Genomic DNA, 57,671 nt, shown 5'->3' with positions numbered 1-57,671 from the left:
AACATTTTCAACGCCGAGGTGAATATTTTCAGTAGCAGTCAGCCACGGTAGTAGCGAGTAGTTTTGAAATACCACCATGCGATCGGGGCCTGGTTCAGTAATCCGCGCACCTTCAAGAGCAACTTCTCCGTTTGTCGGCCCGTTGAATCCCGCAATCATATTCAGCAAAGTTGATTTGCCGCAGCCAGAGTGACCGATCAAACAAATAAATTCGCCTTCATTAATAGTCAGATTTACACCGTCGAGAATCACGAAAGGTTTTTCAGGCTCTTTCAGATTATCGTAGACTTTCGATACGTCTTTAATAGTCAGAAACCCGGGTTTTTCTGTCTGAATCTTAGTTGTTTGGGGAGTTTTGAGAGTTTGCATATTTTCAGGATTGGCTTTTTGGTTTGGGGGATTAGACATGAGAATTTCGGATTGAAAATTTGTAATTAGGGAGTTAGGAAGCGGGAAATGCGGAGTCTTGTTTCCTGATTCCTTGCTCCTCATTCCCTCTTCCTATTTGTGGGTTATGCAGCAGGGATTTTGATGGAACACTGACTGCCTATTTGTTCAATTAAGATTTCTTCAATGCGGACGCCGCGCTTGATTTTGACATTGTGAAGATAGTCGATCGGGTCGTCGAGATTAAACACAGTGCCGTCAAATAGCTCGATCGTCCGGCGATCTCTGGCAATATCCGGCAAACCCAATTCGCGCACTGCTTGACCAAAAACATCGGGCCGCAAAACTCGATCGACCACTTCCACCCAGTTTTTCGGGAACGGGATCAGTCCCCACCGAGCCATCTGCGCCATCACCCACACCATTTCTAGGCGGTCTGGAAAATTGGTTTTGTCAACAGAGAACTGGTTGAAATTGTAGAGCATTTCTGGTTCTGCCTCCGTACCGGAGTTGTACGGATCGATGAACCCTGGACGGATGTCTTTCGGATCTGCGCCGATGTATTGTTCTTGGCTAATCAATCCTAGGACTTCTTCGCGGTTGCGCCGGTCATCGCAGTATTCGCAGGCTTCCAAAAGCGCTTTGACGAGGGCGAGGTGGGTTTGAGGATATTTCTGAGCCCAATCTTCGCTAACACCGAGAACTTTTTCGATGTGTCCGGGCAGAATATCCAGGGAACGGGCCATAACAAAACCCGTACCGCTGTTGACTGCGTGGGAGTTCCAGGGGTCGCCTGAACAGTAACCGTCAATGTTGCCTGCTTTTAAATTCGATACCATCTGCGGGGGCGGAATCACGGTCAAGCCCACGTCGAGGTCGGGGTCAATGCCGCCGGCGGCCAGCCAGTAGCGGAACAGCAGATTGTGCATGGAGGCGGAGTGTACCATGCCCAAGGTGTGAACTTTATCGGGACTCTTGGCGATCGCAGCTTTGAAATCCTTTAATGTCCGAATGCCTTGTTTGTAAAGGTCTTTGCTGAAAACAATTGAATTGCCGTTGCGGGACAGGGTGAGGGCGCTACAGACGGGTACAGGGGCTTGACCGTCCATGCCCAACAGCATGGCGATCGGCATTCCTGCGACCATTTGCGCTGCGTCCAGCCGTCCTTCGGCGACTCCTTGGGCGATCGCTTTCCAGCCCGGTTCGCGGCTGAGAGTAACTTCTTCCAAGCCGTGGGCTTTGAAGAATCCTTTTTCTTTGGCTACTACTAAGGGGGCGCAGTCGGTGAGGGGAATAAAGCCGATGTCGAGGTTGATTTTTTCCAGACCGTTGCGGGCGATGACAGCGGGTTGTTGTTTGGCCCGGCGCTGTTTGACCCGCTTTTGCTGGTTGAGGAAGTAAACCATTTCGTTACGCAGTGCGTAGTAACTCGGATGGTTGACAACTTCCATGCGTTTGCGGGGGCGGGGAATGTTCACTTCGAGGATTTGCCCGATTTGGGCTTCCGGGCCGTTGGTGAGCATCACAATGCGATCGCTCAGTAATAAAGCCTCATCCACGTCGTGAGTTACCATCACGCTGGTGACTTTGCTTTCCTCGCAAATTTTCATCAACTGGTCTTGCAAACCGCCGCGAGTTAAAGCATCTAGGGCGCCGAAGGGTTCGTCTAACAGCAGCAATTTCGGGCGAATCGCCAGGGCGCGGGCGATCGCAACTCTTTGTTTCATCCCCCCAGAAATTTCCCCCGGGCGTTTGTCGGCGGCGTGCCCGAGTCCGACCAATTTAATGTGGTGTTCGATCACCAACTCGCGATCTTCTTGAGAGTTACCGCTGTAAATTTCATTTACTGCTAGGGCGATATTTTCGCGCACCGTCAGCCAAGGTAGCAGCGAGTAATTTTGAAACACCACCATTCTGTCGGGGCCTGGATCGCGGACTTCGCGTCCTTCTAAAGTAATCCCGCCCTGACTTGCTTTGTCGAGGCCGGCGATGATATTTAGCAGCGTAGATTTGCCGCAGCCAGAGTGCCCAATTAAGGTGATGAATTCTCCTTTTTTAATTTTCAGTTCGATATTTTTAAGAGCGATGTATTGCTCTCCATTGGGCAAGTTAAATACGCGGTCAACGTGGTCTACTTCAACAAATACTGACATGGCTATTTTAGGTTAGTTTGTAATTTCTAGATTAATTCAATGTAGGGTGCGACCGGGCGCACCTTACTCTGTTCGCACTCTGGGTGCGCCGGGCCGCGCACCTTACCTTGTGTTAGTCAACAGTCAACTGTTAACTGTTAACCCAATTTTATTTCTGTTCTTCTGGAACAACTTTGGACGCGATGAAACCAACGATTCTGTCTAAAATTAAACCGACAATTCCTACATAAAGCACTGCTAGAATCACTGCGCTGAGTCTAGAACTGTTGTAAGCGTCCCAGATGAAGAACCCGATGCCGACGCCGCCGACTAACATTTCCGCAGCTACGATCGCCAGCCAAGACAAACCGATGCCAATTCTCAAGCCAGTGAAGATGTAAGGAACAGAAGAGGGAAGCAGGATTTTCCAGAAGTATTTTTGGTTAGGGAGGCGCAAGACGCGGGCGACGTTTCTGTAGTCTTGAGGTATTTGTTGAACGCCTACTGTGGTGTTAATTAGAATCGGCCAAATTGCTGTAATTAAGATTACGAAAAGTGCTGATACCTCGTTAGCTTTTACCCCCATGCCTTCAAAGGGATTGAACTGTTGAAATACTGCCAGGGCGATCGGCAGCCAAGCCAGGGGCGGGATAGTTCTGAATACTTGAAACAGCGGGTCTAAAGCATCGAACATTAGGGAGTTTGTGCCGATCAGGATTCCCAAACTGATGCCGAGAACTGCTGCCAAAGTAAAGCCGATCGCCACCCGCTGCAAGCTCGCCAAAAGTTGCCAGAACAAGCCTTTGTCTGTACCGCCGTTGTCGAAGAAAGGATTAATAATCAGATTCCAGCTTTCTTGGACAGTTTTGATTGGTCCTGGCAAGCTCGACTCTGGACTGTTGCAGAGGATTTGCCAGATTATCAGCAGAACTGCGATCGCAACTAGCGGGCGGATAATTTTTCGGCGGTTTTTTTGAACCTGATCCAGAACGAAATTTACTGGATTTTTGCTTTTAGAAACAGCGAGGTTTGTTGCCATTTTTCTTTTTGCAGTATTGTGAATAATCGATTATTTGTAGATACTTTGAAGGGAGCACCGTGTCTGGGGTGGGTTGAGTTAGGAAACCCTCCGTTTCACTCTACCCAACTCCACTCACTTTTAAAACTGGTCAACTGTCAACTGTCAACTGTCAACTGTCAACTGTCAACTGTTCACTAATTATGCTTTTTTGATTGCCAGACTCTTCAGATATTCTTCTGGTTTTTCTGGGTCAAACTTCACACCGTCAAAGAAGGTTTCTACACCGCGAGAAGTGGTAGTAGGAATTTGGGCTGCGGGCACGCCAAGTGCTGTCGCTGCTGCTTTCCAAATATCTTCGCGGTTAACTTTATCAACCGTGGCTTTGATGTCGGTAGTTGCCGGGATATAACCCCAGCGAATATTTTCAGCGACAAACCAAGCATCGTGACTCTTGTAGGGATAAGAAGCATTATCCGCCCAAAATTTCATTGCCACAGGGCTGGCAGCTTCAATGCGGCCGGTACCGTAGTCAATTTGAGCTTTAGAGCGACCGATAATATCTGCTACTGGAACTTTTAACCACCTATCTTGAGAGATGATTTGGCACATTTCATCGCGATTTTCTAGCTTTCCGCACCACTGCTGGGCTTCCAGTACGGCCATTGTAATTGCTTTTGCAGCTTTGGGGTTTTTGTCAACCCAATCTGCTCTTAAACCTAAAGCTTTTTCAGGATGATCTTTCCAAAGTTCTCCAGTTATTAAGGCGGTGTATCCTACCTGTTGAGAAACTAGCTGAGCATTCCAAGGTTCGCCTACGCAAAATGCTTCCATGCTGCCAGATTTCATGTTCGCTACCATTTGGGGCGGCGGTATGGGAATCACGGAAACATCTGTATCTGGATTAATACCGCCGGCTGCTAGCCAGTAGCGTAGCCACAAGTCGTGGGTGCCGCCAGGAAAAGTCATAGCAACAGGAAGGTTTTGGTTGCCAAAAGCTGCTTTCAGGGGTGCGCTGTCTGTACCTACTTTTAAATCGAGGTATTTTTTGCTGAGCGAAATTGCCTGACCGTTAGTATTTAACCGGGCGAGAATGTACATCGGCACTGGCTGATTGCCTTTGGTAATAGTGCCTAATGTCATTTGGTAAGGCATCGGGGATAAGATGTGGGCCCCGTCAATGCCGCCTTTGTCGGAACCGAGTTCTAAGTTGTCGCGCGTCACCGGCCAAGATGCTTGTTTGGTAACTTGTACGTCTTTCATGCCGTACTTGGCAAATAACCCTTTTTCTAGGGCGATGATTAAGGGTGCTGCGTCGGTGAGGGCGATGAATCCGAGTTTGGCTGCGGTAACTTCTGGGGCGTCGGCGGGGTTGATGTTGACTGCTGGGGTGGCGCTGGGCGAAGCGCCGCCGGGTGTGGCGTTAGATGTGGTGGGACCGGAACTGCAACCGTGGGCTAGGAGGGTGCCGGCTGCTGTTGCTCCAGCGGTGATGATGAATTTTCTTCTAGAAAGGTTGCTCATTTGTCTTGAATTGTTGTTGTACTTTGAGATGGTGGAAATGTGAGATTTGATATCAATTCCGGTTGCACCGGAATGATTGTTGACTGTTGACTGTTGACTGTTGACCGTGAAATGGCACCATCTGGTTTTTCCCGATCGCATTTCCCAATGTCAGATTAGGCGTCGATCGACACTTTGCCGATCGCCCGCGCACTGCAAGTTAAAATGAACCCTGGTTCTAAGTCGGCGGCCGCGTCTGGTTTGCTGTCGTAGACTGTTTGGCCTTCTAGGAGTTTCTGCTGGCAAGTGCCACAGCTTCCCGACCGGCAATTGCTGTCGAGCTCGACTCCCGCCCGTTCAGCAACGTCAAGGATAAATTCATCTTCGCTGCAAGCAACTTCTTTGCCCGATCGAGCGAAAATGACAGTAGATGTCTGAGGTTTGGCTGCCGAGACTGCTGTTTCGCCCTCCTCAACCGTCAATTGCAGTTGCCGATTCAGCAAAGCTACATCCCCTGTAATCTCTTTGGGAACGGCCCCGAAGTTATCGACTAACAGTTGGCGCAGCACTGGTTTGAGGTCTTCGCAAGGGATGCCTTTTTGGACGCAAGCACCCAAATGAGCGTCTTTGCCAACTGTGCCTCCCATGTAAATGTCTACACCTTCGAGGGTTTTGCCGTTCTTGCGAACTTTTGTTCCCATCAAACCAATGTCTGCTACCTGGGGTTGAGCGCAGGAATTGGGGCAACCAGTCCAGTGAATTCTGACAGGTTTGGGAACTGAAAGTTCGGCTTCGAGTTCCTCAATCATTGCCACGGATCGGCTTTTGGTTTCGATGAGGGCGAAGTTGCAAAACTTGGCGCCGGTGCAGGAAACCAAGGCTCGCATCAGCGGTGCGGGATCGATGGAAAAACGCTGCAACAGCGGTTCTTTGACCAGTGATTCAATCCGCGATTCGGGAACGTTGGGAATAATCACGTTTTCTTCGACGGTGAGCCTGAGCTCGCCGCTGCCGTAAACCTCGGCGATTCTGGCCAAATCGAACAAATCAGATGCCTGCAGCCGTCCGACTGGAACGTGCAACCCTACATAGTTGAGCCCTGATTGTTTTTGGGGGTAGATGCCGATGTGGTCGCGTTTGTCCCAGGTGATTTCATCTTTGGGCGCGGCGGCGGGCAAAGTGCGCCCTAATTCTTGTTCGACTTCGACTCGGAATTGTTCGATTCCGAGTTCGTCAATCAGCCACATCAGCCGCGATTTTTGGCGGTTTGCTCTTGGGCCTTGATCGCGAAACACAGTTAAAATTGCTTTGCACAAATCTACAACGTCGCTGGGACTTGCCCAGGCCTTGAGAGGAATTGCAGCTTCGCAGCGTTTGGCGGAGAAGAAGCCGCCGACTAAAACGTTAAAGCCGATGGTGCCGTCTTTGTAAGCGGGTACGAAGGCGATGTCGTTGATTTCTGCGTGGACTGAGTTGTCGCGGCAGCCTGCGATCGCAATATTAAACTTTCTCGGCAAATTTGAAAACGCGGGGTTGCCTTCGCCGCTGTTCGTAATCATGTCTTGGACTTGGTTCGCCAGTTCCCGCGTATCTATCAGTTCGTCGGCGTCCAGACCCGCGACTGGGGAACCCGTAATATTACGTACATTGTCCATGCCAGACTGGATGCTGGTCATGCCCGCTTCTTTGAGGCGACGGAAGATGTCGGGTACGTCTTCGATGCGAATTCCGCGCAATTGCAGGTTTTGTCTGGTGGTGATGTCGGCGCTGCCGTCGTCGCCGTAGCGTTGGACGATTTCTGCTAGCGTTCTGGTTTGATTGCTAGTAATGATGCCGTTGGGCAAGCGCAGCCGCATCATGAATTTGCCTGGAGTTACTGGCCGAAAGAAGATGCCGAGCCATTTGAGGCGGTGCTCGCGATCGATTTCGTCCATTGCTTCCCAGCCGATTGCGGCGAAGTGGTCGAGTTCGGCTTTTAATGCTAAGCCATCTTTTTCTGCTTTGAGTTTTTCAAACTTGTTCAGGCTGGCTTGGGCTTTGGGTTCTACTGTTTGGGTCATCGGTTTACCCTCGCTGCTGGCTGGTGTGGGGAGGTATTGACTTGGAGCATAAAGTGTGTGTTTCCTGCTAACCTTAGTGACTGTATGGATTTAAAACTGTATATTTAGTTACTAGATGGAATTTCTTTTAAGCATGGTTGGTCTTCTGTAAACTTGAGCTTTACTGGGCGCTGGCTCGAACGTCGCCAAACTATTTATGGTTATAGTTGCTACCGATGATTCGGTCGATCGCTGCGTTTCGATGCACCTTAGTTATGAGCTAATGTAAAGCTCACGATTGTAAATATTCGTAGCTATTTTTACAAAATATTGAGTTTTATGAATATTTCGCATAATGCCTATGCGTTTTATACATGGGAAATGGGTAAAGACACCCACAAAACCGAAAAATCTCTCTAAATCTTTAGATTTAGGAGGGGAGAGGGGGAAATTGGAATATCTAAGATTAATGTTGTGAGTGCGATCGCAGACTTAAAACCAGATCGTCACAACATTAGAGCGGTCGCTGTCACACAGTTTGCCTCAAAACATCACCTTGTGTGCTATACCAGTGTCACTATTAATTTTCGGAGAACGAGAGATGATCTAAGTATCGAATTCAGGGAACGTCTCATGCTTTTAGTTCAACTTATCCCCGGCGCTATTTCCGAAATGCTTGCCTCTGTTACGGAGACGGGCTGTTTGACTTTAGCCGATCGCTACGGCTTGATGGCCGCTGTTTTGGACGACTCTCTCGACGAGGAATACAGACATTCGATCAACCGCCTGCTGCGTTCTGTGATCAAGGGAAGAGTCAAGATAGTCAACGAACTGTCGGCGATATGTTAACAGCATTTAAAAATTTGATTGATTTATGCAGCGCTGCAAGTGCAGAAACCACCGCCTGAGTTAGAAGGAACCCACGATGCCTGCAGCGGATGTAGGGCAGGAATTTGCTTGACTGTTTTCAAAACCTGATCTATCCTCGCCGTCTGGACTTTTTGTGATTTTCCAAATATTTAATTTTGCGAGATTGTTTCACTTCCCTTTACCGCGAATTAATCTTAATTTACTATTTATTTACCGATTAGTTGTTTTTTTACAGATCTAGTTGAAATTACGTAATTGCCAGAAAAAATCTTTACCAAAACTTTAACAAATTCTGCCGGAATCTATGATTTACTAAAAATTAAAAATAGTCGATCGACAGACTTGATTTTTTAACACTCATTCATCAGGGAACTTTCTATGAATTCCACTACTAAAAAGAGCATTCACTGGACTTGCTCAGCGGCTGTTTTCTGTGCCATTATGGCACTACACCCACCACAGGCTACAGCAGCAACCCTATCTAACGGCTGGAATTATGCGATCGATTCCTTCAACGACGGCGTGACAGGGCCCCAAGTCGGCGGCGGAGAATTTGAATTTTACGGCATCGCCATCAAAGAAACATCAGATACAGCTTTCATCGCCATCAACTCCAATCTAAGTTTAGCAGGATATGCCGACCCACTAGCTCAAAGAGGCAACATCAACTACGGCGATTTATTCTTCAATTTTTCCGGTCAAAACTTCAATACAGCTAATGCAAACGGCAGCTTGTTTGGTATCCGCTTTGCAGCCGGAAATGACTCCGGCGTGGCTACAACAGGTGTTTACAAAGATGTTACAGCTAAAAACGTCACCCAAACTAACTCTGGCTTTAGCAATTTAAATCAATTCAATACGGTAGTTGCATCTGAAGGCGGAACCCCATCAATGGGCGATTTAGCGGCCACAGACCCCTACTTTGAACAAACAGGTGACGGGACGGTTCTCAACTCAATTGCTACTGGTACAAAAGTAGGAGAAATCAATTTTTTAACGCCAGCCACTTTGAGCGCCCTCGGTCTTAATTTCGCTCAGTTTAATGCAGTAGGTTCTCAAACAATCGGATTCAGTTTCAATAAATCCTCAATGCCTTCGGGGAACTATATTGCTAACTTTTTGGCCGAGTGCGCTAATGATGCGATCGCCATTAAAGGCTCTTTTGAACAAGGTTCTGCTGAACCAGTACCAGAACCTGCTACTATCTTCGGTACTTTAGCCGGATTTGGGATTCTAGGTATTGGTGCAGCGAAACGCAAAATTAAGCACAAAATTAGCTGAAATGGATTTTAGGTCGATCCCCGTAGGGACACGGCATTGCCGTGTCCTGCACTTCATAAACTCCTCTAAGCTAGATTGAAATTAGCAGCATTAATCAGGCTGCCAGACACCCCATTCAGAGAGGCTAAAATTTCACCGGTTGCTGACAAACGGATGAAAGTTGAACTGTTTTCTTGAGTAATTGACAGTTGGGAGAAAGTGAGATTGTTTGCGAGTATTAGCAAATCTTTGCCCTCCTCAAAATCCAAGATAGTATCGATGCCAGAATTAGCAGATAGCAAGAATTTATCATTGCCATCACCTCCAGTCAAAATATCACTTCCCAAACCGCCAGTCAGCAAATCATCACCGTTACCACCCAGCAGAATATCGTTGCCATCGCCACCATTCAAAATGTCAGCACCCTGGCCGCCAAACAAGGCATCATCACCGCTACCTCCCAGCATAATATCATTACCTTTGCCGCCGAAAAGAGAGTCATTGCCGATCGCACCGTCGAGGTAATCATTGCCCCTCATGCCCATCAAAACATCATTTCCGCTGCCACCAGTCAGGATATCGTCGCCGTTTGTACCGAGAATGCGATCGGGGGAATTGCTGCCCAAATCCGCATCGCCGGTGACAACAGGAGTCGCAATCCCACCAGGTAATGTCACAGCTTGAATTTGGGTGTCTAAAGCAGCACCAGTATTCTCAGTAACTACCAGGGAAATTGTCTTAGTTCCCGCAGTTACTTCCTTTAAGTCTTGAGTAGTTGCGCCCAAAGCTACTTTTTGGACGCGGGCGACTGCTTCAGGAATGGATGTGACTGTTGTGCTGGAGACAGCGGCATCAATGCGTTGATTGGCTGTTGCCATTACAGTCGCAGCTTGCGAGGTAATTTGGGTGAATTTTTGACTGTTGAAACTGGGATCAATTTGCTTGATTTTAGCAGCAGCTTGCTGAATAATTGGCTCTAAGTCGGCTGCATTGCTGAGGTTTAAAACAGTGCCGGATTGAACTCGACTCGTAATTGAACTGACAACAGCCTTGACAATATCGCTAGTTAATGCACTAGAAGCACCGTCAATCAAAGCGCTAGTTTGAGTGATGAAATTTTGGACTTTCACCATTGCGGATAAAGTTGCGATACCGCCCGGTTGGTTGTTGTTGGTAGCTGCGATCGGATCTAAGCTAGTCAGGTCAATATTAGTGGGGATGGAAAGGGCCGTTTTGACTAAAAATTGTGCTTCTGCTGGTCCAATTCCTTTGTCGGTCAAGTCGGAAACTAAGCTGGTTAGGAGGGTGACAACTGTGGAATCTGATGGTGCGGTGACTGGTGTTTCTAGGGGTAAACCTGTGGCGGTGTCGGTGCCACCAACAGCAACTAAATTGCCTTTACCTGAGTCAATTTCCCCGTTTTGATTGTTGTTGAAAGTCTCGAAGGGGAGATTGAGATTAAATTCACCGTTAGAGTCAGTAGTAGTGGATGGTTCGCCGGCATCGAGGACACCGTTTTTGTTGACATCTAAGAAAACAGTAGCCTCGGCAATGTAACCGTCGATAACCCGGCCGTTTCGGGATTTCGTTACTTTGATTATCTGGCTGGAACTCGCACCATAAGGGTCTATTGCTGTTAATTTCGCGTTGAAGGATTGCCAGTTGCTTGGGGGAGTTCCGGTGAACTTAATGCTGTTTGTGGCAGAGTCAAACGAGAATCCCAGCCAACTGCTGTTCGGATTGCTCTGTAATAAGCTGCCATCAGGCAGGGTTAGTGTGTAGGTGAGTAGGTCGCCATCCGGGTCTATGTAGACGTTAGGAATGTCCAGATCGAAAGGAGTGTAACGAGAGCGCAGGCGAATATTCTCGTCTGGAGGACGATTGGTCGGTGTTGGTGGTGTGACTGGTGTTGGTGGTGTTGGTGGTGTTAGTGGCGTTGGTGTTGGCGTTGGTGTGACTGGTGTTGGTGGTGTTGGTGGCGTTGGTGTTGGCGTTGGTGTGACTGGTGTTGGTGGTGTTGGTGGTGTTGGTGGCGTTGGTGTTGGCGTTGGCGTGACTGGTGTTGGTGGTGTTGGTGGTGTTGGTGGTTCTGGTGTTGGCGTTGGTGTTGGCGTTGGTGGTTCTGGTGTTGGCGTTGGTGTTGGCGTTGGTGGTTCTGGTGTTGGCGTTGGAATTGGCGTTGGAATTGGCGTTGGCGTGACTGGTGTTGGTGTCGGTGTCGGCGTCGGTGCAGTGTAGTTAATAATAGTTGTGGTAGCGGTATCAGCGGTAATTATCGGTGTTACCGCTGCGATACCTGTGGGATCTGACAGGGTGACGGTAATAGTTTCATCGGGTTCAACCGTGGTGTCGCCTAACACATCTAGAGTGATGGTTTTTGATGTTTCACCTGTCACAAAATTAATCGTGCCAGTAGCAGTTTTTGCCCCAGAAGTGCCGCCGATATTGTTATAATCGCTGCCGTTGGTAGCTGTTCCTGCGATCGCATATTTGACGCTACTTGCCCCGTTAGTGACGTTGCCACGAGTCACAGTGAAAATTAGAGGTTTTTTGCCGCTATTACCTTCGTCAATGGTGACACCATTCGTGTCAATGGCATAAGCAACAGAAACTCGATCTGAAATAGTTAGAGTTGTTTTATTTGTAGATCCGGCAATGCCACCAGTAATTGTACCAAGGTTGAAAATTACTGTTTCGGGGTTTTCAGAGATATTGTCAGACTTGATAGTAACTGCAATATTTTTGGTGAGTGCGTCATCTGTTGCACCTGCGGGGAAGGTAATCGAAGTAGGGGAAAAGGTGTAGTCTGAATTTTCGGTGGCTGTGCTAGTGGGATCGAGGAGAATTGGCACAACTACATCGTTTAAGGGAGTGCCACCGGTGATGTTGACGGGAATATTAACTACTGTGTCTGTTGTTCCTTCCACACCGCTGTAAGTGGCCGCACCAAAATTAACTGTATTCGATGTATTCAGCAGAATCGAGACAGTTTGACCGGAAGCCGTAGCTATATCCAACTTACCGTCAGCATTAAAATCTCTCGCAACCGCAAAAGCAATATAACCATCAGTGTTCGGGGCCTTCGGGAGCGTAAAGTTGCTGAGAGTACCAAATTTACCCGTACCATCTCCTGACAAGACTGAAAGTTCCTGCTGCACGTAGTTAGACGTGGCTAAATCGAGTTTGCCATCGCCACTAAAATCCCCTGCAACCACAGATTCGGGACCTCCAAATAGATAAGGTGTGACACTAAAGTTGTTAGCAGTATCAAAATTACCCGTACCATCTCCCAAAAAGACAGAGACAGATCGATCTAAGCTGTTATTGGCGGCGATATCGAGTTTGCCGTCGCCATTAAAGTCGCCTGTAACGACAGTGCGAAACTCACTCCCTGCGGCAAGGTTAACGGGGGAGTTAAGGTTAACGGGGGAGTTAAAGTTGCCTTTACCATCTCCTAAGAAAACGGAGATGTTATTAGTCTTTTCATAGTTCGACGTGACTAAATCGAGTTTGCCGTCGCCGTTAAAGTCGGCTGTGGCAACACTATACTTGCGTGCTTGTGTGTTAATCTTAACGGGATTGCCAAAGCTACCAGTACCGTCTCCCAAAAGTATTGAAATGAAGTTATCGCGGTCAGGAGTTGTGGCTAAATCTAACTTGCCATCTCCATTAAAGTCACCGGTTGCGATCGAAGCATGATCTATATTTTCACCGAAGTTGGTAGGATCGCCAAAACTGCCAGTACCTGTCCCCAGCCGGATGGAAACGAAATTGCCGTTACCTTGTGTATCCTTACGATTCGCTACAGCTAAATCGAGTTTGCCGTCGCCATTAAAGTCGCCCACTGCAACGCCAGTGGGATTCTCCTTACCTGCTGGCTTAAGTAAGCTGATAGGAGTAGCAAAGCTGCCCGTAGTGCCCGTCCCCAACAATATGGAAATATCTCTTGGGAAGAAGCGATCCTGCTTACCTGTCACTACTAAGTCGAGGAAACCGTCACCATTAAGGTCGCCCGTATCAATGTCTCCAGCATTTGGTACACTATAGTTTCTGGCTTCACTGAAGGTGGCAAGGACGTGGCTGTATGTTGCTAGAACTTCAGGCCGAAATGCTAAAGAGGCTGCTATTTTCCCGGTTGTGACTTCTAGTTCCCAGTCGCCGCCTTTTGCTGCACTTCCGGTGAGGTTTTTGGAGGCGGCAACGTTGGTATTTGTGAGTTGGGCGATGCGCTGGATGAAGGTGAAGGATGTCAATGCGACATTGCAACCGTAAATCAGAATGTCCGCACCCAGATTTAAAGCGCTTCCCCACTGCTGAAATTGCTTGGAATAAGTTTCCAGATTGTCAGAACACAATCTGGTTTGGCCCAGTTGCAAGCTGCCCGGAGCACCGTGAGAAACGATGTGAATGCTATCTATATTGCTGCGATCGCCCAAAACTTCGGTAATTTGCTCGATCGCATCCCTGTTCCCATCCAAAATTACTACTTCCGTACCCGGTTTTACTCCGGCAATCAAACTTTGATAATCTTCAACTTGAGAATCGATAAAGGCGATCGCACTTCTTGAAACTTGACAATTAAAATTTGGCATCACACCACCTAATTCCTGGTTTAAAAAAGACTTAAAATTTGTTGTATCAACCATAAGGCTTGATTGCATAAAACTCTGTAAAGATTTGATAAAGATGTATTGATAAATAGTCCCTCGATCGACCTTGGGAGTGCCAAGAGTGCCTCCCCACCGCCCACGAGGGCAACCGCAGGGGGATTGCCCCTACAAAAAATGGGGGGATATGCAAATCGGGTCGATCGGACTTTCTACCGTATTGCTATTAAATCAGGTGACTATTTGAGAACTTGAGTGAGTTCTCATCGACTTCTCATCGACTTTTGATTAGATCGGGTAAAATTTGTACCAACCCTAACATTTTTTTCAGAAATTTATGTAAATTTTTACCCATAAAAATAGCTCAAATTATTAAGTAATATTGATTGCGGGCGATCGAGACTGCGATACAAACGATATATCTAATAGAGGTAGGGACACGGCATTGCCGTGTCCCTACGGGGATATTGATACTACCTATAAACCTGCAATCTGCTGTAAATTGACACAAATGCACTGCCAACCCTAGCCGGATCGACAGTCGCAATCTCGATCGCACCTAAAAAGCTTATGGATAGATAAAATGTGCCCAAACATTCCCATCTGGCCCAGCAACTTGATTGACGTAACTGTACGGATACATCAACTTTCTCCCCTCAGTATCGCTGTAACCGGTGAGTGCATCTCCCCAAGGATCTTGCACGATATAACCCTGAGAATTGTAGCCAATTACAGTAAGAATGTGACCGGCAGCAGTAAAATCTCCTGCTAAAACTACTGGCCGCCGATTCAGCAATTCCGATCGCACCTGGGCCCATGTGCGAGTCGTACTAAAACTCGTCTTAAACCCGTAGGCCTGAATCAGCGCCGAAAGCACGTTGTGATCGGTTTGAGAACCCTGGCCGGCATAATCGAAACACCACTGCAACAACTCATCCTCCAATTGTCCGCCCCACTCAGAACGAAGGCCATAATAATAAAGCACCATGGCGATCGCAGTTACGTTGCAAGTAGACCAGTCAAAACGCGGATTGTCCCGCTGCGAAAAATACGGCACGTTCAATTCCACATTGTTCGGAACCGGATCGAAAATTTTATCTCCCCGCTTGAACTGCACAAAACTAGGAAAAACATAACCTGTATTGCCCAAATTCGGCAGTTCTTCAGTCAAAGCAACTTTCAGGTGATTACCTTCCACACCGTAGCTTTGCACGCCGTAAACTCGACCTAAAGGCAGCGTAGTTCTCTCCGTAGAGGGCAGGCTAGCAGAATCTATCGGCCGTTTTTTAAAGACAGTTGCTTGCAGGATTGTCATTGTCAAAGCACCGGGGTCAAAGGGAACTTCTTTGCCGTCTTTTTTAATTTTAACGTCCTGCCAATAAATAAATCCGATCTTGCCAAAACCGGGAATAGGTTCGGCGAGAGTTACTCGGAAATGCCCCAAAACGCAGGCATAGCCAGTGATGGCATAGGTAGTGCCTAAAAGTAGGTCAGCAATTTGATCGGCAGGCAATTTCGATGAATCTTCTGGTTGAGCTTTAATCTGAGTTGTTTGAGTTACCAAGAGTTGAGCACTGACGTTGCTATTCGGTACGTCGGCAAGGTCAAACTTCAGGATTTTCGTACCTTTGGCCAACTGAACATCGGGTTCGTAAAAATAGCCAAAAGTGCCGACCGGCCAAATAGCTAAATCCAGAACCACTTTGAGATGCCCGTCAATAAATCCGTACTTGCTAACAGTCAAAGTCTGGCCTGCTTGGACAAGAATTTTTTGCTGATTGTTGAGTCGGGAAGAATCAACCGCAGCTACCTTAAACAAAGTGTCAGAAAGTATCTTTAAGGTCAAACCTTGTCCCACAGTCAGCGGATCGGAACTGACGGTAATGTAAATTATTTGGCTGCCAGTAACGTTGCCTTTGCTGTCAGTTGCCCGCAACCTTAGCCACCGAGCTCCAGCTACGCTAAATCCTTTAGACAAATTAACTTGCCAAGTGCTGGCTTCTTGGTTTAGCGTGACGCTTAAGGGAAATTTATCCTCAGCTATCACGTCAATTTTTGCTGCTTGTTGCCGGTCAAAAGTACCCCGAAGGACGATCGGCTGATTTACTAAAACTTCTGACGGCCCTTGATAAGTTAAATTCACAGCGGGATTAAAAGATTTGCCACCGCGGCTGAATTGCACAAAATCGGGATAAATGAAACCCGTATTGCCAAATTGCGGCAAATTCTCGGTCAGGGAGACTTTAATGTGGCTTTGTTCGATCAAGAATCCAGCAATTCCGTAAATCCTTCCCGCCGGTAAAGTAAATTTTTCTTCCGGTTGCAGGTTAGTCGCATTTACCGGCCGCTTTTTAAACACAGTCGTTTTGATAACAGTCATGGTAACTGCATTTCTATCAAACTCTATTCCCCGGCCGTCTCGCAAAATTTGGACGTGCTGCGAGTACACAAATCCCGAAGTTCCTAACTTAGGAACTGCCCGAGCAAAAGCGACTCGGAAATGGTTTTCCACGCAGGCGTAGCCGAGAATATTGAAAGTTTCTCCCGGGTTAAATTGTAATTTCTGACTTGATCCTAAAGTAGCAGAATCTGTGGGGTTGAGCTTTAACCAGGTCTTTTTTATTACCCATAGTAACTGCATTCCCGGCGGCGGGGCGGGCAACTCGGCGCGATCGAATATGAGGATTTTTGCGCCTTTGGTTATAAATACGTGTTTTTCGTAGAAAAAGCCAGAGGTTCCCACCGGAGAAATGGGATTATTTAGTTGAACATTCAGATGTCCATCTTCTAACTCATAGTCGCTAATTTGATAAGTTTTACCTGCTGGTACTTCTGCTTTTTGCAGGTTGTTGAGATTGCTCGCGGGCAGTGTTCCCGCTTTGAATGCGGTATCTCTGAGAGTAATTAATGTGAAAAATTGAGCGGGTGACACAGAAGCAGGATTAACTTTGATGTTAATTGTTTGTTGGCCGATAACTTTGCCAGTCTTATCAGTTGCCTTCACCTGCACTGTGCGAGTTCCTGCGGTATCGAATCCTTTTTCTAAACTGATGTTCCAAATGCCTCTAGAGAGATTTATCCCGACATTCAGGGGATTTGAGCCTTCTGCTGCTGAAATCGCTGCCACTAGATTTTTGTCAAAAGTGCCAACTAAGACAGCGGCTCTATTGACCTCAATTTCTCGCGGGCCTAAGTAACTCAAAATAATGTTGTTGGTTGTCATTATATATCCCTCTACCTACTTAATTATTCAGCTAAAGCAAGGATAACTTCTGATCTTATCAAACACAATGACTCGAACCAGGACAAAATCACCCCTAGATTCTGCCTACGGGCGGTTAATGCCTTTTCCAGCATAAGTTTTTAATTATTGGGGGGAGTTGCGTCACAAATCTAACTTTAGGCGTACAATGAGCACCTTAACCGAATATATGCCTGGTTGAGAGGATTTGTGGTGCAAGTTTTGAGGGAAGGAATTTAGTTCGAGTAAGTTGCTTCCCCCTGTACCCTTGACCCCTCACTTGCTGAGTCAGGACTTACGAAAAAAACCCGGTTCCTAGGAGAATATTGCCTATAGCAACGAGGCATCTAGGAAGAAACCGGGTTTTTAGCCGTTTGGTGCGTGCAGGAGTGTTAGTGCGATCGGCTAAACTTCGACTAAACTATGGTGACAAGAATATCTTGAGCGTGAGTGTCAACTTTCATGGTGTCGCCCTCATAAACTTGAATGATTTTGCCGGTGCCGTCGATGACGAAAGTAACGCGCTTGGCATAATCGCCTTTCTCGACATCGTAAGCTTTGGTAATCGTGCCATCAACATCTGCTAATAGCTGGAAAGGCAAACCGTATTTTTCTGTGAACTTTTGGTGCGATTCCTCGTTGTCTCGGCTGACACCGAGAACTACTATATCTTTGCCCTTGTATTCTTCATGGGCTGCTTTGAAGCTTTGGGCTTGTCTTGTGCAGCCGGGGGTGTCATCTTTCGGGTAGAAATACAAGATTACGGTTTTACCCGCAAATTCGGAGAGGGAGACTGTGTTGCCGTTGGTGTCTTTGGCGGTAAATTGAGGAGCGGCACAGCCAATTGGTAATGTCATAGTTGGGTTTCTCTTGTTTGGTTTTTATTGCAGTTCTTCAAGTTATTTTACTTGGTTGTGTGCCTTTCCAAGAGACAATTGCTAAAAATCGCGATCGCCCCCAACTCCATGACGTTAAGCTTTACTGCATTTAATTTGCACCTAAGACGCGGACTAAGAGTGCCTGTTACACGCATATAGCAATCCTAAATGATTCAGATAAATTTGTAGGGGTAGTGCCAAGAGTGCCTACCCCCTATCTATCGGGCAACCACGGGGGGATTGCCCCTACAATAATTATGCAAATGATTTAGGATTGCTATAGTTTCAATAGACATCTACTAAAAAGCCGATGTCTAATTGAATGTTCGCGGATTCTACACACCAACCGATTGAGTAGCAGCGGGCATCATAGACGGATCGATCGCAATTCCTAAACCTTCTGCAACTTGGCGGCCATAATTCGGATCGGCGCGGAAAAAATGGCACAGTTGGCGCATCTGAATTTCCGGTTTTACTCCACTCAAACTTTCCACAATGTTAGCGACAAGCCGCTGCTGTGCGTCGGGTTTCATTAACCGATAGAGGTCTCCTGCTTGGGTATAATCGTCATTTCCCTTACGCTGATCGTAGCGATCAACTTTGACATTTCCTAAATCCCAAGCTGGATCGGCATAGGCACAGTTTTCCTTCGGCGCATCCTCGTGGCTGTTGGGTTCGTAGTTGGGCGCGCTGCCACCGTTGTTACCCAGTGCCATTGCGCCATCTCGTTGGTAGTTCATTACCGGACACTTTGGTTGATTGACTGGCAATTGCTGATAGTTTGCACCCAGACGGTAGCGTTGAGCATCTGCATAGGACATGATGCGAAATTGCAGCACTTTGTCTGGAGAAAAGCTAATACCTGGAACGACATTAGAAGGAGAAAATGCTGCCTGTTCTACCTCAGCAAAAAAGTTTTGTGGATTGCGATTGAGTTCGAGAATTCCTACATCAATTAACGGAAACTCTGAGTGTTTCCAAACTTTCGTCAAGTCAAAGGGGCTTTCGCGATACTCTGCGGCTTGGGCCTCGGTCATTACTTGAATGCAAAAGCGCCATTTGGGATAATTACCTTGGTCGATCGATTCAAACAAGTCGCGAGTCGCATGATCGGCGTCTTCACCTTTAATCCGCATCGCTTCTTCGGCGGTGAAATTCTCAATACCTTGCATGGTTTTGAAGTGGAATTTGCACCAAACCCGTTCTCCTTGAGCATTGATGAGGCTGAAGGTATGGCTGCCAAAACCGTCCATGTGGCGGTGGTTTTTCGGCGTACCGCGATCGGAAAACAGAATTGTCACCTGATGCAGAGATTCTGGACTCAGCGACCAGAAATCCCACTTGGCGTCAGCATCTTTGAGATGCGTTTGAGGATTGCGCTTTTGCGTGTGGATCAAATCAGGGAATTTGAAGGCATCGCGGATGAAGAAAATAGGCGTGTTGTTCCCTACTAAATCCCAGTTGCCTTCTTCGGTGTAGAACTTCATCGAAAAACCTCTGGGGTCACGTTCGGCATCCGCTGAACCTTGTTCGCCGCCTACGGTAGAGAAACGGAGGAGAACCTGAGTTTGTTTGCCAACTTCTGAGAATAGCTGAGCTTTGGTGTAGCGAGTAATGTCATGGGTGACGGTGAACGTGCCAAATGCAGCGGCTCCTTTTGCATGGACAACGCGCTCAGGAATGCGTTCCCGGTTGAAGTGAGCGAGTTTCTCCATCAGGTGAAAATCCTGCATGAGGATAGGCCCGCGTTCACCTGCTGTCAAGGAATTCTGGTTATCTGCAACCGGAATTCCGCTAGCGGTTGTCAATGTTTTGTCTTCTGTCATAGTGGGTAATATTGATTGCTGCATCCTCAGTATTCTATACCTTTCTGGGGCCCAGGTGTTTCTGCGGTGGTAATTCTCAGATCGGCGATTGTGTGTTATATTATAAGTGTTTGATCCTATTGTTATAAAAATTTTGTAATAAAGGTAACAAATTTATGAAGCTAGATATTTTTGAATATGTGTATAATAAAGGTTTGCCTGGTGAATGGCGAGTCGAAGAATGTCGATTAAGCCAAACAAATTTAATTGTAGGTAAAAATGCTAGTGGTAAATCAAAAATTGTGAGGGCAATACATACTCTCTCAGAGTTACTATCAGGAAGTGGCTCTCTAGCTCACCAACCTAAAAGCTATGAATGGCATTTGCAGTTTGATACTGCTCCGCATGAACAAAAAACAGAATATATATTGAAAATAGAGAAAGGTCTTGTAATTGAAGAAAAATTAATTATAGGGAGTGAAAGTGTTGAGCCACTTTTAGATAGGTCTAAATCAGGTGAAGGTAAGATATTTTATAAAGAACTTAATCAAAAAATACGGTTTCAAACTGACCAAACAGAACTGGCAGTTGTTAAGCGTAGAGACTCTATTCAGCATCCATTTTTAGAGAATTTATATCAATGGTCTAACTCCCTAAGATTTTATGAGTTTGGAACAGAACTAGGTAAGAATATTATATTGCTTCCTCCCTTTCCCCCAGACCGAAAATTATCAAAAAATGAGATAAAGGTCAAAGATTATAGGTCGGTTGTCGCTATATTTGCGCTGGGAAAACAGGAATTTGGCAATCCGTTTAGAGACGCAATTATCTCTGACATGACGGAAATTGGTTATCAGTTATCAGAAGTTGGAATAAAAGTGCCATCTTCCATCTCTTCAGATATTTCCGCTGCTGATAGTTCAGAGGAATTTTTACACTCTTTATACATTCAGGAAGCTGATTTAACTTCCGTAACAGAACAAGCCGAAATTTCACAAGGAATGTTTCGAGCTTTATCATTGTTTATTCAAATTAACTACTCTTTACTAGCGAGTAAACCTAGTTGTATTGTGATTGATGATATTGGAGAAGGGTTAGATTATCAACGCTCTTCGTCTATAATTAAACTTCTAATAGACAAAGCTAAAACAGGATTAATTCAACTTATTATGACTACCAATGATCAGTTTATTATGAATGGTGTTCCGCTAGAATATTGGTCATTGATTGAACGAACTCCTGGGAGTGCAAAATTACATAATATTTATAATTCACGCGAGAAGATTGAGGAGTTTGAGTTTATTGGACTTAATAACTTTGATTTGTTCACCAGTGAGTTTCTGTTACAAAAAGAAGGTGATGAAGAGGCGGCATAAATTATGACACCAAAGAAAATTGCTTGTTTTGTAGAAGGGCAAACAGAACTAATTTTTGTGGAAAAGTTATTTCAAGAAATTGCTGGCTCTAAAAAGATATCTATTGAAACTTGTAAATTTCAAGGTGGCAAAGCTAATCGTATAATTCAACCACATAAATCATGTACCATAAAAGATGCTCCTTTTTTTGTTCTTTTATATGATTGCGGTTGTGATTCTCATGTAGTTTCTGATATCGGAAAACAGCATGAAAGTCTAACTAATAAAGGCTATGAAAAAATTATAGGCTTGAGAGATTTATACCCAAAATCTTTAAGTGAAAAGGGACAAGTAGAAAGAGGAATAAAAGGATGGTTGAAGCTTGTGCAGCCAAGGGGAATTCCAATTTATATAACTTTAGCTGTTATGGAAATAGAAGCATGGTTTTTAGCAGAATGGCATTATTTTGATAAATTAGATAGCCGTTTAACCCCAGATTTTATTTTGCAAGAATTACGCTTAGATTTAAAAAATATTGATGTTGAACAAAGACCACATCCCAGTCAAGATTTAAAGGATATTTATCGCTTAGTAAGTAGAAAATATGATAAAAATGAAAAAGCATCGCAAGAGATTATAAATAATCTTGATTATGATTTTTTGTATTTGGAGTTGGTTAACAGTGTTAAGCAACTCCAAAGGTTTATTGATGAGATAGAGAGTTTCTTGGTTTAGTAAATCAACCGCCAAACTTACCATATAATCTGTAACAATTAAAAATATACAACCTGTTCAGATGTTCTCGCAATGACTTTTATCCCATCCGAAGCGTTTAAATCTATTAGTTATCCCGATCGCACTGTCAAAAGAGCCGATCGCGCCGTCCGGTGCAGCCCTTTTCAATTAGACTTCTTCCAGACCATCCGCGATAACAGTGTTTTCCTAAGCGCGATCGCCTCAAATTCCGGTGTCGAAAGCGGCTACACCCGATCGCCCGTATCCGAACTCGCAGCCGAAAACTCCCTGCTGTGGCTGATTCAAGTCGGCGTACTGCGGCGCGAAGTAGACGGACAAGGCATCACCGATAGTTTTCGCCTCACGCCCCTAGGCCGCCAACTCGTAGAAAAATGGGAACGGGAAGGAGATAAAGTGCCGGATGCTTCATTGTGCGATCGCCTGGGAAATGCTGTTGGCCGCGGGTTCGGACTGTTTGTATAAACTTTTCTCGCCCTCTGCGGCCTGACACAGAGTCCAACAGTCCGACCACGATCGCACCATAGCATTTTTTGAAGAACCGGGCGATCGCCTCCCCGTTCCACCCTTCGCTGAATCCTTGAATCTGACTGTTGGTGAAATGTTCGGTTGGCTGAGTCAGTAGCGCCACCTCGATTTATGAATGATTTTTTAACCGCAGAGGCCGCAGAGGGCGCGGAGAGAAGAGAGGCTTCTCTACGGATTTGGTTCGATCTAATGTGCGATCGATCGCCTATACTGGAATATCTGGTTGTCAGCTCTTCAAGGACGAGAGAGGACTAAATTCCTTGCTAAAAAGTAATTATGATTATTTCAACGGACTTGATAAGTAAGTCCACCTAACTAAAAATAAGATATTGATGGCTGAAAAAATTGCTGTACAAGCATTCTTTCTTCCTTCTTCCTTTCTTCCTTCTTCCTTTCTTCCTTCTTCCGACGGACTTACATCCGTTACATCCGTTACATCCGTTACATAATCCGTTGCCGAACTTCCTTCTTCCTTCTTCTAACAACTAACTAGATAAAACGTTTCTCAAAAATGGAAGCTAAATCCTACAAAGACACCGTAAATCTGCCCAAAACCAAGTTTGATATGCGCGCGAACGCCGCCAAACGAGAACCGGAATTGCAACAATTTTGGGCAGATCAAGAAATCTACGATCGCCTTTCCCACAATAACCCAGGCGATTTGTTTATCCTGCACGACGGCCCGCCCTACGCCAACGGACAACTCCATATCGGCCACGCCCTTAACAAAATCCTCAAAGATTTTATCAACCGCTACCAAATGCTGCGCGGCAAAAAAGTTCGCTACGTGCCCGGTTGGGATTGTCACGGATTGCCGATCGAACTTAAAGTATTGCAGAACATGAAATCGGACGATCGGCTAAATCTTACCCCGATCGAACTCCGCCGCAAAGCCTCCGCCTTCGCCCAGCAAACAATGGAACAGCAGCGCGAATCCTTCCAGCGCTACGGCGTTTGGGGCGACTGGGAACACCCGTATTTAACCCTAAAACCCGAATACGAAGCCGCTCAAATCGGCGTTTTCGGTCAAATGGTGCTCAAAGGCTACATCTATCGCGGCTTTAAACCCGTGCACTGGAGTCCGAGCTCGAAAACAGCCCTCGCCGAAGCAGAATTGGAATATCCCGAAGGCCACGTCTCGCGCAGCATCTACGTGGGCTTTCATGTGAAAAAATTGTCAAAATCTTTATCGAAGGCGGGCACGGGGGCACCGCCCCTACAGCGCTATATGCCGAGCCTCTGGGCCGCGATTTGGACGACTACCCCTTGGACAATTCCGGCAAACTTGGCGATCGCAGTCAATCCCGAACTGATGTATGCAGTGGTGGAACCGCCGGCAAATTCCCACATCGCACAACAATTTATGTTAGTCGCTGTCGATGCGGTCGATCGACTTTCGGCAACTTTCAATACTGAATTAAAAATCCTGGCTACCTTCCCAGGTAAAGAATTAGAAGGCTGCACCTACAAACATCCGTTGTTCGATCGCGAAAGCCCGATCGTGGCCGGCGGCGACTACATTACCGCTGACTCAGGAACCGGATTGGTGCACACCGCACCAGGCCACGGACAAGAAGACTTTATCGTCGGAAAACGCTGCGGTTTGCCAGTTTTAACACCCGTTGATGAAAACGGAAATTTCACCGCAGAAGCCGGAGAGTTTGCAGGTTTAAATGTCCTAGGAAACGGCAATAGCGCGGTAATTGAGGCATTGGAAAAGGCAAATTGTTTGATCAAAGAGGAAGCTTATCCTCACTCCTATCCTTACGATTGGCGCACTAAAAAGCCGACGATTTTTCGGGCTACAGAACAGTGGTTTGCGTCCGTTGAAGGGTTCCGAGATCAAGCGTTAAAGGCGATCGCCGATGTGAATTGGATTCCCGCCCAAGGCGAAAATAGAATTACTGCAATGGTGGGCGATCGAGCAGATTGGTGCATTTCTCGCCAGCGGACTTGGGGCGTTCCGATTCCGGTATTCTACGACGAAGAAACCAACGAACCGCTGTTAAATGAAGAAACGATCGCCCATGTGCAAGCCATCTTTGCCGAGAAGGGTTCGGATGCTTGGTGGGAATTGTCGATCGCCGAATTACTGCCGGAATCTTACCGCAACAACGGCCGCACTTACCGCAAGGGCACCGACACGATGGATGTGTGGTTTGACTCCGGTTCTTCTTGGGCCGCAGTTGTCAAAGGGCGATCGGAATTAAACTATCCAGCCGATATCTATTTGGAAGGTTCAGACCAACATCGGGGCTGGTTTCAATCCAGCTTGCTAACCAGTGTAGCAACCAACGGCATCGCTCCTTACAAAACAGTTTTGACTCACGGTTTTGTACTCGATGAAAAAGGCCGCAAGATGAGCAAATCTGAAGGCAATGTCGTCGATCCGGCCGTCGTAATTAAGGAATACGGGGCAGATGTTTTGCGGTTGTGGGTGTCTTCGGTAGACTACTCGGCAGATGTGCCTTTGGGCAAAAATATTCTCAAACAGCAGTCGGATGTTTACCGCAAAATTCGCAATACAGCTAAGTTTTTGCTGGGCAACTTGCACGACTTCGATCCGGCAAAAGATGCCGTTGCTTACGAGGAATTGCCGGAACTCGACCGCTATATGCTGCACAGAATGGGCGAAGTTTTTGCGGAAGTCCAAGATGCTTTTGAAAGCTTTCAATTTTCCCGATTTTTCCAAACAGTGCAGAATTTCTGCACGGTGGATTTGTCTAATTTTTACTTGGATATTGCCAAGGATCGACTTTATATTAGCGCGACAGATGCCCGCCGCCGCCGCAGTTGTCAGACGGTAATTGCGATCGCTGTGGAGAATTTGGCAAGGGTGATCGCACCTGTTTTGTGTCATATGGCTGAGGATATTTGGCAGTACCTTCCCTATCCGACTCCGTACAAGTCCGTGTTTGAAGCCGGCTGGGTGCAAATTGATGCAAAATGGCACAATCCAGAATTGGCTACTCGCTGGCAATATCTGCGGCAAGTGCGCGGCGAAGTTAACAAGGTTTTGGAAAAAGCCCGGATGGAAAAGGCGATCGGTTCTTCTTTGGAAGCTAAGGTTTTATTGTACGTTCCCGATGTCGAAAAAAGACAGCAATTGGAAGCTTTGAATCCCAGCAGCGAAGAATTGGTGGATTATGTGCGATCGCAAAATGCAGTCATCGAGTTAGCAGCAGAGGACAAAGCAAAAGCAGCACAAGATCGACAGGAAGAACAAGCGGCAAAAGTTGCCAAAGTCTTGACAGAAAAGACAATTTATGTTGAGGCGGCAACGATAGAAAAGGGCGTGAAGCGAAGCTATCCCGTAGGGAATCGATCTTCTGAGATAGTAGAGTATTCCGCCCCGGAACTGTCGGCTTCAGATTCTCAGCCAATCTTAGATCAAGCCGCCGAGTTTGTAGCTAATTTGCCTGAATACGCGGGCAAGTTTTTTACAGAATACCAACAAGCGCTGGTAACACTTGGGCTGTTAGCCTCAGTGGCGATAACGGGCAGAGTAACGCTGGCGATTTTGGATACGATGAATCAGATTCCGATGTTGGGAGGCCTCTTTGAAGTCATCGGCATCTTATTTACGATCTGGTTTGCTTTCCGTCACTTGCTGTTTGCCGCCAACCGTCAAGAAATTGCAGAAACAATTGATTCGCTGACAGCCGATGTGCTTGGACAAACAACTGCGCTTGTGCTTGTAGAAACACAGGCGATCGTCCTCGCACCCTCATTAGAGACAGCGCTTGTAAAAATAGAGGCGATCACACAAACAGCCCCAGCCGAAAAAGTGTTTGTAGAAACACCTGAAATCCCGAAAGCAGAATTAAGTGCGGCGCCCAAAGCAGAAATTCCTGCTTCCATAGCTGCAGGGCACGATTCTACAATGACTGGCAGCGGTGTAGACGAACTGCGGTATTTGTTCATTACTTCGGAAGTAGAACTGATAGAATCGAATGCAGTGATACAGGAATTGCCGTACAGTTATCAGTCTCCAGAGTTGGCGATTGGTGTAGTGAAAGCAGACGGCCAAAAGTGCGATCGATGCTGGAACTATTCTACTCATGTCGGAGAGGCGATCGAACATCCGCTAATTTGCGAACGCTGCGTGTCAGCAGTAGACGGCAAATTCTAACCGTATGATGTACACCGCACACCGCTGTAACTGTCATTGCGAGCTATACGCGAAGCAATCGCAGACTCCGTGATTGCTTCACTATCTACTCGTTACCAGGCTGCTGCCTGGTAACGCAGATCCGGAGGCTCTGCCTCCATCTTCCCAGCCGAGGCAGAGCCTCGCTTATATGGGTTCCAAGGCAGAGCCTTGGAACCAGTTAAATCAATCAAACAATGAGTGGGATGGGCTTTGAGCAGCGTTCCGAATATGCTATTTCTTAAAAAAACCGCAGACGATTTCACCAGGGTTGTTTTGTCCAAAGGTCAAAACAGTTCCATCTTTCTTAACTGTAGTGCGATCGCGGCAATTGTAGACTTCCAGAGCCTGTTTCACTCCATCTACACTCAGAATTACCCTGTATTCCCAATAGTTTTTCGCACTGCGTTTGATATCGACAATGCAAATCTCGCTTCCTCGATCATTGCGGCATACAGAGGCCTCAGCAGGAAGCGCCACCGACAAAAAAGATATTAATAGCAACAAGTAGCAAACACATTTCGTCATCAGCAAAATTACTAAGTTTTATCTTACATTTTTTGATAATCAAGTGACAGTATTTTGCCAGCGACTTAGCAATTGCGATCGCCCTCAAGTCGCGACATCATAAGATAGCTGAACCATACCAGAACTATATGTCTGACATCCAGTTAACTGCAAAGCTGTAGTATTTATGGGATTAACAAATAAAGGAATTCCCTCGCCTAAAATAAGCGGATGAACCGAGAGAATCACTTCGTTGACAAAGTTTTGATTGAGGAAATCGCGAATCAGCAGAGCACCTCCCACCAACCAAATATTCTTGCCCTCAAGCAAGCGCAAATCATTGACAAAACTCTCTAAGTCTGTTACCACTTCCACATCTGAAGTGCCTTGAAAATCTAGATTTTTCGTAAAAACATAACTCTTTTTTTCCTGGTACGGATACTCGCCAAAAGTTAGAACTTGTTCGTAAGTTTTCCGACCCATGAGAACCGTATCGATACTATCTAAGAATTTATTATAACCGTAATTTTGGTCTGTAAACAGCCAGTCAATATCGCCATTCGATCGCGCGATATAACCGTCTAGACTAGATGCAATGAAGAGTACAATTTTACGCATGGCAACACCGAGGTTTGTGGAATTATTGGGGTGCTCATCGCCCCCGCTTTAATTTTAAATGATTTAGTGTCGTGAGGGTAGCTTGAGTTCGATACCCAGCTTTTGACCGACATCGATCGCCGTATTAGCAAAATCAGTCATTCCTGCGATCGGAATTGCGATCGCAGTACCCGCCGCTACAAGAGCTGTTAACCTTTTCTTTAATTTGGTTTTATTCCATTGGCTTTCCGGTTTTTTGATTTCGGCTTCGACATCTTCAATATCAATAATTATCTCATCGCGGATGTCTTCGGGAAACTGATCGGCGGTTTCACGCATTGATGAAATCAGTTTCAAAAGTTCAGCGGTATTGGCGTTATTGTTTTGCAGGGATTGATTGCCACCAACTTCGGCACTGTTCGAGGAACCGCCGATATTGCCGGAAAAGTTAGCACCTTGAAAAGCACCTTGAAAGTTGTTGGTTTCAGAAGAATTTTGAGTCATTTTTGCTTCGGCTTTATTAATAATTGGTCTACTAACAGCTAGTTTAGCGATATCTACAAGGTCGTCATATTCTCTTCCGTATTTTTCCATTTCTCGATCGCCCCTAAGCCTTCTGCGCCGAAGTTCGATCGGCTCATACCCATCCAGCAACAGCCGCAAATTCCGACGCGCTTTAAGTTTGCCGATCACAACCTCAGTCTCGCCCATACCCTCCAGTCCTAGCAATTCATCATAATCCAGCGGATCAGCATCGGGACACTCGGGAACCGGCACCCATTGACTGATTTCCAGATTGGCAAAAGAATTGTGGATTTTGGTAAACGTCTCGCGAATCATGCTGAGGAAAGAACGCCGCGTCGATTCCCGCCCGCTAACGGCAATAAAGATTTTCTTATCTTCCGGGTCAGATTTAATCCGGGCGATGTTGTACACCTCAGCGCCTTCCCTGTACTCCAGCATAACCCCCGTGCGCCAGTGGGTGCAGTTGTGGATTTTCTCGTGCATGAGGACGATGAAGCGCGAGAGGATGCTGTCGGGGAGGATGCGGTAGTGATATTGAAATTCCAGAGTTTCGCCTTGGAGTTTGGTGTTTTCCGGTTGTTCTTTGGGCAAGATGCCGGGGATGAGGAAAGTCGGCGCGGGACAATGGCTGACGGGGAAGCAGAGTTCAAATTCCTCCATCAACTCGGTGAGGCAGTGGTAGCGGTGGCTGGGATATTTATTTGAGTCGAGGATGCGGCTGAGGTCGGCGTAGGTGAGAATGCCTTTGGTTTTGACTTTGAGTGCGTCGTCGCTGAGGAGGGCATAGATGCCTTCTGTCACCCAGTGGGGATTGAGGATGTTGGTGTTTTGCAGGATCGGGTGTTCGCGGAAGTTGAGGACAATGCCCAGCCTGTGCAGCAGTCCGATTAGTTGGGTTTGGTCGGTTTCTTCAAAGATGTTTTCTTGGGCGCAGATGGTGGCGTATTCGCTGATGCTGATGATGTCTTTGTCGAGGTTTTCCAGGCGCTGCTTGACTTGGAACCAGCTTAGCGGCAAAAGATCGTAGACTTCTTTGAGTTGGGAGATTTCGGTGTGGATGGCGCTGCGGAGTTCGTCGATTCCGGTTCCGCTTTCGCAGGAGGTTTCGATAATCGCTTTGATGTTGGGATATTTGTCGCGCAAGGCTTTGCGGTTGAGATCCAGGGGTTGTTCGTCGCACTTGTTGCCGACGATGATCACGGGAGATGCGTCCCCGAAGCTTTCGATCAGTTTCAGCCAGTATTCGAGGCGGTTTTCGTCTTCGCTGGTGCGGCAGTTGCACACGAGGAGGTAGAGGCTGCGTTTGGTAAGGAAAAATTGGTGGGTGGCGTGGTAGATTTCTTGTCCGCCGAAGTCCCAGACGTTGAGTTTGACCTGTTTGGTGTTGACTGTAATTTTCCAGTCTGTGATGTTGAGTCCGTCGGTTTGGGGCTCGTTGGGGTTGTATTTGTTGTGGATGAGGCGGTTGATCAGGCAGGTTTTGCCGACGCTGCCTTGCCCGACGAGGAGGACTTTGGCTTCGTTGAGGGGGAGAACTTCGCCGCTGCGGAGTTGGCGGAGGTAGTTGAAGATGTCAGCGGGAGTACCGGAGTCTTCTCTCAGGGCGAGCCATAGAACTTCTGGAAAAATGGGCAGGGGATTGCAGCGGAGGTCGAGTGTTTCAAGTTTTGGCAGTGTTTCCAAACATTCAGGAATAGTTTCAATCTGATTGCTACTGAGGTAAAGCTGTGTCAGATTCGACAGTTTGCCGAGCGCATCTGGGATGGAGGTAATCTGATTGTTATCGAGGAAAAGCTGTATCAGATTCGACAGTTGCCCAATCGCATCTGGGAGTTCGGTAATCTGATTGTTATTGAGCTGAAGCTCTGTCAGATTCGACAGTTTGCCCATCGCATCTGGGAGTTCGGTAATCTGATTGTTATTGAGTTGAAGCCATGTCAGATTGGATAGTTGGCCGAGCGCCTCTGGGATTTGGGTAATCTGATTGTTATTGAGCTGAAGCCATGTCAAATTTAACAGTTGGCCGAGCGCCTCTGGGATTTGGGTAATCTGATTGTTATTGAGCTGAAGCCATGTCAAATTTAACAGTTGGCCGAGCGCCTCTGGGATTTGGGTAATCTGATTGTTATTGAGGAAAAGCAGTGTCAGATTGGATAGTTGGTCGAGCGCCTCTGGGATTTGGGTAATCTGATTGTTATTGAGCAAAAGCCGTGTCAGATTCGATAGTTGCCCGAGCGCATCTGGGATTTGGGTAATCTGATTGTTACTGAGGAAAAGCTGTGTCAGATTCGACAGTTTGCCGAGCGCATCTGGGATTTCGCTAATCTGATTGCCATTGAGGTAAAGCAGTGTCAGATTCGACAGTTTGCCGAGCGCATCTGGGATTTCGCTAATCTGATTGCCATCGAGGTCAAGCTGTGTCAGATTCGACAGTTTGCCGAGCGCATCTGGGATTTCGCTAATCTGATTCCTACTGAGTTCAAGCTGTGTCAGATTCGATAGTTGCCCGATCGAATCTGGGATTTGGGTAATCTGATTCCTACTGAGTTCAAGCTGTGTCAGATTCGATAGTTGCCCGATCGAATCTGGGATTTGGGTAATCTGATTGGAACTGAGAATAAGCTGTGTCAGATTGGAAAGTTGAGCGACCACTTCCAGGATTTTGGCGATTTGATTGCCATTGAGGGAAAGCAATGTCAAGTTAGACAATTGAGCGATCGCTTCCGGGATTTCGGTGATTTGATTGATGTTGAGGTTAAGTTCTGTCAGATTGGACAGTTGACCGATCGCATCTGGAATTTTTGTAATCTGATTGTTAGTAAGGATAAGCTGTGTCAGATTGGAAAGTTGAGCGACCGCTTCCGGGATTTCGGCGATTTGATTGCTATTGAGGGAAAGCAATGTCAAGTAAGACAGTTGAGCGATCGCTTTCGGGATTTGGGTAATTTGATTGTCACTAAGATTAAGCTGTGTCAGATTCGACAGTTGGCCGATCTCCTCTGGGATTTTGGTAATCTGATTGTTAGAAATCGAAAGTATTTTTAAGTTGGTTAATTGAAGAACAGCATCAGGAAACTGAGTTAACTTATTCCCAACCCATTTTCTTTTCTCCTCATCCCACTTCCCCAACACCAACGTCTCAAGCTGCGTGCACTTGCCAATCTCCGGCGGCAATTCCTCCAAGTCGAGCCCCGACAAATCCAGTTCCGTCAATTTTTCCTCGGCTGCTTGGTCAATTCGCCACACTGCTTCCTCTCGCGTCATGCCCTTTGTCTCTCGGTAGGATTCATTTTATTGTGACAGGAATTTTCGCTTGGTGGGGAGTTGCCCGCGCCTCACAATCAAAGAAACCGGGTTTTTTTTGTTTCTACACTGTCATGCGTCTTCTGGGCAAAAACCCGGTTTCTGAGCGAGACATCACAACTATAATAAAATAACCGTTAAAAGAGGAAAGCCAATGGTGACCAGCCTGAATGTGGATACGGCACTGCTACAAGAGGCGATCGCACTTAAGGAAGAAATTGCGATCGAAACCCTAGTAGAAATCGCCTTGCGCGAATACATTCAACGCCGCAAACAGCCGCAGCATCTCGAACTTAGCTTTGGAGAATCTCTCGGTGCATTTCGTGAAAAATATCAACTGCATGAACTGGGTTTAAATCCCGATGAAGTTTGGGGAGAGATTCGCGATCGAACTTTTGAGCCAAGTAACTAGAAATGTGCCAAGAAACCGGGTTTCTACGAGTCTTTGGTTTGGTGACGAAAAATACTGAGAGAAACCCGGTTTCTGGGATTTTCGCATGGGTCGTCCTCCGTACATCTCCTGTTTATGTCAATGGAAGATGGACGATTTGATCTTGGTATTCATCATCGAACGAACCATCAGCAATCAAAATTAATTCCTCAATATTTTGCCCAATAGTTAAATCTGAATTCAAAATAAAAATCCCTGGAATATGCCTACCTTCAGCAATATGATCTGTCAGATGGACGGGCATAGACTTGCGGTTGTTCGTAACTAAAATAAAACCACGATCCTCACACCAAACCAAAATATCTGGATCGAGCGTACTTTTCGGAGGCGTACCAATATCGCCTACTGACCAAACTACTAAATCCGAGCGTTTCCGGCGAAGCTGTGTAGCATAAATGGGTGTAACATTCTCATCCATCAAATATTTAAGTGCCATTCCTTAAACACCATGTACAACAGCTTGCTTTTCCCGTTCGGCTTTCAATTTTCGCAATCTTTCCGCAGCAGGATGGGGATTTGCTGCTTGCATCTTTCGCTGCTGATGCGACCAATCCAACCAATCTTGTAAATATCGACTTACTGATTCTTTGTTCATCAAATAATACAAAATAGTCGTATAAACTTCTGCCAAAGTTAGAGAAGGGTATAATTGCTGAATTTCTTCGGCGGTGCGTCCCCGATACAAATATTCATACAGTACCGTCTCAATCCCGATGCGATGTCCTTTGATGCGAATATCATCCGGTGCCAAAAAGTCAAAATACTCATTGAATTCCATATCTAAGATTCCTCTTTTAGCTATATAGTATTATACTCATTATAGGGAATAGCGATCGTAGGCATGAGCCAAGCAACTAGAAATGGGCTAAGAAACCGGGTTTCTACGAGTCTTTGGTTTGGTGACGAAAAATATAAAGAGAAACCCGGTTTCTGAGATTTTCGCAGGGGCCAAGAAACCGGGTTTCTATGATTCTTTGGTTGGGTGACGAGAAATACTGAGAGAAACCCGGTTTCTGAGATTTTCGCCTGGAGCGAGAAATCCTACTTTCAATTATCAATGCTGGCGATGTCTCCAACTATTATATCAAAAATTTGTGTTTTTGGGGAAAGATTTGTTAAACTGGAATTATTAGCTAGCGAGTCAATCGACCGTACTTTGTATACGAGGTTAATCATTATGATCCAAGCATTTGAAGGGATTTACAGAAATGGAATCATCGAACTGTTAGAATTTCCCGAAAACATTTATGAAAGTCGCGTGCTGATTACTTTTCTAGCTGGGTCATCCATTCCTGTATGGCCTGCATTTATCAAGTTTGGAATGTTTGCCGGAACTGAGCAATCCACCGAATCCGATTTCGAGATTGCCCAATCCACCGCCGATCGCGCCTGCGAACTAAAAGAGAGTTAAATGGCAGCTAAAGATATCTTCCATACATCAGTAAAAATAGCCCTTCAGAAAGAGAACTGGGTGATCACAGACGACCCACTTAGACTAGAAGTTGGCGGCACGAAATTTGAGATTGATCTAGGTGCTAAAAGCTTACTGCTGAGCGTCAAGGTCAAAAAATTGGTGTATAAATCAAATCTTTCCTCGGTGAATCTCCACTAACCGATTACCACGTAGCCCTCGGACAATTTTTAAACTACCGCCTTGCTTTGGAAATTAGCCAACCCGATCGCATTCTTTACTTGGCGATTCCCGTCAGAACGTATGAATCGTTTTTTCAGCGAGAATTTGCCCAGTTGTCTGTAGAGAGATACCAAATTAAACGCCTAATATATGACCCTATTAATGAGGTAATTACACAATGGATCAAGTAGAACAATATCGAAAAATAATTCAGCAAGTCTTAACCGACTATGCGACAGTTCCTATTGCTAATGGTGAAATTGACTCTCAACTCATTTTTGACATAGAGCGCGATCACTATCAAATTACAAACATTGGCTGGGATGGTAATCGTCGCGTTCACAGTTGTGTGTTACATCTCGACATAATTGATGGCAAAGTTTGGATACAGCATAACAGCACCGAAATGGCGATCGGTAGCGAACTCTCGAAAATGGGTATTCTCAATTCAGACATTATTCTAGGTTTTCAAGCACCTTACCTGCGACAATACACAGATTTTGGAGTCGCATGATATGCGAGCGTTTGAGTGACGAAAAATATAAAGAGAAACCCGGTTTCTGAGGTCTTTGTTACCAACTGATGACAAATGATGGTAGGCTTGGGATAGAGAGTTGTTTGTTTATGAATCTAATTAAACGTGTTGCCATAGTGGGAGGAACCCACGGAAACGAACTCACAGGAGTATACCTTGTGAAGAAGTTCGATCGCGCGCCAGAGTCAATTGGGCGATCGACTTTTGAAACAATCGCCCTGCTAGCCAATCCCCAAGCTTCCGAAATCGGGAGACGCTACGTCGATATCGACCTCAACCGCTGCTTTCGCCAGCAAGATTTAGAAAATCCCCAACTCTCCAGCTACGAAGCCCAGCGGGCGAAAGAAATCTACCACATTTTTAGCTCAAAAAACACCCAGCAACAAAGCTTAATCATCGACTTGCATAGCACCACATCCAACATGGGGCTAACCTTCATTCTCGCCAGCCAGCATCCCTTTAACCTGCAACTAGCAGCTTATTTAACCTCTGTGTATCCCCACCTCAAGCTGCTGGCTGCGACAACCAAGAATGAAGATAGTCCTTTGCTGCGATCGCTCTCCGAGTTAGGCGGTACGCTAGAAGTTGGTGCAGTGCCACAAGGCGTATTAGATGCGTCTTTGTTTCAGCAAACCGAGCAAGTTGTTGGCACAATTTTAGACTGCGTAGAAAGCTACAATCTAGGCACAATGCCTGCTGCCACAAATCCCCTGACTGTTTATCACACCATTGGGGCGATCGACTATCCCAGAAACAAGTCTGGAGAAATTCAGGCAATGATCCATCCTGGGCTACAATCCAGAGATTATGAAGCCCTAAATCCTGGCGATCCGATGTTTTTGACCTTTGATGGTGAGTCGGTATTGTATGAAGACAAATCGATTGTTTATCCAATTTTTATTAACGAGGCGGCTTACTATGAAAAAGGGATTGCGATGTGTTTTACCCAAAAGCAAATAATTAGTATTGAGCAGTCAGGTAAAAGCCCTTATTGAGGGTGATCTGGTGACAAAAACTTCTCTTCAGAAACAGCACTAGAAGCGCGAAACTGCTTCCAGACTTCCAAACTGAAAATGCACGCCATCAGCCAAATTAAACCGGCTGCGTAACCGGCAATAACATCGGTAGGCCAGTGGACTCCTAGATAAAGCCGACTGAAACCAATAGCAGCAACTAATACAACTGTCAAACTGTAAATCAACCAGCGCTGCTTGGGAAAGCGCGAACCCAAGAAATATCCTAGCAAACCGTAAATAACCATTGAAATCATTGCGTGTCCGCTAGGAAAACTGTAAAATATCACATCAACCGTGCGCTCCCAAAGTTGAGGTCGAGCGCGGGCAAACAGTTTTTTTAACAGTAGGTTTAAACCGATCGCGCCTGCGCCGGTAACTGCAATAGTTGTGGCTTCGGAGCGATGTTTGCTCACCCACAATACAATACCCAAACTCACGCTCAGCACGAGCAGTAAATTTGGCTCCCCAAAAAATGTAAAGCCGAGCATGATGCGATCGAGCAGCGGAGTGTGCAGGCTCCTAAGATATAGTAAAATAGATGTATCGAAAGCGTAGGTTTCCTTTTCCAAAACTTCTTCGGCAATGGTGGCAAATCCCCACATCGCCAAAGCAGCAACAGCAAGACCGGCTAGCCGAATTATCGAAATGAGCGATTGAATTTTAGAGCGCATTTTTGAAGTAATTAAGAATTTAAAATTCAACACCGAGAATAATACAACAAATCTAGGAAACGAAAAGACCTTACCGATCGTCTAGATTCTTGAGCAACTATATTCTGAATGATTAATTGATTTTTCACTACCCACCTCAGCTTTTACATCCAACCGGCGAATGACTATACTATTCACAAAACACATTTCTGCAATTTTGTTGACCGTGGGGTTGACAAATCTTTCTAGCTGTGCTAGCCAAACCGGAGTCAATGCCCCGATCGCCCAAGCCAACACGATCGCCCAGCGTCTCGTTTCGACCGCAGTCGCCCAAAAGCCGAACAACCCACAATTTGGTCAGCCGATCGACTGTACCCTAGGAAAAGACTGTTTTGTATTGCTGTATTTCGATCGAGAACCCGGCCCCACCGCCGTCGATTTTGGCTGCGGGCGCCAAACCTACGACGGCCACGACGGCACAGACTTCGCCATTCCCGACGCCAAAGCAATGGCAAAAGGAGTTCCAGTTATCGCCTCCGCTGCAGGCAAAGTTTTGCGATCGCGAGATGGTGTGGTCGATCGGCGTTTACAAAATGATACAGACAAAGCCAGCATCGCCGGCACAGAATGCGGCAACGGCATGGTAATCGACCACGGCGCAGGCTGGGAAGCCCAATACTGCCACCTCCGCAAAGGCAGCGTTGCCGTCAAACCGGGTACGCAGGTAGAAAAAGGCACTGTTTTGGGCATGGTGGGAAACTCTGGGATGGCATCTTTCCCCCACGTACACGTAACTTATCGCTATCAAGGCAAGCCCGTAGATCCGTTTGTCGGCCCCGATGCCAAATTAGGCTGCAACATCGCCCGCAATCCCATTTGGGACAAACCTCTAGACTATATTTCCACAGGTTTAATTCGGGCCGGTTTTGCCAATAAGCCGCCCGATATCAACGCTGTCTGGGAAGGACAATTTTCAGAGACTCAACTCCCTGCAAACAGTCCAGCTTTGTTGTTTTGGGTGCAAAGTTACGGAGTGCTCAAGGGCGATCGCGAACAATACAAATTATTGGCACCCAACGGCACAACGATCGCCGATCAAACCAATGAAATTAAAGCCCCCAGCCGCACTTGGTTGGGTTATGTCGGCAAAAGAAACAGTACAAATTCTCCTCTGATTCCCGGAGTGTGGCGCGCAGAATATCGATTGACGCGGGGCGATCGAGTTTTGGCAGAAGTCAAGCGAGAAGTTGAGTTGCGCTAGTGGCTAAGTTCTACAATAGACTTGAATTGCATAAATCTTTCATTGATAGATCAACCGCAGATGTCAGGTAGATTAACACAGATTAACGCAGATAATTTCAAGATAGATGGGAAATTTTTACCAGAAAGAATTGGTTTAAAGCCTCTCCCTTAAAGGCGAGAAATCAAAAGAAAACTATTCATTACTCCAATCCTCTTCCTTCTAGGTAGAGGTCGCACTCATCTGTCAACTGTCAACTGTCAACTGAATGAAGTCTTAGTAATCAAATCATGGAAGTCGATTTAAATGATTATTTCATTGATCATATCAGTCAAATTATTCGCATCTTAAAATATTTGATAAGATAGGACGTACGAATGGAATTCGCGACTACACAAACGAAGTCCGCCTCCGCGGACTGAAGAATATCATGTAATTTTCACCGCCGTGTCTTCAACCCGCGCACCATCCGGGTTTTGTTTGTATAGACGCGAATTCGATTCGCCTTGTCTTTTTCTTCAACCGCCGTGTCTTGTTGGGATTTTGACAATTCAGGGCAAATTTTCCCAAGCTTGAGCTACAATCTCGCTCAGCCAGCGCCTTTGAGCCAAATCGAGCAGGTTGTCGTCGGCGAGCACCTCAGCTTTCAACTCATCCAAAGACTGAGCTCGCGATCGAGCTATTTGAATCACACCCGCGATCGCCGATGCCACCAATTCTTCATTCAGTGGCTGCTGTCGCAAAGCAATCATTTCTTGAGGATTCGTAGGAATGGGATAATTCATAGAAGTGCATACCGAAAGGAGTAGATATTCAGCCACTGCGGGCACACCGAGAGCGATCGAAAACCTAAAAATCTGAGAACATTGTAAACTTATTTAAAACTAAATAAGTATTCGCGGAGTATAGCCTACTTTGCTCCCTTGTCAACTCCCCCATCTTTATTAATTTATTCTCAATTGAGAGCCTAATCATGCAAGAAATTCTTTATCTAGAAGTCCCGACACCGGATACAGCAGCCGTGTGCACTTGGTTGCAGCACGAATTCGATCCCGGAATCGGAGAAAAAATTATTACTGCTGACGGTTTTCGCCTGGTTTCAGGCGCAACAGCAGCCGAGGTTCAGAAGTCTGGAACTCAAAATGCCAATCCAAAACCCGCCTTGGCTGACACCAATTCAGGAAACCAAAATTGGCGATCGACAGAACTTTCCACCTTTGTCTGGTCACTGCAACGCACCACTTATTTAAAAGTCTTTCGTCTAGAAGACGCGCCCGCTGGAGAAAGAAAGTTCCTGGAAGCTCTGAATCTTGCTGTGAGAAACAAGTTTCCCGATCGCTACCGGGAACCCCCTGTCATAGACCTCTCCAAACAGTCAATTTTTGAGGCTCTTGCCCCCTATTACCCCTTGACCGTCAAATACTTCCAAAAAATGCCTCAAGGCGAATACGACCTTAAGCGCGTCTACTGGTGGGAACAGCGTTGGCGCGAAGGCACTCGCAATCCTCAAAAGCCAAAACAAGTAGTGTTTTTGAAGGAAGAGGGAACAGGGCAGAAGGCAGAAGACACGATTTTGGTGTCTGATTCTGGCGATACTTTTTATGACTTAATTTATATTGGCGGGGCCTTGGGAGTGATTCACGCCGCAGTTATGGCGAGATTGGGCTACCGGGTGCTGCTAGTTGAGCGAATGCCTTTCGGGCGAATGAATCGCGAGTGGAATATTTCGCGGGATGAAATTCAAAGCTTAATTGATTTGGGTTTATTTACTGCTGCAGAAATCGAAACTTTGATTGCCAGAGAATACAAAGATGGCTACAACAAGTTTTTTGATGCTAACAATCCACCCGTTGCTAAAGCGCCAGTTCTGCACACACCAAAGGTACTCAATGTAGCTTTGGACGGAGAGAAACTGCTGAATTTAGCGGGACTTAAACTAACAGAAGCTGGTGGAGAAATCTGGGACGAAACTGAATTTCTTAGAGCCGATGTTGCAGCGGAAAAAGTAGTAGTTCAGGGCCACCACTTGCCGACAAAAGCCGATCGCACTGCATTAGGACGGTTACTGGTGGATGCAATGGGTTCGGCTTCTCCCATCGCTTGGCAATTGAACGAAGGGCGGACTTTTGACAGCGTTTGTCCGACAGTGGGAGCAGTCATCGACGGAGGATTTGAGCCAGGAGTATGGGATTCCGAGTACGGGGATGTGCTCTACACTCACGGGGACATTTCCCGCGGGCGCCAGCTCATCTGGGAGTTGTTTCCCGGCGCCGGCACAGAACTGACAGTTTATCTATTTCACTACCACCAAGTACATCCAGAGAATCCCGGTTCTTTGCTGGAAATGTACGAGGATTTTTTCGCAATTTTGCCGGAATACCGTCGCTGCGATGTCGATAAATTGGTGTGGAAAAAACCGACATTTGGTTATATTCCGGGGCATTTTAGCAGCAACAGCAGCGATCGCTCCGTGGCGATCGATCGCCTAGTCTCGATCGGCGACGCAGCATCCCTGCAATCTCCCCTCGTTTTCACCGGCTTCGGCTCCCTCGTTCGCAATCTTTTTCGCTTAACAGACCTTTTGGATACAGCATTAAAGCACAATTTGTTGACGGCAAATCACTTAAACCAAATTCGCGCCTACCAGAGTAATGTTTCAGTAACTTGGCTATTTTCTAAAGGCATGATGGTTCCTACCGGGAGCAGTTTGCCACCCCAAAGAATTAATTCAATTCTCAATACCTTTTTCGGTATTTTGGCAGCACAAAAACTCGCCGTAGCTGAAACTTTTATTAAAGACAGAACCGACTGGCTAACTTTCAATCGACTGGCGATCGAAGCAGCCGGAAAAAATCCTTCTCTCCTCTTGTGGATTTTAGATTTTGTCACTTTGGGGGATATTTGGCGCTGGCTGGGAAGTTACTTGAATTTTACTCTGCTGGCTTTGGCCAGTTTGCTGTTCGGATGGCTTCCCGGCTTCGCCCGCAGGGTACAACCTTGGTTGGAACCCCGATATCCGGCTGTTTGGCTGTGGCTGTTGGCTACCAGCTATGCTCTCACCTATGGCATGGGAAAGGGGAGAAAAGAGTGTTGAGTTTTGAGTGTGGACTCAAAACTAGCAACTTCAGTTCGCTATCGAAAACTCGGCAATTCAATTTCAGCTAGCGATCGACGTTTTTTAGAAGCCCGCAGCGGACTGGCAATCAAGCTCAGCCAGTCTGGTTGGGCGACTGCTGTAGGTTTTGCCACACTCGATCGCACTTCTTGAATGCCAAAGGTTTCAACGGAGTTCAAAATTTGAAAAGCCCGGGCTAATTCTTGCGTGTCCACATTGGTAGCAGTTTCGGGTTCAGACTCAGCCATCGGCTGTTCAGGTTCCGCAACCGCAGGGGCCGAGTCAGGTGCCGGCTCATGAGGCTGGTAGGTTTCGGCTTCCTGTAATTGAATGCCGGATACTTCGGCTAATTTGTTGAGTTCCAGATTGGCTGGGGATTCAGGCTCGATCGCATCGACAACAACCGCTACCTCTGGATTCTCTTCGGTTTCCGACCAAGGTTGGACAGGGGAAGCGTTAAAGGCTGGCGGCAGCGGAACTTGAGAGCTTTTGACCACCGCCAGCAATGATTCTAATTGCGCGCTGGCGCTATCCTCTGCATTGTCAGGCGGCTCGATCCTCGGCGACTTTACCTGTGGCCTGTCCAAACTTCTTTCCAAGGCAGCTTTGAATTGCAGAGTGTGGCGCTGCTGGCGGTGCAAGCGGGCTCGCAATTCCCTGCAAATATTTTCTGTGGCTACTAACTGGTGTAACTGTTCGTTGTAGCGCTGCACAGTAGACGCACATTCTCGCTCAACAGTCGCTAGCCTGACTTGGCTGGTTGCCAACTGACTTCTTAAACTTTCGACTAAAATTTCTTGACTTTGGAGGGTGTGATGGGAAACTTCCACTTTTCCAAACAGCCGCGTCAATTGTTCTTGAGTATTTTCGAGTTCTGCAGTCCGCTGTTCTAGCAAAGCTTCGCGATTCTGCAATGTTTTTTGGGACTCTTCGAGAGCTGTTTCTAGCTGCGCGATGCGCTGTAAAAGGTCGCGGTTGCATTCGTGCAGCGCTTGCATGAGGGTGACTGGGGTTGATCCTTTGCCCTTGGCCTGTTCGGCATTCCCAAGCATATTTTTTAGATTCTCTGAAATCGGGGGCGAGCCCGCCTCAGTCGGCTGTGTCGGAGATTGCGAATTTTTTGTTTCAGGTTGTGTGGGAATTGCATCTACGCCGATGGCGTTGGGAAAATCTACTGTTTGCCAGTCTTCTTCTGGCTGTTGGGGCACCGTTGCGGGAAGGTCTGTCGCATCGGGGGCGATCGGCTCAAAACCCCCAGCATTAGCAAAATCTGAGTGCAATGGTTCGGTATCGGATGGAACAGCAGGGTACGATTGGTGCTGATGGGCTCGAAGATCAGCTTCTGACATGGCTTTTTATCCCAATACTCACAGGGTCTCAGATACAGTCTATCCTTAGATATTCTCCCGAAGGAAGCCCCTAAGTGATAGTTGTTGTCATTTTTTCTGTTTTTTCGGACAATCGCCTGTGAATCGATTCGCGCGATCGAACTACAACCCGAACTCAAATTAAGACGTAAGGTGCGCGCACCAGCACCTAGAAGACGTGAGTTTTTGGCCGCCAGTCCGATCGGAATAATTTTTCCCAATGTCTAACGCACTGTTTCGGCATCCGGGCGATCGCCTAAGCTTTAACAACTGCAAAATGTTTGTCAATGATTGCTGGAACTTCTGCCGGTGCAATGCGGCTGTAGCGAGTTTTGTCCGGCATCACAACTATATTTGGGCCGGCTTTGCACTGTTTGAGACATCCGGTTCCCTGTACTGTCACTTGCTCTTCTAAACCGCGCGAATTCAAAGCATTTTCTAAAGCTTTACAGACTCCTCCAGCGCCCCGCTTTAGGCAGTCTGATTTTTGACATACTAATATTTTGGTTTGGGTTTTTGCCGGAGCTTTTACAGTTTGAGCTGCTGTGTCAGAGGTGAATTCGCTTTTGCCGATCGCGCGATCGTCGGATGTCAATACCCCAACAGGCAGATTGGTGGAGTCGAGCAGTTCTGGCGATCGATCATTTTGACCCTGAGCCAGCTTAAGGCTGCGAGCTTTAAGTTTTATTTTACCGTTTTTTAAATTGAGTTCTTTCTCACCTACAACTTGAACTCTCAACCCCGGTGTGAAAATAGGCGACAGAAATGACCGCAATTCCTTGGAAAGTTTAACAAGAAATTCTACTCCGCGATCGCTGCTAATTCGCAAATATTTAAGTTTGCAGCCATCTTCAACAATCAGGGCGAGGATTTCTCCCTCTAAACTGAATTCGGAAACTTGCTTGCCAGATTTATACATTGTTATGACTCCTTTAAATCCGTTACATCTTGTACATTGCTCGTTGCCGAACTTCCTTCTACCTTGAAGCCATTTGCCAGCAGCACTCCAGCCATTGCACCAGTTCGTATCGAGGGGCACTGACTTGCCTCAACACGCTCATTAACTGAGCCGCTTGTTTAACTGTGTTGACTTTTGCCCGCAAAGGTTGGTCAACCGCACACCAGCAGGGAATTTCTAGTTCTTGCAAGCGTTTGTAAACTTGCCACCTATCTAGCCAACTAACTTGCACAATGTTACAAACTTCTAATTCTGGATCTGCTGGATTCATTTTTTAACAACAGTAATAATTTGCATTAATTTTTACCCTGACTGGTAGCGGGTAGAAGTTAAAAGCCAGATTTCAGCAGAACATCAAAGATGATCAAAAGCCCTTCCTGAAAAATTCTGCCTTTTGCCCTCTGCCTTCTGCCTTCAGAAGGTTCGCCCCACTTTCAGGAAGCCTTCAGAACGAGCATCTTGTTAAAGCATAACTCAACTGCTAATTATTCTCAATAGGTTTACAAAAATAAATTCCTATTCTACAAAATCTTGCACTATCGAGGCAGACCCTGCTTGACGGGTAAATCTAGGGTGCTAGACTGACTCTATTGGCAACAAAACTGCCTATTGAGAGGAGAACACACATGGCCCAGACTCAGAGTGCATTGAGACCATTTGGCCACATAGCCGAAAACCCAGTTCTACTGGAACATTCAGTCACAGCACCGATTTGTGAAGGGATGAACGCGCTGCTGGCCAGTTTTCAGGCTTTATACCTGCAATATCAAAAACATCATTTTGTGGTGGAAGGGGCAGAATTCTACTCCTTGCACCAATTCTTTCAAGAAAGTTACGGTGAAGCTCAAGATAACGTCCACGAGTTGGGCGAACGGTTGAACGGATTGGGCGGCATACCAGCAGCTAGCTTTAGCAAATTAGCTGAGTTGTGCTGTTTCGAGCCGGAAGCAGACGGCGTGTATTCGTGCCGCCAAATGCTGGAACACGATTTGACTGCGGAACAAGCTATCATAGGTTTGCTGCGCCGTCAAGCAGGACAAGCAGAAAGTTTGGGCGATCGAGCTACCCGCTACCTCTACGAAAAAATCCTGCTAAAAACAGAAGAGCGGGCTTATCACATTTCTCACTTCCTCGCCCCCGATACTTTAGTTCAGTTGAACTTGAACTAACAATTCTTCTTTCTCTTCCTTAGCGCCCGTAGCACAGGCGTCTCGCCTGTGAATTTTCACAGTTCATTATCTGAACTCTGAAAAAAAAGCGAGCAGTTAGAAAACTGCCCGCTTTTTTTATACAAAGTGCGCTTACCCGCAGGTAATTAAGGCGCTAAAGCATTGCCGCGCAGCAAGCTACCGATGGTTTTCGCAGTAATCTTCATCTGCACGAAAGGATTAGCCGGTACTACTGTCTTATACAAGTAGCTATCGAATGTGAGTTTCTGCACATCGCGATCGGCACACATTTCCACAAAAGCTTCGCGAGTAGCATCAGAACGGTAAAACACCCGTTGCAAAATGTCAAGCACTTTGTAAGTAATCCCGTAAGCTTTATCCCACCGCTTCAGATAAAGCTTGATTTCCTGTTCAGTAGGAATCCGCGTACCCTGCTGAGAAATCTCCACAATCGTTTCCGCACACATCCGGCCAGACTTCGCAGCAAAATAGATACCTTCGCCCGAAGACTTGGTAACATAACCTGCGGCATCGCCTACGAGAGCAACTCGGCCCACAACCCGGCGGGGACGCGGATGTTCTGGGATGGGGTGAGCTTCCACTTTAATGATCTCACCGCCCATGAGTCTTTTGGCAGCGCGGGCACGGACACCTGCTTGCAGCTTTTTGATGCTGGCTTGATTGACTTTCATCGTGCCAGTACCGACGGCTACGTGGTCGTATTTGGGGAACACCCAAGCGTAGAAATCGGTAGATACGTCATCGCCGACGTACATTTCGGCTAAGTCGTGGTAGTAAGCCATTTTATCTTCCGGCAGGCGGATGCGTTCTTGGAAGGCGATCGCATAATTGTAATCACCAGCATCGATCGCCTTTGCTACGCGGGAGTTAGCACCGTCAGCCCCAATCACCAAATCCACTTTCAGAGTTTTCTGAATTCCCATTGCCGCGCCGTTGGAGTGGTCGGCATAGTGGAGAATGTAGGGGTCTTTATTGTTGCCGGGAATCTCTAGTGTGTGAACGGTACCGTTAATTAGTTTGGCACCTAGGGTCGCAGCCCGATCGCGCATAAAGCCATCGAGCACTTCGCGGCGGCACATACCGATGTATTCGTGGGCGTTTTCGATGTTGATGTCCACCTCTACGTTGGAGGGGGAGATCATTTTCATTTTTCTGACTTGGCGGTCTATAATGCTTTGCGGCAAGTCAAATTCCTGTACCATGCACAGGGGAATTGCCCCGCCACAGGGTTTGGCGTAGTCTAATTTGCGCTCGAATAGGTATGTTTCGATTCCTGCTTTTACGAGTGTTTCGGCGGCGGAAGAACCCGCAGGGCCTGAACCTACTACTGCAACCCTTAGTGTCAAAGTTTTTCTCCCCAGTTTTTTATCTATAGTCTTTACTCAGATGTGATGGTATCACGGAGTTTCGGTGCGGTGGGGTAACGACGGGAGATTTAAATGAAATGAAACAGAGCTTAACAGTTCGATACGAAAATCGGGTCTGGGGCAGTAGGTGCGATCGAATATCTTAAATCTTTAACGGCAGATGAACGCGGATCGACGCTAATGTGCAATGGTGCCCTGGTGTGCGATCGAACATTTTGCACTATTTTCTAAGAACAGGCAAGATGCCTGTTCCACAAAGAATGAATTTTCTGCTTGTGGGGAGGACTTCTAGCCCGCCCGGACATAAACAGGCTTCCCTAGCCTGTTCCACAAACAGTGAATTTTCTGCTTGTGGGCCGTTGCTCCTAGCCCGCCCGCCCTGAACAGGCTTTCCGGCCTGTTCCACAAAGAGTGCATTTGGTTTTTGTGGGCCGTTGCTCCTAGCCCGCCCATAAGAGTTTAGAACCAATGCAATAAGTTACATTAAAGTTACTTGCACTTATATCTAAAATTCTTATGCTCGGTAATTTTCAACAAAGCAACCTGCGGATTGAGCTTGAAGCTTCCGAAACAGCGATTAGAGACAGCTTGTTGCGTCCGAGTCAATTGCAGCAGTGGCTGTGGCCGCAGCAGTTGTCTAGCGGTTTGCCGGAAGAATTTGCTCAAGGTTTGACCTTTACAAGTTGGCTAGGCCCCGTGGCAGTTCAGCATCACGTTGATATTGTTGAGCACAATTGTCTGCGGCTGTTATTGAGTCAGGGAATTGACGGGTTTCACGAGTGGTATTGGGGTGATGGTTGGGTGCAGTCTCGGTTGGAGGGAGTGTCGCTGCTGCCGCTGAATTTGGGGCAAACCGCTAGTTTACTGCGGCTGCGGGAGTTTGTAGCGGGGAAGGGCAAGCGAAAGTAGATAAATGACTCTCCAAAATCATGAGAAAAAAGTCTGGTAGTTCTGCATAGCAACGAAAAATTCTTAATCCTTTTAGGGATAAAGAAGCGTTGTAATCATGAATAAAATACCACCAAGCTCCCACACGATTGGAGAGCTTTTTAGATTAGGAAAGACTCTTTCTTACAACAATAGCGAGATATCCTGTACATCAGGGAGTTATTGCATCTTTAGAGATCAGAAGTTTTGCCCGTATCTTTCCCGACAGATTTGTGTCGCTGGCGAGGCAAAACTTTTTTATATGCGACCAAAAGCTCTGTATAATAGACGGCACATTGTCTGTCAACTACTGGGAGGGAATCCGACAAACCTTTAGCATCCATTTCAACTAGACTTCCTATAGCCATGCTAAATCATTTGTGAATTTCTTATTCCCTCCCCTTGGTAAGGGGAGGGTTGGGGTGCAGTAAAAAATTTACGACTCATGTAGGATTGCTATAAATCGCTAGAATTTCTTTGGTTAAGGTATCAATTGGCAGATCTTTCCACTGCTTGTTCCCCTTATTGCTTACAAACGACTACATTTCATCATCTTGGATCGTTAGCTTGCCTTAGTTTTTTGACTTTACTTGAACTTTCCGGGGGACTGATGCTAATTGTTGAAAAACACATAGTATTGGAACCAGCGGGGGGACACCCTCGTGACTTTGACAATCGCGACTCAAGATATTTTTTCTCATAAAAGCTGATCTCTCAATTTTTTTGTTTCTTGTGAAATCCTTTGATGTCTTGGGTTTGAAACAAACTGCTTGTGACAATATATACATTTAAAGTTTTGCTTAGCGCTGGGGGTGGGACAATTTTTAACGATGTTTGGAGAACCGAAACGGGGACAATTCATGGAGTTGAGAATTAACAAGGCTTAAATACGTCGCATTATAACTCCTTACCCTTACTCTGCCAGACCACCTGAAACCCACTTCGCTGCCGAAAAACTAAGAGTGTGTTATAAAAACATAATTTGTTCCTTTCTAAAGCGTTATTCTCGACACAACGAACCCGGTGTTTTTTGACTGGGCGTTAATTTTTACCAGAAAAATAAATATGCTCTCCATTCCAGGCATTGCCGTCCAGAAGTTGCTTTACGAAAGTGCCAACTCTCTGGTGTACCGGGCCATTCGGGAAGCGGATCGCCAACCGCTCATCCTCAAACTGCTCAAAGAAAGCTACCCCACACCTCAAGAATTGCTACGCTATCGCACCGAATACCGTATCACGCGAGAGCTGAAAGAGGCGGGAGTCGTGCAAGTTTATGACTTGCAAAAATACCAAAACAGCCTCGTGATTTTTGTGGAGGATTTTGGCGGGGAATCCTTGAAAATATGGATGCAGCAGCGAAAGTTTAGCCTCAAGGAATTTCTGATCCTAGCGATCGCTGCCACTGAAACTTTAGGGCAAATTCATAGCGCCAATATTATCCACAAAGATATTAACCCCTCAAATATTGTTTATAACTCGGAAACGGGACAGCTCAAAATTATCGACTTTGGCATTTCCACTCAGCTAACGCGAGAAATGCCAACCCTGAAAAATCCCAACGTTTTAGAAGGAACTCTCGCTTACATCTCACCAGAACAAACTGGTAGGATGAATCGCTCTATCGATTACCGCACTGACTTTTACTCGCTCGGAGTCACCTTCTACGAATTGCTGACAGGAAAACTGCCTTTTGAGACAGAAGACGCTTTAGAGCTAGTTCACTGCCACATTGCCAGACAACCAGTTCCCCCGCACGAAATCGAGCCAAAAATTCCCCTAATTGTCTCGCAAATTGTCAGCAAGCTGATGGCGAAAAATGCGGAAAATCGCTATCAAACTTCCTTGGGTCTTAAGCAGGACTTAGAAATGTGTCTGGTTCAATTACAAGAAACCGATAGCATAGAAGAATTTGACTTGGGAACGCTGGATATTACAGACCATTTCCTGATACCCGAAAAGTTATACGGCAGAGAAACTGAAGTTGATAATCTATTACAAGCCTTTGAAAGAGTTCGTAATGCTAGTGCCGAAATGATGCTAGTAGCTGGCTTTTCTGGGATTGGTAAAACCGCAGTAGTGAATGAAGTTCATAAGCCGATCGCCCGACAGCGTGGCTATTTTATCAAAGGCAAATACAACCAATTTCAACGCAATATTCCCTTTAGTGCATTTGTGCAAGCATTTCGGGAATTGATGGGACAATTATTATCAGAAAGTGACGCTCAGTTACACAGATGGAAAACCCTGATCCTCACCGCAGTAGGCGAGAGTGGGCAAGTCTTGATTGACGTAATTCCTGAATTAGAACACATCATTGGCGCTCAAAGTCCTGCACTAGAATTGTCGGGGAGTGCAGCCCAAAATCGCTTCAATCTGCTGATGCAGAAATTTGTGCAAGTATTTACCCAAGCCGAACATCCCTTAGTGATGTTTTTAGATGATTTGCAGTGGGCAGATTCGGCATCGCTGAAATTGCTACAACTATTGATGGAAGATACGGGGCATCTGTTAGTATTGGGTGCTTATCGGGATAATGAGGTATCACCGGCTCATCCGTTTATGTTGACTGTGGATGAGATTGTGAAGTCTGGAGCCACGGTGAATACGATTACTCTGCAACCATTGAGTTTAGCAGATCTCAATCAGTTGGTAGCAGATACGCTGATTTGCGATTTATCTTTTGCTCAACCTTTGACAGAATTAGTTTATCAAAAAACTCAAGGAAATCCCTTTTTCTCGACTCAATTCCTCAAGGCTTTGCATGAAGATGGTCAAATTATTTTTAACCCCCCTCAATCCCCTATTAGTAAGGGGGGCAGTAAAGGGGGGTGGCAGTGCGATATTAATCAAGTTAAATTTTCCGACGCCTCGGATGTGGTGGAGTTTATGGCGGCGCAATTGCAGAAGTTGCCTGCCGAAACTCAGGATGTTCTCAAACTTGCCGCGTGTATTGGGGCGCAGTTTGATTTAGAGACATTGGCAATAGTCAGCGAAGAATTACCAGAACCAACGGCATCAGCGCTGTGGAAAGCCTTGCAAGAAGGACTCATTTTAGTAATTTCAGAAGGCTATAACTTCATTCAAGCAGATGCTCGATCCCCGAATCAGTCTGTTGCTAATCCCACTTATAAGTTCCTGCACGATCGCGTCCAGCAAGCGGCTTATTCATTGATTCCCGATGACCAAAAACAAGCCACTCATCTGAAAATAGGACAGTTACTGCTACAAAGTTCTTCCGAGATAGAAACAGAAGAAAAAATATTTGATATTGTGGGGCATTTAAATCAAGGAATTGAGTTAATCAATCAATTAAGTGAACGCTCAGCCTTAGCCCAACGCAACTTAGAAGCTGGACGAAAAGCTAGAAATTCTACCGCCTACGCTGCGGCAAATATCTATCTACAAACGGGAATTGAGCTACTGACAGTCAACTGCTGGCAAACTCAATATGAATTGACACTAAATCTATATATTTCTGCTGCTGAAATTGCCTATTTGAATGGTGACTTTGATGGTATGGAACAGATGGCAGCACTGGTTTTGCAAGAAGCCCAAACAATTTTAGATAGAGTTAAAATTTACGAAATTAAAATTGCCGCTCAGACAGCCCAGAGCAAGGTGTTAGAAACGATCGCAGTAGCAAGAGAGGCACTCTTACAATTGGGGATTGAACTCCCTGCCGAACCTGATGAAGCCAAGATTGGCAAAGCGCTACAAGCCCTTGCAGCCCAACTAAGTGGCAGAAAGATTGAGGAATTGGTTGACCTACCTGTGATGACAAATCCACAGACTCAGGCAGCTATGCAACTGTCTGGTATGTTGTTTCCACCCATTTTCCAGGGAATGCCCGGTTTGCTGCCCCTGCTGAGCTCCACGATGGTGAGTTTATCGCTCTCCTTCGGGAATGCGCCCGCATCGACTGTGGGTTATGCGATGCACGGAATGGTGTTCTGTGCCTTTTTACAAGAGGTGGAAACGGGCTATGGCTTTGGGCAATTGGCACTTTCATTGCTGGATAGGTTGAATGTACCCGAATTCAAGTCCACAGTTCTACTTTTGTTTGGTGGCTGGATTCAGCATCGCCAAGAATCTCTTTTGGCAACGATACCGACGCTGAAAGAGGGCTATAGGTTGGGCATGGAAACAGGCGACTTTGTAAACGCTGGCTACAACATATATATTTGTTTTTATACTCATTTATTCGCTGGTGTAGAACTAGATACTTGGGAACCAGAAATAGCAAGTTATAGGGCGGTAATGGCGCAGTTGAAACAATATTCTGCGCGGATTTATTTGGATATGATTCAGCAGACGGTGCAAAACTTGAGGGAAACCCGTATTCGGCCGGATTTATTAATAGGTTCTGCCTACGATGAAACGGTGATGATTCCCAAGCACTATCAGGATAATGAATTTACGGCGATCGCCTGTGCCTGCATTTACAAACTGCTGCTTGCTTACTGCTATGGGAATTATACGGCTGCCCTAGACCACATTTCCCAAGTCAAACAGTATGTGATGGGAGTATCTGGATCGGCTTTTGTTCCAATTTTTCATTTTTATGCCGCCCTGACGCACCTGGCACTTTTGCCCGAACAGCCAGCAATTGAGCAAACTGAAATTATTGCGTTAGTGGAAACCCATCAAAGCACTCTGCAACAGTGGGCGCAAAATGCTCCGATGAATTATCTGCATAAATGGTATTTAGTGGAAGCAGAACGGCAACGGGTCTCGGGCAATAAAGCTGATGCAATTGAAATGTACGATCGCGCGATTTGGGGAGCCAAAGAAAACAAATATGTTAATGACGAAGCCCTGGCAAACGAACTAGCAGCCAAATTCTACGGGGAATGGGGCAAAACAAAAGTTGCTCAAGCCTACATATTTGAGGCGTATTATTGTTATGTTGAATGGGGAGCCACTGCTAAGGTAACGGATTTAGAAACGCGATATCCCCAATTATTCGCGGTAACTCAACCGGGAAGGAAAAACACTCAAACTACCGTAGCAATGACAACGACTGGTTCGGGGAACCACCTAGATATCGCCGCAGTCATGAAGGCTTCTCAGGCGATTTCTGGAGAAATTATGCTAGATAAGCTACTGTCTAGCTTGATGAAAATTTTGATGGAAAATGCAGGGGCACAACGAGGCTATCTGATTTTGTTAAGCCAGGGACAACTGTTCATTGAAGCTGAAGGGAAAATCGATGACGAACTCGTCACAGTGTTGCAGTCAATCCCCGTTGAAACCTGTCAAGAACTTTCCTCCGCAATTGTCAATTATGTGAGTCGCACTCAAGAAAGCGTGGTACTCGATGATGCTGCCCGATCGGGACAATTTACCAACGACGCCCACATCCGAAAGCATCAGCCCAAATCAATTTTATGTGTGCCGCTGATTAACCAATCTCAAATCATTAGTATTGTTTACTTAGAAAATAATCTGACAGCGGGTGCTTTTACCCCTGAAAGAGTAGAAATATTAAAAGTGTTATCTGGACAGGCGGCGATCTCGATTCAAAATTCTAAGCTTTATACAGAAGTACGCGAAAATGAAAGCAGGCTGGCTCAACTCAACAAAGCTTACGAGCGATTTATTCCCCATCAATTCCTCCAGTTTTTAGAGAAATCAAGCATCATTGATGTGGAACTGGGCGACCAAGTTCAGTTAGAAATGTCGGTGTTATTTTCCGACATTCGTGATTTCACCACGCTTTCGGAAACTATGACGCCGGAGGATAATTTCAAATTTATCAATTCTTATCTCAGTCGCATGGAACCCGTCATTAATGAAAATAAGGGGTTTATCGACAAATATATTGGCGATGCGATTATGGCGCTATTTAGCGGCGAGGCGGATAATGCGGTGAAAGCCGGAATTGCTATGGTACACCGTCTCGCTGAATACAATGAATACTGCGCTAACGCTGGCTGTGCGCCGATTCAGATTGGGATTGGGATTAATACGGGTTCTTTGATGCTGGGAACTGTGGGAGGACCAAATCGCATGGACGGGACAGTCATCAGCGATGCGGTGAATTTAGCTTCTCGCGTAGAAAGTTTGACGAAAAATTATGGGGTGGCGCTGTTAATTACTCAGCCAACTTATGTGCGCCTGAAAAATCCATCTCAGTACACAATCCGCACTCTCGATACGGTAAAAGTCAAGGGAAAATCCGAAGCTGTGACGATTTATGAGGTGTTTGATGCAGATCCACCAGAAATTAAACAAGCCAAGTTAGCTACGCTGGAATTGTTTGCAGAAGCTAGGGCACTTTACTCGGAAGGGAAGTTATTTGAAGCGGCGCGGCTGTTTTCTGAATGTTGGCGTCAGAATCCGGGCGATCGCGTTGCTAAAATTTACTGGGAACGCTGTCAGTCTGCATTGGTTACTCGCACAAAAATCAAAGACAGGCTACACAATTTAAATTAAGCGGTTGCTATACCTGAAAATCACAGCAAAAGTGCGATCGACTGTTGATGCACCATACAAATTAGGCGATCGAAATCGGGTAGGTAGGTTGTTGCGCTTTAGCGCTAAAGCGCAACAACATACGAAGTCTAAAAAGTTACTGCCTGAACTATACTACTGGCAGTCACTCCTTTCAAGACAGCTAAATATTCCCCTGTTACCTGATACTGAATTATAGTATCGCTAACAAAAGCGCCTGTTCCTTGAAAAATATTTAACTGGTTAAAAGCCAGGGGGCTAATTAAATCAATTTTGTCTTGATTGGGGGTAAAATCAGTAATCACATCGGCAGCGGCTAAGTCTGTTCCACCAGTATCGATCGCGATCGCAAACACATCAAAACCCAATCCCCCTGTGAGAGTGTCGGCACCCATTTCTCCAAATAAGTAATCATTGCCCCCATCACCAAACAATATATCGTCGCCATCGCCGCTGTAAATGCGATCGTTTTCCTTACCTCCGTAAATCAAGTCAGTACCGCGATCGCCCTGAATAAAATCAATCCCCTTACCGCCAAAAATAATGTCATCGCCATCACCGCCACTGATGCCGTCATCCCCTTTTTGTCCGTAAAGCAAGTCATCTCCTGCTTTGCCATCAAGATAATCATTGCCGGGGCGTGCGTGGATAATATCATTCAATGCCGATCCTGTGACGCGATCGTCGGAGTCTGTCAAACCGATTACTGACTTTTGGGACAAGGTTTTGACATCGCCTGAGTTATCGTTATCGCTGATATTGACTGTGAGAGGGGCGACGAGATTATTATACAATGTGTCTGTGCTGGTAGTGGCGTGGCTAATTGGACTTAGACGATCGCCCTCAACAACCGCATCGTCAACCGCAGTAACCGTTAATGTTTGAGCGACATTCCAATTGGCGGGAGTAAAAGTAAGGGCAGGTTGGCTGACAGTAACTTGAGTTTCAGGGGTAATGGCGACGGTGACATTAGCAGTTGGCTGAGTATTTAGCCGCACTTTGTATATATCGCTGCCCAAGCTTTCGAGTACGTCGGTACTGCCAAGTGGTTCAAGGAAAATGACAGCGGGAGTACCTGGAGTGGGCGGGGGAGTTGGAATCGGCGTGGGAGTTGGAATCGGCGGGGGAGTTGGAATCGGCGGGGGAGTTGGAATCGGCGGGGGAGTTGGAATCGGCGTGGGAGTTGGAGTTGGCGCGGGAGTTGGAATCGGCGGGGGAGTTGGAATCGGCGTGGGAGTTGGAATCGGCGTGGGAGTTGGAGTTGGCGCGGGAGTTGGAGTTGGCGGGGGAGTTGGAATCGGCGTGGGAATGTTAACAGTAAAACTGCCTAAATTGCTAGCTACAACTTGATTCCCAAAAGTATCTTTTACTTGCGATGCTTGCAAATTAACAGCGTAACTGCCATTATCGGTATCATCCCAACTTCCCCCAGGCGGAGTCAGCGAATAAGTAGCGATGCGAGGTGTGCCGTTACTGTTAGTATCGACGCTCACAAATGTAGCGGAAATTGCACCACCTGACCAGTTTACTACCAGGTCAGCATTATCTAAACTGCTAACATCAACTCCGCTACTATCACTGAAAGTAACTGTCAATGTCTGACTTGTGCCGCCCGCTGTAGTAATGTTAGAAATTGCACCCAAGCTAGCAGTAGGTGCGGTGATATTAGCAGTACGAGTTAGTTGAGTTGCTGCGGTATTGTTATTACTCGCTGTATCCGTAGCTTGAGCAGCAGGTACATCAACTGTGACATTACCATCAGCATTCGGTGTGACTGTAAAATTATAAGTGGTGCCGCTACCTGTAAAACCGCTAACCGTACCGTTAGTAACATTAATGCCACTTGAACTAAATGCTGTCACATTTTCACTAAAAGTTGCTGTGACTAAAAATGGTGCATTTATTGTTGTGGGTGAGGCGGATGTTAAGGCAACGGTTGGCGGTGTAATATCAGCAGTACGAGTCAGTTGAGTGGCAGCGGTATTGTTATTACTCGCTGTATCATTCGCTTTAACCGCAGGTACATCAACGGTGACATTACCATCAGCAGTGGGAGTGACATTAAAGGTGTAGGTTTTGGCATCAACTGTGACAAAGTTACTGACAGTCGCATTGGCGACGGTAATATCAGTATTATCAAACCCGGTGACGTTTTCACTGAATGTTGCTGTGACGCTAAATAAACCATTTACTGTTGTTGCTGATGCGGATGTTAAGGCAACTGTGGGTGCAATGCCATCAATAACTATTGCTTTGGAAGCACCTAAAGAATTGAATGTACCTGGAGTTACTAAAGTTAAGATGGCATCACCATTGGCCGCATTCTTAATAGTACCGCCGCTTAAAGATAAAGCAGTTGTGGAAACATAGTCTAAGTCGGGATTGCTATCGCCTGCTGCAACTGTATACCGGAATGTTAAAGTGTTGCTGCCGCTGCCTGAGAGGTAATTCGCAACGGGAGTTACACCTGCTAAACTAAGTTTCGGCGTACCTGTGACATTGACTATTTGAGAGAATTGAACGGTGATATCGATCGATATACCAATACCGTAAGTCCCGTCTACTGTCGCGGCGCTGACGCTGGTAACAGTGGGAACGGGATTAATTGCAATATCGGCGGTTTCGGTAGCGCTACTGAAAACACTGGATGTAGTGTTATTCGTTCGGTCTGTGGTGTAGTCGGCTACACCGCCGTTAGTGCCAGTGATTTGATCCCAGGCGGCAAAGGTGAGGGCGTTGGTGACAGTGCCGTTATAACCTGCATTGGGAACAAATCGGAGGCTGGTGTTAGCATCACTGGCTAATAGTAAGGCGTTGGTGGCAGAAACGGCTGGGGCGTTATTCCAGATAGTGCCGTCGGTGGTGTATTGCCAAGTGCCGTTAGTGATGTCGAGGTTGGTGATGGCAATACCTTGTAAGGCGCTGGCGTTGGGATCGGTGATTTTTGTGCCGCCGAGGTTGGTGATGATGGTACTAATCAACGTACCTGTGCTGGCGCTGTCGTTTTGGTTTTGGGCGTTGAGAGTGGGGATGCCGGAATTATCTAGGGTGGGGGATTCGTTGACGAGGACTGTGACGGTGGTGGGTGTGGAGGCGATGCCGTCGGTGGCGGTGTATTGAAAGGTGTCTATACCGTTGAAGTTGGCGTTGGGAGTGTAGTAGATGGTGCGTCCTTTGTCAATGGCGATCGCTAAGACAAAATTACTCGCATCCGGGTTAAAAGTAGGATCGGCGATTCCTGTGGTGGGGTTTAATTTGGCGATTCTGTTGCGGGTACTGCCGCCGATGGTGGTGAATGAGCCGCCCACGATGGGGTTGCCATTGCTGTCTAGGGCGATCGCTCTGACATCATTATTATTCACATCCGGGTTAAAAGTAGGATCGGCGACTCCTGTGGTGGGGTTTAATTTGGCGATTCTGTTGCGGGTTTGTCCGTCGATGGTGGTGAATTGGCCACCCACGATGGGGTTGCCACTGCTGTCTAGGGCGATCGCTAAGACACCATTATTCAGATCCGGGTTAAAAGTAGGATCGGCGACACCTGTGGTGGGGTTTAATTTGGCGATTCTGTTGCGGGGACTGCCGCCGATGGTGGTGAAACCGCCGCCCACAATGGGGTTGCCACTGCTGTCTAGGGCGATCGCACTGACAGTAGCATTCGCATTGGGGTTAAAGGTAACATCGGCGACTCCTGTGGTGGGGTTTAATTTGGCGATATAGTTGCGGGTACTGCCGCCGATGTTGGTGAAACCGCCGCCCACAATGGGGTTGCCACTGCTGTCTAGGACGATCGCATTGACAGCAGCATTACTCGCATCCGGGTTAAAAGTAGGATCGGCGATTCCTGTAGTGGGGTTTAATTTGGCGATTCTGTTGCGGGGACTGCCGCCGATGGTGGTGAAAGCGCCGCCCACGATGGGGTTGCCACTGCTGTCTAGGGCGATCGCACTGACAAAACTATCTGCATTGGGGTTAAAAGTAGGATCGGCGACACCTGTTGTAAGGTTTAATTTGGCGATTCTGTTGCGGGTAATGCCGCCGATGGTGGTGAAAACGCCGCCCACCATGGGGTTGCCACTGCTGTCTAGGGCGATCGCTCTGACATCCATATTCGCATTGGGGTTGAAGGTGCTATCTACCGTCCCATCGCTATTCAACCGCGCAATGCGGTTGCGGGCTTGTCCCCCGATGCTGGTGAAACTGCCGCCCGCATAAATCCAGTCGTTGATGGTGGCGATGCCGTTGGTGGGGGCGGTGGTGATGCTCTGCACTGAGAGGCGGGCGCTTCCTGTATCGTTGGCGAGGGTGTCTATGCTAATTTGGGGCGAGTTGACGGGGATGGCTTTGTTGTCGGGGTTAGCGGTGGCTGCTAGGATGTGGCTGTAGGCTAAAGCCTTAATGGGGGTTGCTTCGATCGAGCCGATTTGTACTTCCAGTTCCCAATCTCCGCCCTGTTTGGCATTGCCGGTCAGGTTGGCGGAGGCGGCGATGTCAGCACCAGTTAATTCACTCAGGCGTTGGAGGAATTGGTTAGGTTTTGTAGGTTTTGTAGCACTATTTTCAACTGGGCGGTTAAAACCACTACTACACAAACTAAACTCGTTTGCGCTGGTTGAAATTCCATAGCCCGCGTAGGCGGAATTTGTTTGTATAGCCGCGCATTCTATTCGCAAGGGCTGATGAAAAGCAGCGACATTACACCCATAAATGAGAATATCGGCACCAGGAATTAGTGCTTTGCGCCACTGTTTGAGTTGAAAACCGAAACTTTCTATGTTGCTGCTGTTGAGTGTATTTGCACCGAGTTGTACTGCACCGGGACTGCCGTGAGAGATGATGTGGATTGCTTCTATATTTTGTTCAATTGCTAACCTTTCGGTGATTTGCTCAATGCCATCCCGTGTTTCATCTAGGATAATTACCTCAGCATTTGAAGAAACGCCGCTAATTAAACTCTGGTAATCTTCAACATTTGAGTTAATAAAAACTAGATTGGAAACATTTTTTTGCTGTATCATTATGCAACCTCTTTAATTGTTAAATTTTATATATCTCACTCAAATAGAACTTACAGCAGATTCGACGTTTATGAAGTACCCCGCCTATCGTTCTATCCGTGTAGGGACACGGCAATGCCCATTAGTGTCAACTTAAGCTCAAACCTAGTCAGAGACTGCTGTTTGATTATTAAATCTAGATCCCCCCTTAGCTTGCCCCCTACTCCCCCTTAAGAAGCAGGGTGGATTAATTGTCGAGAGGTTAAATCAAGGCTATGAAGGCTATTGACAGACATTATGCGAGGCATTTAACA

The 57,671-nt window shown here is 46.5% G+C and carries 39 protein-coding genes (1 of these 39 running past the window's edge); 17 read left to right on the top strand and 22 right to left on the bottom strand.

Annotation, left to right across the window (positions count from 1 at the left end):
- From QUA58_RS06920 to QUA58_RS06895, 5 genes are all read right to left on the bottom strand, one after another.
- Nucleotides 1-408 carry the start of a nitrate ABC transporter ATP-binding protein gene (locus tag QUA58_RS06920; protein WP_333393433.1) on the bottom strand. The gene continues 1,260 nt to the left of window position 1, outside the view, so only the first 408 of its 1,668 coding nucleotides appear in the window; the start codon lies at nucleotides 406-408; the stop codon falls past the left edge of the window.
- A 104-nt stretch (nucleotides 409-512) separates the two neighbouring features.
- On the bottom strand, nucleotides 513-2,540 hold the full coding sequence (locus tag QUA58_RS06915) for a nitrate ABC transporter ATP-binding protein (protein ID WP_333393432.1): 2,028 nt from the start codon (nucleotides 2,538-2,540) through the stop codon (nucleotides 513-515).
- Between the two features lie 148 nt (nucleotides 2,541-2,688).
- Complete coding sequence (ntrB, locus tag QUA58_RS06910; protein ID WP_333393430.1) at nucleotides 2,689-3,558, bottom strand: nitrate ABC transporter permease; 870 nt, start codon at nucleotides 3,556-3,558, stop codon at nucleotides 2,689-2,691.
- Nucleotides 3,559-3,738: 180 nt separating this feature from the next.
- On the bottom strand, nucleotides 3,739-5,061 hold the full coding sequence (locus QUA58_RS06905) for a CmpA/NrtA family ABC transporter substrate-binding protein (protein WP_333393429.1): 1,323 nt from the start codon (nucleotides 5,059-5,061) through the stop codon (nucleotides 3,739-3,741).
- A 155-nt stretch (nucleotides 5,062-5,216) separates the two neighbouring features.
- Entirely contained in the window at nucleotides 5,217-7,100 is a 1,884-nt protein-coding gene (locus QUA58_RS06895; protein ID WP_445301866.1) for a ferredoxin--nitrite reductase, read from the bottom strand.
- Between the two features lie 612 nt (nucleotides 7,101-7,712).
- Here QUA58_RS06895 and QUA58_RS06890 point away from each other — a divergent pair.
- Entirely contained in the window at nucleotides 7,713-7,928 is a 216-nt protein-coding gene (locus QUA58_RS06890; RefSeq protein ID WP_333250456.1) for a hypothetical protein, read from the top strand.
- 399 nt (nucleotides 7,929-8,327) lie between these two features.
- Nucleotides 8,328-9,230: a PEP-CTERM sorting domain-containing protein gene (locus tag QUA58_RS06885; protein WP_333250458.1), complete on the top strand. Its 903-nt coding sequence runs from the start codon at nucleotides 8,328-8,330 to the stop codon at nucleotides 9,228-9,230.
- A gap of 65 nt (nucleotides 9,231-9,295) precedes the next feature.
- On the opposite strand, the gene QUA58_RS06880 is transcribed toward QUA58_RS06885, so the two are convergent.
- The 4 genes from QUA58_RS06880 to QUA58_RS06865 all read right to left on the bottom strand — a co-directional run bounded on the left by QUA58_RS06880 (nucleotide 9,296) and on the right by QUA58_RS06865 (nucleotide 19,761).
- Entirely contained in the window at nucleotides 9,296-13,855 is a 4,560-nt protein-coding gene (locus tag QUA58_RS06880) for a DUF4347 domain-containing protein (RefSeq protein WP_333393428.1), read from the bottom strand.
- Nucleotides 13,856-14,384: 529 nt separating this feature from the next.
- Complete coding sequence (locus tag QUA58_RS06875; RefSeq protein ID WP_333393427.1) at nucleotides 14,385-17,039, bottom strand: C39 family peptidase; 2,655 nt, start codon at nucleotides 17,037-17,039, stop codon at nucleotides 14,385-14,387.
- 434 nt (nucleotides 17,040-17,473) lie between these two features.
- On the bottom strand, nucleotides 17,474-17,914 hold the full coding sequence (locus tag QUA58_RS06870) for a peroxiredoxin (protein ID WP_333250463.1): 441 nt from the start codon (nucleotides 17,912-17,914) through the stop codon (nucleotides 17,474-17,476).
- Nucleotides 17,915-18,270: 356 nt separating this feature from the next.
- Nucleotides 18,271-19,761 (bottom strand): catalase, encoded by a 1,491-nt coding sequence (locus QUA58_RS06865; RefSeq protein ID WP_333393425.1) that lies wholly within the window; start codon nucleotides 19,759-19,761, stop codon nucleotides 18,271-18,273.
- A gap of 155 nt (nucleotides 19,762-19,916) precedes the next feature.
- Here QUA58_RS06865 and QUA58_RS06860 point away from each other — a divergent pair, with 155 nt between their 5' ends.
- The 4 genes from QUA58_RS06860 (at nucleotide 19,917) to ileS (ending at nucleotide 26,508) form a co-directional block, all read left to right on the top strand.
- The gene (locus tag QUA58_RS06860) at nucleotides 19,917-21,116 is read left to right on the top strand and encodes an AAA family ATPase (RefSeq protein WP_333393424.1); all 1,200 of its coding nucleotides are present in this window, start codon (nucleotides 19,917-19,919) and stop codon (nucleotides 21,114-21,116) included.
- A gap of 3 nt (nucleotides 21,117-21,119) precedes the next feature.
- Entirely contained in the window at nucleotides 21,120-21,830 is a 711-nt protein-coding gene (locus tag QUA58_RS06855) for a DUF4276 family protein (RefSeq protein WP_333393423.1), read from the top strand.
- Between the two features lie 72 nt (nucleotides 21,831-21,902).
- Nucleotides 21,903-22,313 carry an Npun_F0494 family protein gene (locus QUA58_RS06850; protein ID WP_333393422.1) on the top strand — a complete coding sequence of 137 codons (411 nt, stop codon included), beginning with the start codon at nucleotides 21,903-21,905 and terminating at the stop codon, nucleotides 22,311-22,313.
- A gap of 574 nt (nucleotides 22,314-22,887) precedes the next feature.
- A complete protein-coding gene (gene ileS, locus QUA58_RS06845) occupies nucleotides 22,888-26,508 on the top strand; it encodes an isoleucine--tRNA ligase (RefSeq protein ID WP_333393421.1) in 3,621 nt (1,206 codons plus the stop codon).
- Between the two features lie 252 nt (nucleotides 26,509-26,760).
- Here ileS and QUA58_RS06840 read toward each other — a convergent pair whose 3' ends face one another.
- From QUA58_RS06840 to QUA58_RS06830, 3 genes are all read right to left on the bottom strand, one after another.
- The gene (locus QUA58_RS06840) at nucleotides 26,761-27,054 is read right to left on the bottom strand and encodes a hypothetical protein (protein WP_333250473.1); all 294 of its coding nucleotides are present in this window, start codon (nucleotides 27,052-27,054) and stop codon (nucleotides 26,761-26,763) included.
- Between the two features lie 84 nt (nucleotides 27,055-27,138).
- Nucleotides 27,139-27,651 carry a dihydrofolate reductase family protein gene (locus QUA58_RS06835; RefSeq protein WP_333393419.1) on the bottom strand — a complete coding sequence of 171 codons (513 nt, stop codon included), beginning with the start codon at nucleotides 27,649-27,651 and terminating at the stop codon, nucleotides 27,139-27,141.
- 63 nt (nucleotides 27,652-27,714) lie between these two features.
- The gene (locus QUA58_RS06830; protein WP_333393417.1) at nucleotides 27,715-31,419 is read right to left on the bottom strand and encodes a leucine-rich repeat domain-containing protein; all 3,705 of its coding nucleotides are present in this window, start codon (nucleotides 31,417-31,419) and stop codon (nucleotides 27,715-27,717) included.
- Between the two features lie 193 nt (nucleotides 31,420-31,612).
- On the opposite strand from QUA58_RS06830, the gene QUA58_RS06825 reads away from it, so the two are divergent.
- Nucleotides 31,613-31,870, top strand: coding sequence for a type II toxin-antitoxin system VapB family antitoxin (locus QUA58_RS06825; RefSeq protein WP_333250479.1), 258 nt, complete (start codon nucleotides 31,613-31,615; stop codon nucleotides 31,868-31,870).
- A gap of 112 nt (nucleotides 31,871-31,982) precedes the next feature.
- On the opposite strand, the gene QUA58_RS06820 is transcribed toward QUA58_RS06825, so the two are convergent.
- Both QUA58_RS06820 and QUA58_RS06815 read right to left on the bottom strand, forming a co-directional pair.
- Nucleotides 31,983-32,345, bottom strand: a complete 363-nt coding sequence (locus tag QUA58_RS06820; protein ID WP_333250481.1) for a DUF5615 family PIN-like protein — start codon at nucleotides 32,343-32,345, stop codon at nucleotides 31,983-31,985.
- Between the two features lie 3 nt (nucleotides 32,346-32,348).
- A complete protein-coding gene (locus QUA58_RS06815) occupies nucleotides 32,349-32,687 on the bottom strand; it encodes a DUF433 domain-containing protein (RefSeq protein ID WP_333250482.1) in 339 nt (112 codons plus the stop codon).
- Between the two features lie 399 nt (nucleotides 32,688-33,086).
- Here QUA58_RS06815 and QUA58_RS06810 point away from each other — a divergent pair, with 399 nt between their 5' ends.
- The 5 genes from QUA58_RS06810 (at nucleotide 33,087) to QUA58_RS06790 (ending at nucleotide 35,072) form a co-directional block, all read left to right on the top strand.
- Nucleotides 33,087-33,320: a hypothetical protein gene (locus QUA58_RS06810; protein ID WP_333250484.1), complete on the top strand. Its 234-nt coding sequence runs from the start codon at nucleotides 33,087-33,089 to the stop codon at nucleotides 33,318-33,320.
- Entirely contained in the window at nucleotides 33,321-33,521 is a 201-nt protein-coding gene (locus QUA58_RS06805; protein ID WP_333250486.1) for an element excision factor XisH family protein, read from the top strand.
- Nucleotides 33,491-33,733 carry an element excision factor XisH family protein gene (locus QUA58_RS06800; protein ID WP_333393493.1) on the top strand — a complete coding sequence of 81 codons (243 nt, stop codon included), beginning with the start codon at nucleotides 33,491-33,493 and terminating at the stop codon, nucleotides 33,731-33,733. Before QUA58_RS06805 ends, QUA58_RS06800 begins: the two co-directional genes overlap by 31 nt.
- Nucleotides 33,721-34,056 carry a XisI protein gene (locus QUA58_RS06795; RefSeq protein WP_333250487.1) on the top strand — a complete coding sequence of 112 codons (336 nt, stop codon included), beginning with the start codon at nucleotides 33,721-33,723 and terminating at the stop codon, nucleotides 34,054-34,056. Before QUA58_RS06800 ends, QUA58_RS06795 begins: the two co-directional genes overlap by 13 nt.
- 110 nt (nucleotides 34,057-34,166) lie before the next feature.
- Nucleotides 34,167-35,072: an aspartoacylase gene (locus QUA58_RS06790; RefSeq protein ID WP_333250489.1), complete on the top strand. Its 906-nt coding sequence runs from the start codon at nucleotides 34,167-34,169 to the stop codon at nucleotides 35,070-35,072.
- Here QUA58_RS06790 and QUA58_RS06785 read toward each other — a convergent pair.
- Nucleotides 35,066-35,764 carry a phosphatase PAP2 family protein gene (locus QUA58_RS06785; protein ID WP_333393416.1) on the bottom strand — a complete coding sequence of 233 codons (699 nt, stop codon included), beginning with the start codon at nucleotides 35,762-35,764 and terminating at the stop codon, nucleotides 35,066-35,068. The two genes, QUA58_RS06790 and QUA58_RS06785, sit on opposite strands and share 7 nt — an antisense overlap.
- A gap of 160 nt (nucleotides 35,765-35,924) precedes the next feature.
- Between QUA58_RS06785 and QUA58_RS06780 the strand changes: the two genes are divergently transcribed.
- On the top strand, nucleotides 35,925-37,004 hold the full coding sequence (locus QUA58_RS06780) for a M23 family metallopeptidase (RefSeq protein WP_333393415.1): 1,080 nt from the start codon (nucleotides 35,925-35,927) through the stop codon (nucleotides 37,002-37,004).
- Between the two features lie 530 nt (nucleotides 37,005-37,534).
- Here QUA58_RS06780 and QUA58_RS06775 read toward each other — a convergent pair.
- Nucleotides 37,535-37,768, bottom strand: coding sequence for a hypothetical protein (locus QUA58_RS06775; RefSeq protein ID WP_333250495.1), 234 nt, complete (start codon nucleotides 37,766-37,768; stop codon nucleotides 37,535-37,537).
- Between the two features lie 188 nt (nucleotides 37,769-37,956).
- Here QUA58_RS06775 and QUA58_RS06770 point away from each other — a divergent pair, with 188 nt between their 5' ends.
- Nucleotides 37,957-40,077: a flavin-dependent dehydrogenase gene (locus QUA58_RS06770; RefSeq protein ID WP_333393413.1), complete on the top strand. Its 2,121-nt coding sequence runs from the start codon at nucleotides 37,957-37,959 to the stop codon at nucleotides 40,075-40,077.
- Between the two features lie 38 nt (nucleotides 40,078-40,115).
- Here the strand turns inward: QUA58_RS06770 and QUA58_RS06765 are convergent, their stop codons facing one another.
- From QUA58_RS06765 to QUA58_RS06755, 3 genes are all read right to left on the bottom strand, one after another.
- Nucleotides 40,116-41,447, bottom strand: a complete 1,332-nt coding sequence (locus QUA58_RS06765) for a hypothetical protein (RefSeq protein ID WP_333393412.1) — start codon at nucleotides 41,445-41,447, stop codon at nucleotides 40,116-40,118.
- 274 nt (nucleotides 41,448-41,721) lie between these two features.
- Nucleotides 41,722-42,384: a (2Fe-2S) ferredoxin domain-containing protein gene (locus QUA58_RS06760; RefSeq protein ID WP_333393411.1), complete on the bottom strand. Its 663-nt coding sequence runs from the start codon at nucleotides 42,382-42,384 to the stop codon at nucleotides 41,722-41,724.
- A 58-nt stretch (nucleotides 42,385-42,442) separates the two neighbouring features.
- On the bottom strand, nucleotides 42,443-42,694 hold the full coding sequence (locus QUA58_RS06755; protein WP_333250502.1) for an Asr1405/Asl0597 family protein: 252 nt from the start codon (nucleotides 42,692-42,694) through the stop codon (nucleotides 42,443-42,445).
- 355 nt (nucleotides 42,695-43,049) lie between these two features.
- Between QUA58_RS06755 and QUA58_RS06750 the strand changes: the two genes are divergently transcribed.
- Nucleotides 43,050-43,592, top strand: a complete 543-nt coding sequence (locus QUA58_RS06750; protein ID WP_333250504.1) for a Dps family protein — start codon at nucleotides 43,050-43,052, stop codon at nucleotides 43,590-43,592.
- A gap of 146 nt (nucleotides 43,593-43,738) precedes the next feature.
- On the opposite strand, the gene chlP is transcribed toward QUA58_RS06750, so the two are convergent.
- The gene (gene chlP / locus QUA58_RS06745; protein WP_333250506.1) at nucleotides 43,739-44,959 is read right to left on the bottom strand and encodes a geranylgeranyl reductase; all 1,221 of its coding nucleotides are present in this window, start codon (nucleotides 44,957-44,959) and stop codon (nucleotides 43,739-43,741) included.
- Between the two features lie 537 nt (nucleotides 44,960-45,496).
- On the opposite strand from chlP, the gene QUA58_RS06740 reads away from it, so the two are divergent.
- On the top strand, nucleotides 45,497-45,889 hold the full coding sequence (locus tag QUA58_RS06740) for a hypothetical protein (protein WP_333057711.1): 393 nt from the start codon (nucleotides 45,497-45,499) through the stop codon (nucleotides 45,887-45,889).
- Between the two features lie 209 nt (nucleotides 45,890-46,098).
- On the opposite strand, the gene QUA58_RS06735 is transcribed toward QUA58_RS06740, so the two are convergent.
- The gene (locus tag QUA58_RS06735; RefSeq protein ID WP_333393410.1) at nucleotides 46,099-46,275 is read right to left on the bottom strand and encodes a hypothetical protein; all 177 of its coding nucleotides are present in this window, start codon (nucleotides 46,273-46,275) and stop codon (nucleotides 46,099-46,101) included.
- Between the two features lie 697 nt (nucleotides 46,276-46,972).
- Between QUA58_RS06735 and QUA58_RS06730 the strand changes: the two genes are divergently transcribed.
- Nucleotides 46,973-52,342, top strand: a complete 5,370-nt coding sequence (locus QUA58_RS06730; RefSeq protein ID WP_333393408.1) for an AAA family ATPase — start codon at nucleotides 46,973-46,975, stop codon at nucleotides 52,340-52,342.
- Nucleotides 52,343-52,470: 128 nt separating this feature from the next.
- On the opposite strand, the gene QUA58_RS06725 is transcribed toward QUA58_RS06730, so the two are convergent.
- Nucleotides 52,471-57,378, bottom strand: a complete 4,908-nt coding sequence (locus QUA58_RS06725) for a DUF4347 domain-containing protein (RefSeq protein ID WP_333393407.1) — start codon at nucleotides 57,376-57,378, stop codon at nucleotides 52,471-52,473.
- Between the last annotated feature and the right edge of the window lie 293 nt (nucleotides 57,379-57,671).

Source organism: Microcoleus sp. N9_A1 (assembly GCF_036701795.1).
Lineage (GTDB): Bacteria > Cyanobacteriota > Cyanobacteriia > Cyanobacteriales > Microcoleaceae > Microcoleus.
This window is presented reverse-complemented; position numbering and strand designations above follow the sequence as displayed.

Coding starts and splice junctions, on each gene's coding strand:
- QUA58_RS06915 (WP_333393432.1), bottom strand. CDS start 2,540: ATGTCAGTATTTGTTGAAGTAGACCACGTTGACCGCGTATTTAACTTG.
- ntrB (WP_333393430.1), bottom strand. CDS start 3,558: ATGGCAACAAACCTCGCTGTTTCTAAAAGCAAAAATCCAGTAAATTTC.
- QUA58_RS06905 (WP_333393429.1), bottom strand. CDS start 5,061: ATGAGCAACCTTTCTAGAAGAAAATTCATCATCACCGCTGGAGCAACA.
- QUA58_RS06895 (WP_445301866.1), bottom strand. CDS start 7,100: ATGACCCAAACAGTAGAACCCAAAGCCCAAGCCAGCCTGAACAAGTTT.
- QUA58_RS06890 (WP_333250456.1), top strand. CDS start 7,713: ATGCTTTTAGTTCAACTTATCCCCGGCGCTATTTCCGAAATGCTTGCC.
- QUA58_RS06885 (WP_333250458.1), top strand. CDS start 8,328: ATGAATTCCACTACTAAAAAGAGCATTCACTGGACTTGCTCAGCGGCT.
- QUA58_RS06880 (WP_333393428.1), bottom strand. CDS start 13,855: ATGGTTGATACAACAAATTTTAAGTCTTTTTTAAACCAGGAATTAGGT.
- QUA58_RS06875 (WP_333393427.1), bottom strand. CDS start 17,039: ATGACAACCAACAACATTATTTTGAGTTACTTAGGCCCGCGAGAAATT.
- QUA58_RS06870 (WP_333250463.1), bottom strand. CDS start 17,914: ATGACATTACCAATTGGCTGTGCCGCTCCTCAATTTACCGCCAAAGAC.
- QUA58_RS06865 (WP_333393425.1), bottom strand. CDS start 19,761: ATGACAGAAGACAAAACATTGACAACCGCTAGCGGAATTCCGGTTGCA.
- QUA58_RS06860 (WP_333393424.1), top strand. CDS start 19,917: ATGAAGCTAGATATTTTTGAATATGTGTATAATAAAGGTTTGCCTGGT.
- QUA58_RS06855 (WP_333393423.1), top strand. CDS start 21,120: ATGACACCAAAGAAAATTGCTTGTTTTGTAGAAGGGCAAACAGAACTA.
- QUA58_RS06850 (WP_333393422.1), top strand. CDS start 21,903: ATGACTTTTATCCCATCCGAAGCGTTTAAATCTATTAGTTATCCCGAT.
- ileS (WP_333393421.1), top strand. CDS start 22,888: ATGGAAGCTAAATCCTACAAAGACACCGTAAATCTGCCCAAAACCAAG.
- QUA58_RS06840 (WP_333250473.1), bottom strand. CDS start 27,054: ATGACGAAATGTGTTTGCTACTTGTTGCTATTAATATCTTTTTTGTCG.
- QUA58_RS06835 (WP_333393419.1), bottom strand. CDS start 27,651: ATGCGTAAAATTGTACTCTTCATTGCATCTAGTCTAGACGGTTATATC.
- QUA58_RS06830 (WP_333393417.1), bottom strand. CDS start 31,419: ATGACGCGAGAGGAAGCAGTGTGGCGAATTGACCAAGCAGCCGAGGAA.
- QUA58_RS06825 (WP_333250479.1), top strand. CDS start 31,613: ATGGTGACCAGCCTGAATGTGGATACGGCACTGCTACAAGAGGCGATC.
- QUA58_RS06820 (WP_333250481.1), bottom strand. CDS start 32,345: ATGGCACTTAAATATTTGATGGATGAGAATGTTACACCCATTTATGCT.
- QUA58_RS06815 (WP_333250482.1), bottom strand. CDS start 32,687: ATGGAATTCAATGAGTATTTTGACTTTTTGGCACCGGATGATATTCGC.
- QUA58_RS06810 (WP_333250484.1), top strand. CDS start 33,087: ATGATCCAAGCATTTGAAGGGATTTACAGAAATGGAATCATCGAACTG.
- QUA58_RS06805 (WP_333250486.1), top strand. CDS start 33,321: ATGGCAGCTAAAGATATCTTCCATACATCAGTAAAAATAGCCCTTCAG.
- QUA58_RS06795 (WP_333250487.1), top strand. CDS start 33,721: ATGGATCAAGTAGAACAATATCGAAAAATAATTCAGCAAGTCTTAACC.
- QUA58_RS06790 (WP_333250489.1), top strand. CDS start 34,167: ATGAATCTAATTAAACGTGTTGCCATAGTGGGAGGAACCCACGGAAAC.
- QUA58_RS06785 (WP_333393416.1), bottom strand. CDS start 35,764: ATGCGCTCTAAAATTCAATCGCTCATTTCGATAATTCGGCTAGCCGGT.
- QUA58_RS06780 (WP_333393415.1), top strand. CDS start 35,925: ATGACTATACTATTCACAAAACACATTTCTGCAATTTTGTTGACCGTG.
- QUA58_RS06775 (WP_333250495.1), bottom strand. CDS start 37,768: ATGAATTATCCCATTCCTACGAATCCTCAAGAAATGATTGCTTTGCGA.
- QUA58_RS06770 (WP_333393413.1), top strand. CDS start 37,957: ATGCAAGAAATTCTTTATCTAGAAGTCCCGACACCGGATACAGCAGCC.
- QUA58_RS06765 (WP_333393412.1), bottom strand. CDS start 41,447: ATGTCAGAAGCTGATCTTCGAGCCCATCAGCACCAATCGTACCCTGCT.
- QUA58_RS06760 (WP_333393411.1), bottom strand. CDS start 42,384: ATGTATAAATCTGGCAAGCAAGTTTCCGAATTCAGTTTAGAGGGAGAA.
- QUA58_RS06755 (WP_333250502.1), bottom strand. CDS start 42,694: ATGAATCCAGCAGATCCAGAATTAGAAGTTTGTAACATTGTGCAAGTT.
- QUA58_RS06750 (WP_333250504.1), top strand. CDS start 43,050: ATGGCCCAGACTCAGAGTGCATTGAGACCATTTGGCCACATAGCCGAA.
- QUA58_RS06740 (WP_333057711.1), top strand. CDS start 45,497: ATGCTCGGTAATTTTCAACAAAGCAACCTGCGGATTGAGCTTGAAGCT.
- QUA58_RS06735 (WP_333393410.1), bottom strand. CDS start 46,275: ATGGCTATAGGAAGTCTAGTTGAAATGGATGCTAAAGGTTTGTCGGAT.
- QUA58_RS06730 (WP_333393408.1), top strand. CDS start 46,973: ATGCTCTCCATTCCAGGCATTGCCGTCCAGAAGTTGCTTTACGAAAGT.
- QUA58_RS06725 (WP_333393407.1), bottom strand. CDS start 57,378: ATGATACAGCAAAAAAATGTTTCCAATCTAGTTTTTATTAACTCAAAT.